The 53,539-nt window shown below is 62.9% G+C and carries 60 protein-coding genes (2 of these 60 cut by a window edge); 31 read left to right on the top strand and 29 right to left on the bottom strand.

What is annotated here, in order from left to right; all coding sequences use genetic code 11:
* Positions 1-596 carry the end of a hypothetical protein gene (locus NKJ57_RS06145; protein WP_352511293.1) on the top strand. It extends 2,791 nt beyond the left edge of the window, so 596 of the gene's 3,387 nt are visible here — the last part of the coding sequence; the start codon falls outside the window, past its left edge; its stop codon occupies positions 594-596.
* Between the two features lie 17 nt (positions 597-613).
* On the opposite strand, the gene tyrS is transcribed toward NKJ57_RS06145, so the two are convergent.
* Positions 614-1,867 (bottom strand): tyrosine--tRNA ligase, encoded by a 1,254-nt coding sequence (gene tyrS / locus NKJ57_RS06140; protein WP_023690219.1) that lies wholly within the window; start codon positions 1,865-1,867, stop codon positions 614-616.
* Positions 1,868-2,121: 254 nt separating this feature from the next.
* Between tyrS and NKJ57_RS06135 the strand changes: the two genes are divergently transcribed.
* The 4 genes from NKJ57_RS06135 (at position 2,122) to NKJ57_RS06120 (ending at position 5,810) form a co-directional block, all read left to right on the top strand.
* Entirely contained in the window at positions 2,122-2,856 is a 735-nt protein-coding gene (locus tag NKJ57_RS06135) for a glycosyltransferase family 2 protein (RefSeq protein WP_023726936.1), read from the top strand.
* Entirely contained in the window at positions 2,849-3,181 is a 333-nt protein-coding gene (locus tag NKJ57_RS06130) for a lipid-A-disaccharide synthase N-terminal domain-containing protein (RefSeq protein WP_023669132.1), read from the top strand. Before NKJ57_RS06135 ends, NKJ57_RS06130 begins: the two co-directional genes overlap by 8 nt.
* Positions 3,182-3,239: 58 nt before the next feature.
* Positions 3,240-4,883, top strand: coding sequence for an ArnT family glycosyltransferase (locus NKJ57_RS06125; protein WP_352511291.1), 1,644 nt, complete (start codon positions 3,240-3,242; stop codon positions 4,881-4,883).
* A gap of 195 nt (positions 4,884-5,078) precedes the next feature.
* On the top strand, positions 5,079-5,810 hold the full coding sequence (locus NKJ57_RS06120; protein WP_352511289.1) for a phosphatase PAP2 family protein: 732 nt from the start codon (positions 5,079-5,081) through the stop codon (positions 5,808-5,810).
* A gap of 38 nt (positions 5,811-5,848) precedes the next feature.
* Here the strand turns inward: NKJ57_RS06120 and NKJ57_RS06115 are convergent, their stop codons facing one another.
* Together NKJ57_RS06115 and NKJ57_RS06110 are read right to left on the bottom strand one after the other, a co-directional pair.
* Positions 5,849-6,496, bottom strand: a complete 648-nt coding sequence (locus NKJ57_RS06115) for an FMN-binding negative transcriptional regulator (RefSeq protein ID WP_023700865.1) — start codon at positions 6,494-6,496, stop codon at positions 5,849-5,851.
* A 212-nt stretch (positions 6,497-6,708) separates the two neighbouring features.
* Positions 6,709-7,383, bottom strand: coding sequence for an alpha/beta hydrolase (locus NKJ57_RS06110; RefSeq protein ID WP_023669128.1), 675 nt, complete (start codon positions 7,381-7,383; stop codon positions 6,709-6,711).
* A 255-nt stretch (positions 7,384-7,638) separates the two neighbouring features.
* Here NKJ57_RS06110 and NKJ57_RS06105 point away from each other — a divergent pair, with 255 nt between their 5' ends.
* The 7 genes from NKJ57_RS06105 (at position 7,639) to sufA (ending at position 14,867) form a co-directional block, all read left to right on the top strand.
* Positions 7,639-8,802, top strand: coding sequence for a cysteine desulfurase family protein (locus NKJ57_RS06105; RefSeq protein WP_027049529.1), 1,164 nt, complete (start codon positions 7,639-7,641; stop codon positions 8,800-8,802).
* A gap of 185 nt (positions 8,803-8,987) precedes the next feature.
* Positions 8,988-10,505 (top strand): Fe-S cluster assembly protein SufB, encoded by a 1,518-nt coding sequence (gene sufB, locus NKJ57_RS06100; protein WP_023706434.1) that lies wholly within the window; start codon positions 8,988-8,990, stop codon positions 10,503-10,505.
* Between the two features lie 29 nt (positions 10,506-10,534).
* Positions 10,535-11,290 (top strand): Fe-S cluster assembly ATPase SufC, encoded by a 756-nt coding sequence (gene sufC, locus NKJ57_RS06095; protein ID WP_352511288.1) that lies wholly within the window; start codon positions 10,535-10,537, stop codon positions 11,288-11,290.
* Positions 11,291-11,330: 40 nt separating this feature from the next.
* Entirely contained in the window at positions 11,331-12,599 is a 1,269-nt protein-coding gene (gene sufD / locus NKJ57_RS06090; protein ID WP_352511286.1) for a Fe-S cluster assembly protein SufD, read from the top strand.
* Between the two features lie 132 nt (positions 12,600-12,731).
* Positions 12,732-13,973, top strand: a complete 1,242-nt coding sequence (locus tag NKJ57_RS06085; RefSeq protein ID WP_023734521.1) for a cysteine desulfurase — start codon at positions 12,732-12,734, stop codon at positions 13,971-13,973.
* Between the two features lie 21 nt (positions 13,974-13,994).
* Positions 13,995-14,381, top strand: coding sequence for an SUF system Fe-S cluster assembly protein (locus NKJ57_RS06080; protein WP_023709315.1), 387 nt, complete (start codon positions 13,995-13,997; stop codon positions 14,379-14,381).
* A gap of 105 nt (positions 14,382-14,486) precedes the next feature.
* Positions 14,487-14,867, top strand: coding sequence for a Fe-S cluster assembly scaffold SufA (gene sufA / locus NKJ57_RS06075; RefSeq protein ID WP_013532156.1), 381 nt, complete (start codon positions 14,487-14,489; stop codon positions 14,865-14,867).
* 144 nt (positions 14,868-15,011) lie between these two features.
* Here the strand turns inward: sufA and NKJ57_RS06070 are convergent, their stop codons facing one another.
* Complete coding sequence (locus NKJ57_RS06070; protein WP_023706439.1) at positions 15,012-15,509, bottom strand: GFA family protein; 498 nt, start codon at positions 15,507-15,509, stop codon at positions 15,012-15,014.
* A gap of 83 nt (positions 15,510-15,592) precedes the next feature.
* Here NKJ57_RS06070 and NKJ57_RS06065 point away from each other — a divergent pair, with 83 nt between their 5' ends.
* Complete coding sequence (locus tag NKJ57_RS06065) at positions 15,593-15,916, top strand: TfoX/Sxy family protein (RefSeq protein ID WP_023750772.1); 324 nt, start codon at positions 15,593-15,595, stop codon at positions 15,914-15,916.
* 203 nt (positions 15,917-16,119) lie between these two features.
* On the opposite strand, the gene NKJ57_RS06060 is transcribed toward NKJ57_RS06065, so the two are convergent.
* Complete coding sequence (locus NKJ57_RS06060) at positions 16,120-17,037, bottom strand: pseudouridine-5'-phosphate glycosidase (RefSeq protein ID WP_031245513.1); 918 nt, start codon at positions 17,035-17,037, stop codon at positions 16,120-16,122.
* 70 nt (positions 17,038-17,107) lie between these two features.
* Complete coding sequence (locus NKJ57_RS06055) at positions 17,108-18,052, bottom strand: carbohydrate kinase family protein (protein ID WP_352511284.1); 945 nt, start codon at positions 18,050-18,052, stop codon at positions 17,108-17,110.
* Between the two features lie 282 nt (positions 18,053-18,334).
* On the opposite strand from NKJ57_RS06055, the gene recA reads away from it, so the two are divergent.
* A complete protein-coding gene (recA, locus tag NKJ57_RS06050; protein WP_023669117.1) occupies positions 18,335-19,438 on the top strand; it encodes a recombinase RecA in 1,104 nt (367 codons plus the stop codon).
* 273 nt (positions 19,439-19,711) lie between these two features.
* Entirely contained in the window at positions 19,712-22,378 is a 2,667-nt protein-coding gene (gene alaS / locus NKJ57_RS06045; RefSeq protein ID WP_352511283.1) for an alanine--tRNA ligase, read from the top strand.
* Between the two features lie 113 nt (positions 22,379-22,491).
* Here alaS and NKJ57_RS06040 read toward each other — a convergent pair whose 3' ends face one another.
* From NKJ57_RS06040 to NKJ57_RS06030, 3 genes are read right to left on the bottom strand one after another with little or no spacing between them, the layout of a single operon-like run.
* The gene (locus NKJ57_RS06040; protein ID WP_023726930.1) at positions 22,492-23,076 is read right to left on the bottom strand and encodes a demethoxyubiquinone hydroxylase family protein; all 585 of its coding nucleotides are present in this window, start codon (positions 23,074-23,076) and stop codon (positions 22,492-22,494) included.
* Positions 23,077-23,090: 14 nt separating this feature from the next.
* Positions 23,091-23,705, bottom strand: coding sequence for a glutathione S-transferase family protein (locus NKJ57_RS06035; protein WP_023726929.1), 615 nt, complete (start codon positions 23,703-23,705; stop codon positions 23,091-23,093).
* A 10-nt stretch (positions 23,706-23,715) separates the two neighbouring features.
* Positions 23,716-24,927: an NADP-dependent isocitrate dehydrogenase gene (locus NKJ57_RS06030; RefSeq protein ID WP_023669114.1), complete on the bottom strand. Its 1,212-nt coding sequence runs from the start codon at positions 24,925-24,927 to the stop codon at positions 23,716-23,718.
* A gap of 216 nt (positions 24,928-25,143) precedes the next feature.
* Here NKJ57_RS06030 and NKJ57_RS06025 point away from each other — a divergent pair, with 216 nt between their 5' ends.
* From NKJ57_RS06025 to murI, 3 genes are all read left to right on the top strand, one after another.
* Positions 25,144-25,992: an RNA methyltransferase gene (locus NKJ57_RS06025; protein WP_023743143.1), complete on the top strand. Its 849-nt coding sequence runs from the start codon at positions 25,144-25,146 to the stop codon at positions 25,990-25,992.
* An 81-nt stretch (positions 25,993-26,073) separates the two neighbouring features.
* The gene (locus NKJ57_RS06020; RefSeq protein WP_352511280.1) at positions 26,074-26,682 is read left to right on the top strand and encodes a DUF805 domain-containing protein; all 609 of its coding nucleotides are present in this window, start codon (positions 26,074-26,076) and stop codon (positions 26,680-26,682) included.
* A 146-nt stretch (positions 26,683-26,828) separates the two neighbouring features.
* Entirely contained in the window at positions 26,829-27,617 is a 789-nt protein-coding gene (murI, locus tag NKJ57_RS06015) for a glutamate racemase (protein ID WP_023697564.1), read from the top strand.
* Positions 27,618-27,700: 83 nt separating this feature from the next.
* Here the strand turns inward: murI and NKJ57_RS06010 are convergent, their stop codons facing one another.
* Positions 27,701-29,083, bottom strand: coding sequence for an RNB domain-containing ribonuclease (locus NKJ57_RS06010; RefSeq protein WP_023743141.1), 1,383 nt, complete (start codon positions 29,081-29,083; stop codon positions 27,701-27,703).
* A gap of 162 nt (positions 29,084-29,245) precedes the next feature.
* Between NKJ57_RS06010 and NKJ57_RS06005 the strand changes: the two genes are divergently transcribed.
* A complete protein-coding gene (locus NKJ57_RS06005; protein ID WP_023743140.1) occupies positions 29,246-29,434 on the top strand; it encodes a DUF3008 family protein in 189 nt (62 codons plus the stop codon).
* Between the two features lie 83 nt (positions 29,435-29,517).
* Here the strand turns inward: NKJ57_RS06005 and NKJ57_RS06000 are convergent, their stop codons facing one another.
* Positions 29,518-29,718, bottom strand: a complete 201-nt coding sequence (locus tag NKJ57_RS06000) for a hypothetical protein (RefSeq protein WP_352511277.1) — start codon at positions 29,716-29,718, stop codon at positions 29,518-29,520.
* A 386-nt stretch (positions 29,719-30,104) separates the two neighbouring features.
* On the opposite strand from NKJ57_RS06000, the gene rpsD reads away from it, so the two are divergent.
* The 4 genes from rpsD to NKJ57_RS30880 all read left to right on the top strand — a co-directional run bounded on the left by rpsD (position 30,105) and on the right by NKJ57_RS30880 (position 33,030).
* Entirely contained in the window at positions 30,105-30,722 is a 618-nt protein-coding gene (rpsD, locus tag NKJ57_RS05995) for a 30S ribosomal protein S4 (RefSeq protein ID WP_023669107.1), read from the top strand.
* 107 nt (positions 30,723-30,829) lie between these two features.
* Complete coding sequence (gene ttcA / locus NKJ57_RS05990) at positions 30,830-31,717, top strand: tRNA 2-thiocytidine(32) synthetase TtcA (RefSeq protein WP_023743139.1); 888 nt, start codon at positions 30,830-30,832, stop codon at positions 31,715-31,717.
* Positions 31,707-32,534, top strand: a complete 828-nt coding sequence (locus NKJ57_RS05985; RefSeq protein ID WP_352511276.1) for an inositol monophosphatase family protein — start codon at positions 31,707-31,709, stop codon at positions 32,532-32,534. The genes ttcA and NKJ57_RS05985 overlap by 11 nt, the downstream gene beginning before the upstream one ends.
* An 85-nt stretch (positions 32,535-32,619) precedes the next feature.
* Positions 32,620-33,030: a UCP034077 family protein gene (locus NKJ57_RS30880; protein WP_023669104.1), complete on the top strand. Its 411-nt coding sequence runs from the start codon at positions 32,620-32,622 to the stop codon at positions 33,028-33,030.
* A gap of 57 nt (positions 33,031-33,087) precedes the next feature.
* Here the strand turns inward: NKJ57_RS30880 and NKJ57_RS05975 are convergent, their stop codons facing one another.
* The gene (locus tag NKJ57_RS05975; protein WP_023743137.1) at positions 33,088-34,356 is read right to left on the bottom strand and encodes a multidrug effflux MFS transporter; all 1,269 of its coding nucleotides are present in this window, start codon (positions 34,354-34,356) and stop codon (positions 33,088-33,090) included.
* 118 nt (positions 34,357-34,474) lie between these two features.
* Positions 34,475-34,810, bottom strand: coding sequence for a Grx4 family monothiol glutaredoxin (gene grxD, locus NKJ57_RS05970; RefSeq protein WP_023669102.1), 336 nt, complete (start codon positions 34,808-34,810; stop codon positions 34,475-34,477).
* A gap of 163 nt (positions 34,811-34,973) precedes the next feature.
* Between grxD and NKJ57_RS05965 the strand changes: the two genes are divergently transcribed.
* Entirely contained in the window at positions 34,974-35,804 is an 831-nt protein-coding gene (locus NKJ57_RS05965; RefSeq protein ID WP_023751452.1) for a phosphodiester glycosidase family protein, read from the top strand.
* Between the two features lie 12 nt (positions 35,805-35,816).
* On the opposite strand, the gene NKJ57_RS05960 is transcribed toward NKJ57_RS05965, so the two are convergent.
* From NKJ57_RS05960 to purL, 3 genes are all read right to left on the bottom strand, one after another.
* Positions 35,817-36,050 (bottom strand): BolA/IbaG family iron-sulfur metabolism protein, encoded by a 234-nt coding sequence (locus NKJ57_RS05960; RefSeq protein WP_023751453.1) that lies wholly within the window; start codon positions 36,048-36,050, stop codon positions 35,817-35,819.
* Between the two features lie 99 nt (positions 36,051-36,149).
* Positions 36,150-36,674, bottom strand: coding sequence for a hypothetical protein (locus tag NKJ57_RS05955; RefSeq protein ID WP_023751454.1), 525 nt, complete (start codon positions 36,672-36,674; stop codon positions 36,150-36,152).
* Positions 36,671-38,902 carry a phosphoribosylformylglycinamidine synthase subunit PurL gene (gene purL / locus NKJ57_RS05950; protein WP_352511273.1) on the bottom strand — a complete coding sequence of 744 codons (2,232 nt, stop codon included), beginning with the start codon at positions 38,900-38,902 and terminating at the stop codon, positions 36,671-36,673. The genes NKJ57_RS05955 and purL overlap by 4 nt, the downstream gene beginning before the upstream one ends.
* A gap of 189 nt (positions 38,903-39,091) precedes the next feature.
* On the opposite strand from purL, the gene NKJ57_RS05945 reads away from it, so the two are divergent.
* Positions 39,092-39,256 carry a hypothetical protein gene (locus tag NKJ57_RS05945; protein ID WP_023669098.1) on the top strand — a complete coding sequence of 55 codons (165 nt, stop codon included), beginning with the start codon at positions 39,092-39,094 and terminating at the stop codon, positions 39,254-39,256.
* A gap of 30 nt (positions 39,257-39,286) precedes the next feature.
* On the opposite strand, the gene NKJ57_RS05940 is transcribed toward NKJ57_RS05945, so the two are convergent.
* Positions 39,287-40,696 carry an aminotransferase-like domain-containing protein gene (locus NKJ57_RS05940; RefSeq protein ID WP_023697572.1) on the bottom strand — a complete coding sequence of 470 codons (1,410 nt, stop codon included), beginning with the start codon at positions 40,694-40,696 and terminating at the stop codon, positions 39,287-39,289.
* A 93-nt stretch (positions 40,697-40,789) separates the two neighbouring features.
* Between NKJ57_RS05940 and NKJ57_RS05935 the strand changes: the two genes are divergently transcribed.
* Positions 40,790-41,035 (top strand): DUF1127 domain-containing protein, encoded by a 246-nt coding sequence (locus NKJ57_RS05935; protein WP_023743133.1) that lies wholly within the window; start codon positions 40,790-40,792, stop codon positions 41,033-41,035.
* A 15-nt stretch (positions 41,036-41,050) separates the two neighbouring features.
* Here the strand turns inward: NKJ57_RS05935 and NKJ57_RS05930 are convergent, their stop codons facing one another.
* From NKJ57_RS05930 to purC, 5 genes are all read right to left on the bottom strand, one after another.
* Complete coding sequence (locus NKJ57_RS05930; protein WP_352511271.1) at positions 41,051-41,695, bottom strand: Pr6Pr family membrane protein; 645 nt, start codon at positions 41,693-41,695, stop codon at positions 41,051-41,053.
* A 5-nt stretch (positions 41,696-41,700) separates the two neighbouring features.
* The gene (locus NKJ57_RS05925) at positions 41,701-42,111 is read right to left on the bottom strand and encodes a hypothetical protein (RefSeq protein ID WP_023825111.1); all 411 of its coding nucleotides are present in this window, start codon (positions 42,109-42,111) and stop codon (positions 41,701-41,703) included.
* 41 nt (positions 42,112-42,152) lie between these two features.
* Positions 42,153-42,821, bottom strand: a complete 669-nt coding sequence (gene purQ, locus NKJ57_RS05920) for a phosphoribosylformylglycinamidine synthase subunit PurQ (protein ID WP_352511270.1) — start codon at positions 42,819-42,821, stop codon at positions 42,153-42,155.
* A 1-nt stretch (position 42,822) separates the two neighbouring features.
* Positions 42,823-43,065 (bottom strand): phosphoribosylformylglycinamidine synthase subunit PurS, encoded by a 243-nt coding sequence (gene purS, locus NKJ57_RS05915; protein ID WP_023669092.1) that lies wholly within the window; start codon positions 43,063-43,065, stop codon positions 42,823-42,825.
* Positions 43,066-43,153: 88 nt separating this feature from the next.
* Positions 43,154-43,948 carry a phosphoribosylaminoimidazolesuccinocarboxamide synthase gene (gene purC / locus NKJ57_RS05910; protein WP_013532127.1) on the bottom strand — a complete coding sequence of 265 codons (795 nt, stop codon included), beginning with the start codon at positions 43,946-43,948 and terminating at the stop codon, positions 43,154-43,156.
* Between the two features lie 275 nt (positions 43,949-44,223).
* On the opposite strand from purC, the gene NKJ57_RS05905 reads away from it, so the two are divergent.
* On the top strand, positions 44,224-44,544 hold the full coding sequence (locus NKJ57_RS05905) for a DUF1476 domain-containing protein (protein WP_023669091.1): 321 nt from the start codon (positions 44,224-44,226) through the stop codon (positions 44,542-44,544).
* Between the two features lie 127 nt (positions 44,545-44,671).
* A complete protein-coding gene (locus NKJ57_RS05900) occupies positions 44,672-45,445 on the top strand; it encodes an HpcH/HpaI aldolase family protein (protein WP_023690189.1) in 774 nt (257 codons plus the stop codon).
* A 19-nt stretch (positions 45,446-45,464) separates the two neighbouring features.
* On the opposite strand, the gene NKJ57_RS05895 is transcribed toward NKJ57_RS05900, so the two are convergent.
* Positions 45,465-46,019: an RBBP9/YdeN family alpha/beta hydrolase gene (locus NKJ57_RS05895; protein ID WP_023754380.1), complete on the bottom strand. Its 555-nt coding sequence runs from the start codon at positions 46,017-46,019 to the stop codon at positions 45,465-45,467.
* 195 nt (positions 46,020-46,214) lie between these two features.
* Here NKJ57_RS05895 and NKJ57_RS05890 point away from each other — a divergent pair, with 195 nt between their 5' ends.
* Positions 46,215-47,030: a VOC family protein gene (locus NKJ57_RS05890; protein WP_352511269.1), complete on the top strand. Its 816-nt coding sequence runs from the start codon at positions 46,215-46,217 to the stop codon at positions 47,028-47,030.
* A 15-nt stretch (positions 47,031-47,045) separates the two neighbouring features.
* Here the strand turns inward: NKJ57_RS05890 and NKJ57_RS05885 are convergent, their stop codons facing one another.
* From NKJ57_RS05885 to NKJ57_RS05870, 4 genes are read right to left on the bottom strand one after another with little or no spacing between them, the layout of a single operon-like run.
* On the bottom strand, positions 47,046-47,774 hold the full coding sequence (locus tag NKJ57_RS05885) for a metallophosphoesterase family protein (RefSeq protein WP_352511268.1): 729 nt from the start codon (positions 47,772-47,774) through the stop codon (positions 47,046-47,048).
* An 8-nt stretch (positions 47,775-47,782) separates the two neighbouring features.
* The gene (gene purB, locus NKJ57_RS05880) at positions 47,783-49,084 is read right to left on the bottom strand and encodes an adenylosuccinate lyase (protein ID WP_352511267.1); all 1,302 of its coding nucleotides are present in this window, start codon (positions 49,082-49,084) and stop codon (positions 47,783-47,785) included.
* Positions 49,085-49,143: 59 nt separating this feature from the next.
* A complete protein-coding gene (locus tag NKJ57_RS05875) occupies positions 49,144-49,608 on the bottom strand; it encodes a hypothetical protein (protein ID WP_352511404.1) in 465 nt (154 codons plus the stop codon).
* 56 nt (positions 49,609-49,664) lie between these two features.
* Positions 49,665-50,390, bottom strand: a complete 726-nt coding sequence (locus NKJ57_RS05870) for a DUF2259 domain-containing protein (RefSeq protein ID WP_352511266.1) — start codon at positions 50,388-50,390, stop codon at positions 49,665-49,667.
* A 137-nt stretch (positions 50,391-50,527) separates the two neighbouring features.
* On the opposite strand from NKJ57_RS05870, the gene NKJ57_RS05865 reads away from it, so the two are divergent.
* Complete coding sequence (locus tag NKJ57_RS05865; protein WP_023669083.1) at positions 50,528-50,782, top strand: DUF2171 domain-containing protein; 255 nt, start codon at positions 50,528-50,530, stop codon at positions 50,780-50,782.
* Between the two features lie 7 nt (positions 50,783-50,789).
* Here NKJ57_RS05865 and NKJ57_RS05860 read toward each other — a convergent pair whose 3' ends face one another.
* Both NKJ57_RS05860 and NKJ57_RS05855 read right to left on the bottom strand, forming a co-directional pair.
* Positions 50,790-51,809, bottom strand: coding sequence for a P1 family peptidase (locus tag NKJ57_RS05860; RefSeq protein WP_352573665.1), 1,020 nt, complete (start codon positions 51,807-51,809; stop codon positions 50,790-50,792).
* On the bottom strand, positions 51,809-52,885 hold the full coding sequence (locus NKJ57_RS05855; RefSeq protein ID WP_352511264.1) for a branched-chain amino acid ABC transporter substrate-binding protein: 1,077 nt from the start codon (positions 52,883-52,885) through the stop codon (positions 51,809-51,811). The genes NKJ57_RS05860 and NKJ57_RS05855 overlap by 1 nt, the downstream gene beginning before the upstream one ends.
* A 180-nt stretch (positions 52,886-53,065) precedes the next feature.
* Between NKJ57_RS05855 and NKJ57_RS05850 the strand changes: the two genes are divergently transcribed.
* Positions 53,066-53,539, top strand: partial view of a flavin reductase gene (locus NKJ57_RS05850; protein ID WP_352511263.1) — the 5' portion only. The gene runs 54 nt beyond the window's last position; only the first 474 of its 528 coding nucleotides appear in the window; it begins with the start codon at positions 53,066-53,068; its stop codon lies off the right edge, out of view.

Here is a 53,539-nt window from a genome sequence, read left to right as displayed (position 1 = left end):
GCGCGCTCACCATGAAGTCGGCCGACGCAGGCGCCATATTGCGCTTCCTCAACATCTACGAGCATATGGAAGGCGGATCGATCACGCTGGCGCTCAGCGGCGCAGCCGACGGCCCGATGCGGGGACAGGTCGATTCGAGCAACTTCTTCATCGTCAATGAACCGAAGCTTGCGTCCATCGTATCGACTACGCCAGCCGGCGACAGCCGCAGCCTGAACGAAGCGGTCAAGGGCAAGATCGACACTTCGCGGGTAAAGTTCGAGCGCGGCTTTACCGAGATCGACAAGGGGTCGGGCTATTTGAAATTGGCGAATGGCGTGCTGCGCGGCCCGCGCATCGGCACCACCTTCCAAGGCACGCTCTACGACCAGAACAACAATATGGACATGACCGGAACCTTCATGCCGGCCTATGGCCTCAACCGCATCTTCGGCGAGTTGCCGTTGGTCGGCGTTCTGCTCGGCAACGGCCGCGACCGAGGCCTGATCGGCGTCACCTACCGGCTTAAGGGCAACGCCAACAAGCCGGTGCTGGACATCAACCCGCTATCGGTAATCGCGCCGGGCATTTTCCGGTCGATCTTCGAGTATCGCTGAGGATCCCAGAAGACGGCTCAGGCAGGCCGCACAAGCACGTGCTTTTTCTTGCCCACTGAAAGCTTTGCGACGTTTTCCGGACTCAAATCCTGAGGCGTCACCATCCGCCGGTCGTCCGCCACCGGCTGGTCGTTGAGGCGCACGGCGCCGCCCTGGATATGCCGGCGCGCCTCGCCGTTCGACCCGGCAAGGCCCGCGGTGACCAGCAGCGACAGGATGCCGATGCCAGCTTCCAGCGCTGCGCCATCCACCTCGACGCTCGGCAGGGTTTCGGCCGTCACGCCTTCCTCGAACGTCTTGCGCGCGGTTTCCTCGGCCGCGAGCGCCGCCTCGCGGCCGTGCACGATGGCCGTGGTTTCTGTGGCCAGCACCTTCTTGGCCTCGTTGATCTCCGAGCCGCCAAGGGCGGCCAACCGCGCGATCTCCGAAAGCGGCAGCCGGGTGAAGATCTTCAGGAAGCGCTCGACGTCGGCATCCTCGGTGTTGCGCCAGTATTGCCAGAAATCATAGGGCGAGAAGAGGTCGCCGTTCAGCCACACCGCGCCCTTGGCCGATTTGCCCATCTTGGCGCCCGACGATGTCGTCAGCAGCGGCGTGGTCAGCGCATAAAGCTGCGGCGTGCCCATGCGGTGGCCGAGATCGACGCCGTTGATGATGTTGCCCCACTGGTCCGAACCGCCCATCTGCAGCCGGCAGTCGTGGCGGCGGCTGAGCTCGACGAAATCATAGCCTTGCAGGATCATGTAGTTGAATTCGAGGAAGGACAGCGACTGTTCGCGCTCGAGCCGCAGCCTGACGCTGTCGAAGGTCAGCATCCGGTTGACCGAAAAGTGGCGGCCGACATCGCGCAGGAACTCGACATAGTTGAGCTTCATCAGCCAGTCGGCATTGTTGACCATGATGGCGTCGTTGCCAGTGTCGCCGAAGCGCAGGATGCGGCCAAAAATTCGCTTGATGCCCTCGATGTTGGTGGCGATCGCCTCGGGCGTCAAAAGGCTGCGCTGGTCGTCACGGAAGGACGGGTCGCCGATCATCGAGGTGCCGCCGCCCATCAGTGCGATCGGCCGGTGGCCGGTCTCCTGCATCCAGTAGAGCATGGTCGCCGATATCAGATTGCCGATGTGCAGGCTGGTCGCCGTGGCGTCGTAGCCGACATAGGCGGTCACGGTTTCCTTCGCGAAAAGTTGATCCAGCCCGGTCTCATCCGAAATCTGGTGGATGAAGCCGCGCTCGCTCATGACGCGCAGGAATTCGGACTTGAAGGCGGGCATTGTTTCTTCCTGAAAGCGCCGGGTCCGAACGGCCCGGCATGGCCTGAACGCGGGCGTTTAGCATCCAAGCGCGTCAAGCAAAAGTGGTTTCCGATTTTGCGCCGGCATGGACAGCCTATTCTGCACTGCCGCGCATGCTTGCTTCATCCTGTCGGCTGGCGTAATGAGGCGCCGCGCCAACGGGTTCGATCCGCTGGAACGGCACCGCACGGCATCCACCGAATGCCATATCTTGTGACAGAGCCCGACGCGATATGCCGGACGCATTGATATCCATCGTCATTCCCTGCCGCAACGAGGCGGCGAACCTGCCGCTGCTGATCGACGAGATCGAGGCGGCGATGACCGGGCGCGACTTCGAAATCATCGTCGTCAATGACGGTTCGACTGACGACACCGCTTCGGTGCTTGCCGCTGAAGCCGCCAAACGTCCGTTTCCGCTTCGGCAGCTTCGGCACGAAAAATCCGCCGGCCAGTCGCTTTCGGTGCGCTCGGGCGCCTGGGCGGCGCGCGGCTCGATAATCGCCACCATCGACGGCGACGGCCAGAACGACCCGCAATATATCCCCGTGCTGGTCGATGCGCTGCGCCAGGCTGGGCCTGGTTTCGGAGCCGCGCAGGGGCAGCGCTTGAAGCGCCGCGATAGCAAGATCAAGCAATTGGCATCGCGTTTCGCCAACTGGCTGCGCGGCGCGATCCTGCATGACGACACCCGCGACACCGGTTGCGGCCTGAAGGCGATCCACACCGATATCCTGCGCAAACTGCCGTTTTTCGACGGTACGCATCGTTTCGTTCCGGCGCTTGTCATCCAGGAAGGCTACCGCGTCGTCCATTGCGACGTCGTCGACCGCTCCCGCCGCCACGGCAAGTCGAATTACGGCATCTTCGATCGCGGCCTGCAGGGCGCGCTCGATCTCGCCGGCGTCTGGTGGCTTCGGCGCCGGCGCCGCAGAATGCCAAAGGTAGAGGAAATCACGCATGGCTAACGTGTTTCAGGAATTGGCGACCTGGCTGCACCAGGTTTTCGTCAAGCAGTTCGACGCCTGGGTTCTGCTCGGCTTCGTTGCCCAGTTCTTCTTCACCATGCGCTTCCTGGTGCAGTGGATCGCTTCGGAAAAGGCCAAGCGCAGCGTCGTGCCGATCGCTTTCTGGTTCTTCTCGCTGTTCGGCGGCGGGCTGCTGCTGGTCTACGCCATCCAGCGTGAGGATCCGGTGTTCATCGCCGGCCAGGCCATGGGCATGGTGATCTATGTCAGAAATTTATGGCTCATCGCCAATGAGCGCAAGGCGGCGATGACCAAGGTCGACTGAGCCACCAGTCCCGCCAAATCCAGTCTGTCCGGTGTTGACCAGTCTGTCCGGTGTCGAAATGAGCAGGAACTACATCTTTCTCTTCCTGTTCAGCCTGGTGATGACGGCGTCGGGACTGGCCTCTTTGCCGCCGCTCGACCGCGACGAGCCGCGCTTCGTCCAGGCGACCAAGCAGATGACGGAGACCGGCGACTATGTCGACATCCGCTTCCAGGACGCGTCGCGCTACCAAAAGCCGATCGGCATCTACTGGCTGCAATCGGCGGCGGTGACGCTGAGCGGCGAGGGGGCACAGGCGCCGATCTGGATTTACCGGCTGATCTCGGCGCTGGGCATCGCCATCGCCGTCGTCGCAATCGCCTGGACCGGGGCCAATCTGTTCGGCGCCAATGCCGGTCTTGCCGCCGGCCTGGTCATGGCGGCGATTTTCGCTACCGCCTTCGAAGGCCGCGACGCCAAGACCGACGCGATGCTGCTTGCCTGCTGCGTTCTGGCGCAAGGCGCGCTGGCGCAGATTTATCTGGCATCGCGCCGCAACGAGCCTGTCGCCGGCCATCTGCCGTGGATTTTCTGGGCTGCGCAGGGCGCTGCGATCCTCATCAAGGGGCCGATTACACCGCTGCTGTCGGCGCTGACGGTGCTCACGCTGGTTGCCTTCGAGCGCGATTGGTGCTGGCTGGCAAAGCTGAAAGCGGCGCGAGGGCTGGCTCTGGTTCTGCTCATCGTGCTGCCCTGGCTCGCCCTCATCACCTGGAAGAGCAACGGCGCCTTCCTGCAGCAGGCCGTCGGCAAGGATATGCTCGGCAAGGTCGCGCAAGGCGAGGAGTCGCACGGCGTTCCGCCGGGCTTCTACGTGCTGACCTATTGCCTGTTCATGTGGCCGTTCGGCCTTGTGGCGCTCGGCGCCGGACTGCAGGCGCTCAACCGATTGCGCGACGATCCGCGCCTGCGTTTCTGCCTCGCCTGGTACATTCCGTTCTGGCTCGTCTTCGAATTGATCCCGACGAAACTGCCGCATTATGTGCTGCCGGCCTATCCCGGCATGGCCCTGCTCATCGGCTGGCTTTTGACGCTGACGCCGCAAGAGGCAAATGCGCCGCTCAGGCGCTGGCAGACATGGCTGTGGTGGGCGACCGCATTCGGCACCGTTCTGGTGACAGTCGGTCTCGCCGTGCTTTGCGTCGGTGCGCCGATCTATCTCATGAAGACATTTTCATGGTGGAGCGTTCCGGCCGCCGCGGCAGCATTGGGCGCCGGCTACCTCGCTGTTTCGCGCCAGACGCTGGTGCCGCTGGTCCGCATCGGCGGGGCTGCGGTTTGCGCCGGTATAACCTACGCCCTGCTGTTCGGTGTCATCGTGCCGTCACTGAAACCGATTTGGATGAGCCGGGAAATCGAGGCTGCGGTTCGCGCCGATCGTCCCTGTGAGATGAGCGTGCTCGCCTCCGCGCAATATCACGAACCGAGCCTGGTATTTCTGGTGGGCACAAAGACGGTACTGACCGATGTCGACGGGGTTGCGCAACATCTGCTTGGCGATCCGGCCTGCGCGCTGGGCCTGGCGCCGGTCGGCGATCAAAAACGGCTGGATGACCTTCTGGCAGGGCAAGGCAAGAAGGCCAGCCGCGTCGCCGAGATCGACGGCATCAACTATTCGTCAGGTGATAAATTGTCGCTCGGCCTGTACCGTGTGGCGAACTAATAGCTCTTCGATGATCGCGCCGAGCTCCGCATGTTGATGAAGTCGCCATCGCCGGCGCGTGCCGCTATGCCTGCCATGCTCCGGCAGTCTGTCGATAATTTCCGCGATACTTTCGGGATTGTACGGCATCGCCTGGCGACGCGCCCGGCGCGCTACCCGAAAATCCTGTGGTCGGTCTGGGTGGTGGCCTGGCTTTTGCTGACGGTCGCGGTGTCGCTCCGTTTCGACCATCTTGCGGGCACCATGGCGAGGCAGTGGGCTTCAGGCTCGACCAATGTCTTTCGCATCGCCGAGTTTTTTACCTTCTTCGGCCTCGGCGGCTGGTATCTTGTCCCGTCGGTACTGGTGCTGATTGCCGCGAATCTGACGGATTGGCGCAGCCTTTCCCGGCGCGCGCGGATGACCTTCTACAACTGGACCTGCTTTGCTTTCATGGTGCTGGGTTCGATCGCACTCTCGGCCATGGTCGTCAACGTGCTGAAATATGGCGTGGGCAGAGCCAGGCCAATGAATTTCGACAAGCTCGGCGATCTGTCGCTGCATCCTTTTTCCATGGAGGCGCGCTTTGCCAGCTTCCCATCCGGCCATGCCACGACCATGGGTGTCATTTTCGGCATTGCGCTGCTGTTGTTGCCCCAGCGCAGATGGGTGCTGCTGGCTGCAACCTTGTCGGTCGCATCGACCCGAATCTTTATCGGCGCGCACTATCCGAGCGACACTGTCGCCGGATTCGGCCTTGGCTGTGCTGTTGCCATCGTCTGCGCGATGGTGCTTGGCCGGCTGGGATGTATCTTCCGCTACACGGCGTCGGGGTTGCCGGTGGCAAAAACTACGTTCCGCCTATTCCGTCGGGCTCGCAAACCAAACCAAAACGATGCGCCGAGACAGACGAATTTCCGCATTGGAGCAGCGCCGGCAGGCAACTGAATTGCTGACGCCTTTGGAACCATCTAAGACCACCCCAGCTAGCTGTCGATGCCACCCCAGCTCCGCACCAGCCGAGCCATGTCGGGCGCGCCGGCGGCGTCCTTCTCCAGCCCTTCGGCGACACCGACGCGGTCGGCGACAGGCCGGTTCTGGCTGACTTTCCACTTGCCGCTGATTTCGGCGATCTCGATCTCAAGCCCGACAATGCCCTTGATTTGCGACTGGATGAAGGTCGGCGGCGCATCGGTCACCGCCCAGGGTGCCTCGCGGGCGCCTTCCTGCGACAGCGTCAGCTCGGTGATCTGCTGCGCGATCCAGGCGGAATCCTCGATCACTCTGACGGTTCCTCGCACCTGGACAATGGCGTAGTTCCAGGTCGGCACGACCTTGCCGGTCTCGCGCTTGGTCTCGTACCAGGACGGCGTCACATAGGCGTCGGCGCCCTGGAAGACGACCAGCACCGGCGATGTCGGATTGTCGGCCAGCTGACGCCATTGCGGGTTGGCCCTGGCCAGATGGGCGCGCAGCCGGCCATTCGGCCCAACCTCTGCATCAAGCAGGAAAGGAATGGCATTGGCGACCGGGCCATCGGTGCCGTTGGAGATCAGCAACCCCAGCGGATGCGTCCGGATCAGCCCGTGCAGGACGTCCGGCCGCGTTTCCTGGAAATGGGGAGGCTGGTACATGATCGGTCATGCCTTCTTGCGCTGGCTGAACCGGCATTGTGCACCGTTCAGCCGAGCCGCGCCACATGTCAGGCTGGCTTCACCGTTTGGATCAGCCGAAATGGCATTGTCGCGCCCATGATGGGCACGACTGTGACGGCATCGGACCGGGAGTTTTTGTTTTGACGCAATTCCGGACGGAAAACCCGTTTGCACTTTTCCTGGAATTGCTCTTAGCGCAGCCGCTTCGGCCGCGGATCGGACAATTCGCCGGCCAGCCGTCGGTCGAGATAGTCGGCGCATTCCTCGAGCAGCAGATCGGCGTCGTTGGCGAAGAAGTGGTTGGCGCCGGGCAAGGTCTTCTGCGTGATGGTGATGCCCTTTTGCGTGTGCAGCTTGTCGACCAGGCCCTGCACATCCTTGGGCGGCGCCACCTTGTCGGCATCGCCATGGATGATCAGACCCGATGACGGGCAGGGCGCCAGGAACGAGAAATCATAGGTGTTGGGCTGCGGCGCGATCGAGATGAAGCCCTCGATCTCGGGCCGGCGCATCAGAAGCTGCATGCCGATCCAGGAGCCGAAGGAATAACCGGCCACCCAGCAGCTCTTGGAATCCGGATGCAGCGACTGCACCCAGTCGAGCGCTGCGGCGGCATCCGACAATTCGCCGGTGCCGTGGTCGAATTCGCCCTGGCTGCGGCCGATGCCGCGGAAGTTGAAGCGAAGCGTGGTGAAATCGCGCTTCTGGAACATGTAGAAGAGGTCATAGACGATCTTGTTGTTCATCGTGCCGCCGAATTGCGGATGCGGATGCAACACGATGGCAATCGGCGCGCTCTTCTCCTTGGAAGGCTGGTAGCGGCCCTCCAGGCGGCCGGCCGGACCGGTGAAAATGACCTCAGGCATGAAATACTCCAAATGGCATACGAATGCGCGGCGCCCGGAACAATTCTTACTCCAGCCCCAGCCCTTCCGGGCCTTGACGCAGGGCAAGCGTCTTCTTAGAAGCTAGTTTAGAATTGTTCAAAACTGGATAGCCAGCCGTGACGGCCCGGCCATCCTCGCCGCAAGCCGCGTAAATAGGACGTCTTGCCTTGCAATTTCAAGGAAATAACGCGCTATCCTTGCGGAAAGGGTCTTGACGGGATCGATTGGGTGAAAATGGCCGCAGCACGCGCCTATCTCGACTACAATGCCAGCGCGCCGCTCATTGCCGAGGCGCGCGAGGCGATGATTGCCGCGCTCGATCTCGTCGCCAATCCGTCGTCGGTGCATGCCGAGGGGCGCGCGGCGCGGCGCTTGATCGACACTGCCCGGCGCGATGTGGCAGCGCTTGTCGGCGCCAAGGCCGAGCATGTCGTCTTCACCTCCGGCGCGACGGAAGCCGCATCGACGCTGCTGACACCGGATTGGCGGATGGGCCGTGGCACGGCGCGCATGAGCCGGCTCTATGTCTGCGAGGCCGACCACCCTTGCCTGTTGAACGGCGGCCGCTTCCCGGCAACACAGGTTTCGCAGATCGGCGTCGACGCCGATGGCATCGCTGACCTCGCTCAGCTGACAGCCGCTCTGGCCGCGCATGACAAGGCCGAAGGCCTGCCGTTGGTCGCGATCCATGCGGCCAACAACGAGACCGGCGTCATCCAGCCGATCGAGGCAATCGCTGCAATCGTCAAGGCGGCGGGCGGCATTCTGGTGGTCGACGCGGTGCAGGCTGCGGGCCGCGTTCCCATCGATATGTCAGCGGCTTACGCCGACTATTTGATTCTGTCTTCGCACAAGATCGGCGGCCCCAAGGGTGTCGGCGCCGTCGTTGCGGCAGCCGATCTGATGATGCCGAAGCCGCTGATCAATGGCGGCGGCCAGGAAAAGGGCCATCGCGGCGGCACCGAAAACCTGGCGGCCATCGCCGGCTTTGGCGCCGCGGCGCGGCAGGCTTTGGCTGGACTGAAAGACGTCGAAGCGATCGCGCAACGCCGCGGCGAGGTCGAGAAAACACTCAAAACGCTGGTGCCGGACGCAGAAATCTTCGGAACCGGCGCGCCAAGGCTTGCCAATACGACATTCTTCGCTATTCCCGGCATCAAGGCCGAGACGGCGCAGATCGCTTTCGATCTGGCTGGCGTTGCGCTGTCGGCGGGATCGGCCTGTTCGTCGGGCAAGGTCGGGCCGAGCCATGTGCTGATGGCCATGGGTCATGGTGACAGCCTCGGGGCTTTGCGCGTGTCCATCGGTCGCGCAACGAGCGCCGGGGACATCGAACTGTTTCGTACGGCGCTGGCCGAAATCGCCCAGCGCCGGGCGGGCAGGGAACAAGCCGCCTGAAGGCTACAAAGAATTCAGGCCTCGCGGCCTGGTAGAGCCGTGCGTTTGCAACTGGCCGGGTGAATTCCCGGCCGAGACGCACTATATGAAACTTACGCCGCCTTCGGCGCCTCATGGGCAGCCCTCGGCGATGCCATAGTTTGAAAACTGTCGGGCCTTGACCCCGGCGTGGATGGAGAACGCTTATGCCTGCTGTGCAGGACACGATCGATCGGGTCCGAAAGATCGACGTCGACCAGTACAAATACGGATTCCAGACAGAGATCGCGATGGACAAGGCCCCCAAGGGCCTGAGCGAAGACATTATTCGCTTTATCTCGGCCAAGAAGGATGAACCGTCCTGGATGCTGGAATGGCGTCTGGAAGCCTATCGGCGCTGGCTGACGCTGGAAGAGCCGACCTGGGCGCGCGTCCATTATCCGAAGATCGACTTTCAGGACCTCTATTACTACGCGGCGCCCAAGAGCACGCCCGGCCCGACCTCGCTGAGCGACGTCGATCCCGAGTTGTTGAAGGTCTACGAGAAGCTCGGCATTCCGCTGCGGGAACAAGAAATCCTCGCTGGCGTGCAGAAGACCGACGTCTCCGATCTCGAGGAGCCCAGCGACAATGTCTACAAATCGGGCCGTGTCGCCGTCGACGCGGTGTTTGATTCCGTTTCCGTCGTCACCACGTTCAAGAAGGAACTGGCGCAGGCCGGCGTCATCTTCTGCTCGATCTCGGAAGCCATCCGCGAGCATCCGGAGCTGGTGCAGAAATATCTCGGCTCGGTCGTGCCGACATCCGACAATTTCTACGCCACGCTGAATTCGGCTGTCTTCACCGACGGCTCGTTCGTCTTCGTGCCCAAGGGCGTGCGCTGCCCGATGGAGCTGTCGACCTATTTCCGCATGAACGAGAAGAACACCGGCCAGTTCGAGCGCACGCTAATCATCGCCGAGGAGGGGGCTTACGTCTCCTATCTCGAAGGCTGCACGGCGCCGCAGCGCGACGAGAACCAGCTGCATGCCGCCGTCGTCGAACTGGTGGCGCTCGACGATGCCGAGATCAAATATTCGACGGTGCAGAACTGGTACCCCGGCGATGCCGAGGGCAAGGGCGGCATCTACAATTTCGTCACCAAGCGCGGCGACTGCCGCGGCCACCGTTCGAAGATCTCGTGGACGCAGGTCGAGACCGGTTCGGCGATCACCTGGAAATATCCGAGCTGCATCCTGCGCGGCGACGATTCCTCCGGCGAGTTCTATTCGATCGCTGTGTCGAACGGCTACCAGCAGGTCGATAGCGGCACCAAGATGATCCATCTCGGCAAGAACACGTCGAGCCGCATCATCTCCAAGGGCATCGCCGCCGGCTTCTCGCAGAACACCTATCGCGGCCAGGTCTCGGCGCACCGCAAGGCGACCAACGCCCGCAATTTCACCAATTGCGATAGTCTCCTGATCGGCGACCAGTGCGGCGCGCACACCGTGCCCTACATGGAAGCCAAGAATTCGACGGCGCAGTTCGAGCATGAGGCGACGACGTCGAAGATTTCGGAGGACCAGAAATTCTACGTCATGCAGCGCGGCATCCCCGAGGAAGAGGCGATCGCGCTGATCGTCAACGGCTTCGTCAAGGATGTCATCCAGCAGCTGCCGATGGAGTTCGCGGTCGAAGCGCAGAAGCTTATCGGCATCAGCCTCGAGGGCTCGGTCGGCTGACCGGACAATATATATCCAGGAAAGAAAAAATGCTTGAGATCAAGAATCTGCATGCCCGCATCGTCGATGACGGCACCGAGATCATCCGCGGCCTGAACCTGACGGTGAAAAACGGCGAGGTCGCCGCCATCATGGGCCCGAACGGCTCGGGCAAATCGACGCTGTCCTACATCCTCGCCGGCCGCGAGGACTATGAGGTCACCGAAGGCGACATCCTCTATAACGGCCAGTCGATCCTCGAAATGGATCCGGCCGAGCGCGCCACCGCGGGCATCTTCCTCGCCTTCCAGTATCCGATGGAGATACCTGGCGTCGCGACCATGGAATTCCTGAAGGTGGCGATGAACGAGCAGCGCAAGGCGCGCGGCGAGGAGCCGCTAAAAATTCCGGAATTTTTGAAGCGGGTGAAAGAGGCGGCAGCCTCGCTCAACATGGACATGGCGATGCTGAAGCGGCCGCTCAATGTCGGCTTTTCCGGCGGCGAGAAGAAGCGGGCCGAGATCCTGCAGATGAAGCTGCTGGAGCCAAAGCTCTGCGTGCTCGACGAGACCGATTCAGGCCTAGACATCGATGCGCTGAAGATCGTCTCGGACGGCGTCAACGCGCTGCGTTCGCCCGACCGTGCCATCATCGTCATCACCCACTACCAGCGCCTGCTCGAGCACCTCGTGCCGGATAGCGTGCATGTGCTTTACAAGGGCCAGGTGATCAAGTCCGGCGACAAGTCGCTGGCGCTCGATCTCGAAGCCAATGGCTATGCCGGCGTGATCGGCGAAGCCGCGTGAGATGCCAGGTCATTTTGTACCAAAAGACAGGGCCAAGCTTATGAACATGCATTCGACACCCCAGCGCACCCAGGCCGAAACGGCGCTGATCGACGCTTTCGGCGAGCGGCTGTCGCTGCTGCCGGGCGACGGTGCGGTGATGCTGAAGCGCGACGACGCCATCGAGGCGATCAAGCACGGCCTGCCGACGCGGCGCATCGAATCCTGGCATTACACTGACCTGCGCCGGCTGTTGACCGCGGTGCCGGCGTTCGATCCGACGGCCGCCGCCAAGGGGCTGGCTCCCATCGTCGAAGGTTCCGCCGTGCTGGCAGTTCTGAACGGCGTCTCGAGTGCGAAATTCCCTGCCATCGAAGGCGTGACCGTCCAGCGCCTGTCGGAAAAGCTGACCGATGGCTCGATTGCGCCCGGCCTCGACCCCTATGGCAGCGATGACGCCATCGGCGCGCTGAACACTGCTTTCGTCGCCGACGGCTATTTCGTCGACATCGCCGATGGCGCAGCACTGGAAAAGCCGGTCGAATTGCAGAACGTGCAAGCCGGCGGACAGACCCATGTGCGCTTTCCCGTGCGTGTCGGCGCCGGCGCCAAGGCTGCGATCGTCGAGCGTCAGGCGGGCGAGGGCGCGGCTCTGGCCAGCTCCGTCAGCCAGCTGGTGCTCGACGAAGGCGCCGAGGTGACCTGGCTGATCATCCAGGAACAGCCGGAGACGGCCACCCATCTGGCGCAGTTCAAGGCGCATCTCGGCAAGAATTCGAAACTGACACTGTTTTTCATGAATGCCGGCGGCAAGCTTGTGCGCCAGGAGATCGTGGTGAAGACCACGGGCGAAGGCGCCGACTTCAAATTGCGCGGCATCAACCTGCTCGCCGGCGACACCCATACCGACGTGACCATGGTGCTCGACCATGCCGTGCCGCATACGACGTCGACGGAAGTGATCCGCAATGTCGTGACCGGCAAGGCGCGCGGCGTCTTCCAGGGCCGCATCAACGTCCACCAATACGCGCAGAAGACCAACGCCAAGATGGCCTGCAACACGCTGCTTCTGTCGGATGATGGCGAGTTCTCGACCAAGCCGGAGCTCGAAATCTTCGCCGATGACGTCATCTGTGGCCATGGCGCGACCGTCACCGAGATCGACCACAACCATCTGTTCTATCTGATGGCGCGCGGCATCGACGAGAAGAGCGCCCGCGGCCTGCTGGTCAAGGCGTTCGTCGCCGAAGTGATCGAGGAACTGGACGACGAAACCATCGTCGAGGCCCTGGAAACAAGGCTCGACGACTGGTTCGTGGCGCATGGGTAGCGCCTCCCCTTCTCCCCTTGTGGGTCCGAAGGACGGGCGAGGCAAGTGACACGCCCCGGGCGGTGGCCGAGCGAAGCTCGGTCGGGTGAGGGGTGCGTGACGAAGTGAGGCGGTGCCTCAAGAGAGCTTGTAATGGACCAGAAGATCGAAACAACCCCATACGACGTCGAGGCGATCCGCCGCGACTTCCCGATCCTGTCGCGCGAAGTCTACGGCAAACCGCTGGTCTATCTCGACAATGGCGCCTCGGCGCAGAAGCCGCAGGTGGTGCTGGATACGATCCAGCACGCCTATTCCCAGGAATACGCCAACGTGCATCGCGGCCTGCATTTCCTGTCGAATGCCGCAACCGACGCTTATGAGAAGGCACGCGAGACGGTGCGCCGTTTCCTCAATGCGCCAAGCACCGACAACATCGTCTTCACCTCGAACACGACCGCGGCGATCAACACCGTGGCTTACGGCTATGGCATGCCCAATATCGGCGCGGGCGACGAGATCGTGCTGTCGATCATGGAGCACCACTCCAACATCGTGCCGTGGCATTTCATCCGGGAGCGGCAGGGCGCCAAGCTGGTCTGGGTGCCGGTCGACGATCTCGGCATCTTCCACATCGAGGAATTCGAAAAGCGGCTGACCGACAAGACCAAGCTCGTCGCCATCACGCATATGTCGAACGCGCTGGGCACGGTAACCCCGATCAAGGAGATCGTGCGCATCGCGCATTCGCGTGGAATTCCCGTACTTGTCGACGGCAGCCAGAGCGCCGTGCACATGCCGATCGACGTGCAGGATCTGGATTGCGACTTCTTCGTCTTCACCGGCCACAAGGTTTACGGGCCGTCCGGCATCGGCGTGCTTTACGGCAAGAAGGATATTCTCTCGGCCATGCGCCCCTTCATGGGCGGAGGCGAGATGATCGAGGAAGTGACGGAAGACGTCGTCTCCTACAACGAGCCGCCGCACCGCTTCGAGGCCGGCACGCCGCCGATCGTGCAGGCGATCGGGCTGGGTGCAGCATTGGAATACATGGAAAAGATCGGCCGCGAGCGCATCGCCGCGCACGAGGCCGACCTCAAGACCTACGCACACGAGCGGCTGCGCGCCATCAACTCGCTGCGCATCTTCGGCGACGCGCCGGACAAGGGCGCCATCATTTCCTTTGAGTTGCAGGGCATTCATGCCCATGACGTGTCGATGGTGATAGACAGGCAAGGTGTTGCCGTCCGCGCGGGCACCCATTGCGCCCAGCCGCTGTTGAAACGCTTTGGCGTAACCTCCACATGCAGGGCATCGTTCGGCATGTATAATACCAGGGCCGAAGTCGACGCTTTGGCCGATGCGCTGGAAAAAGCGCGCAAGTTCTTCGGGTGACAGGTTCTTTGGATGACGACCATGGATGATGCGAGCCACACCACCGCGCCGGAAGCAGCCATCAATCCGCTGGTTTCCGCCTCGGCCATTCCCGCCGACGAACTGGCGCGGCTGACCGACGACATCGTCTCGGCGCTGAAGACGGTCTATGACCCGGAAATACCGGCCGACATCTATGAGCTCGGCCTCATCTACAAGATCGACATCGAGGACAACCGCGCGGTCAAGATCGACATGACGCTGACCGCGCCCGGCTGTCCGGTGGCCGGCGAAATGCCCGGCTGGGTGGAAAACGCCGTCGGCGCCGTCGAAGGCGTCTCCGGCGTCGAGGTCAACATGACCTTCGACCCGCCCTGGTCGCCCGACCGCATGTCGGAAGAGGCGCAGGTGGCGGTGGGCTGGTACTAGGTTGACTGAGGTTGGTGCACTTGCACCAGTGGTAAAACTTCACCATTTTAGGTGAGGAATCATTCGGCAGGCCTTGAACCTGCATGGAATGGAAGAGGAAAAAGAATGGGACGCTTCGCCGTCATCACGATGACCGAAAAGGCCGCCGACCGGGTGCGCGAGATCGTCGCCACGCGCGACAATGCGCATGGCATTCGCCTCGGCATCAAGAAGGGCGGCTGCGCCGGCATGGAATACACGGTCGACCTGGTGACCGAGCCCAATACCAAGGACGACCATATCGAACGCGACGGCGCGCATGTCTATGTCGCGCCCGAGGCTGCCCTTTTCCTGTTCGGCACCGAGATGGATTTCGAGCAGACCACGCTGCGCACCGGCTTCACCTTCCACAACCCGAACCAGAGTTCGGCCTGCGGCTGCGGCGAATCCGTCGAACTGAAGCCCGCCGACCTGAAGGCGCTGGCTGAAGCGCGCGCTTCCGCCTGATCTTTCCTTCGCCCCGTTCACGGGGAGGTGAGGAATGGTCCGCGCAGCGGGCGAAAAGCCAATTGCTTGGCTTTTCGAATGACGAACGGCCCGAAGGGCCGGGTGAGGGGCAGCGCTAACCATCGGAAGTCGCGCTCCGAGCCCTCACTTCACCCACATCTTCGTCCGCTTGTGCCAGTCGGCGATCGATTCCTCGGGATAGACGTCGAACGCCTTGTCCTTTTTGCCGATCACCGGCTCGACCCAACTCGCCTTGTATTTCAACATCAGATGCACCTTCTCCGGCGGCTTCGGCAGCTCGCTGTCGATTGCCGAGGCGAAGGGGTGGACCAGGTCCGGCCATGTCGGATCGTAGAGCCAGAGCGCCGAACCGCACTTCTTGCAGAAATTGCGCTCGCCCGTCGAAATCTCGCACTTTGGATGCTCGTCGTCCGCGATCTCGGCCTGGTAGACGCCGAGATTGCGCTTGCCCTTGATTTTCAGCGTCTTGTAATCGGCGCCGAGATTGATGGCGAAGCCGCCGCCGCCCTGCTGCTTGCGGCAGATCGAGCAGTAGCACAGCATGAACGGCACCGGCGTGTTGCTCTCCACCTCGAAATGGACGGCATCGCAGCGGCAGGATCCCTTGAGCAGCAGCGGCATGACAGAACTCCGACGGATGGCTCTCAACTTGCCAGCATGGTTTTTGGTTGCAGCCATGGCAAGCCCGGTGACATGATTGCGGCATGGACAATGAACGCATCGAAGAACTGTTCGAAGGCCTCGGCCCGGTCAGTATCCGAAAACTGTTCGGCGGCAAGGGTATCTATTTCGACGGCGTCATCGTCGCTATCGTGCTGCGCGGCGAATTGCTGCTCAAAGCTGACGAGCAAAGCGCGTCCGACTTCGAAGCCGCCGGCTGCAAGCAATGGACCTATACCGGCACCCGCCACGGCAAGCTGGTCGCGATGCCATACTGGAGCATTCCCGACAGCGCGTTTGATGATCCTGACGAGATGAGGGTGTGGGCGCGCCGGGCTTATGAGGCGGGACGAAGGGCGGGGAAGTGAACCGGGACCGCCGCGTTTCTTCCCACCCCCCTCTGTCCTGCCGGACATCTCCCCCGCAAGGGGGGAGATCAGTTGTCACATTGGCCTTCGCCAATCACCAACGTTGAAAATGGGAGCCTGCGGCTAAGCTGTTAATCTCCCTCCTTGCGGGGGAGATGGCCGGCAGGCCAGAGGGGGGTGCTGTCCCGCCGACGTAGGCGATCCTACAGCGCCGTCGCAATCCTCGCCGCCAGCCGCGCATTGTTCTCGACCAGCGCGATGTTGGTCTTCAAGCTCCGGCCGCCGGTCAGTTCGAGGATTTTGCCCAACAGGAACGGCGTCACCGCCTTACCGGTCACATTCTGCGCCTCGGCCGCCTTCTGCGCGGCCTCGATGTAGCCGGCCATCTCGTCGGCCGGGATTTCATCGTCCTGCGGCACCGGGTTGGCGATCAGCATGCCGCCGACCAGGCCAAGTGCCGCCCTGGTCTTGTAGAAATGCGCGATCTCTTCCGGTCTGTGCAGGGTCAGCGGCGCGCGGAACGGCGAATGCCGCGACCAGAAGGCCGGCATCGTCTCGCAGCCATGGCCAATCACCGGCACGCCGCGCGTCTCCAGCACTTCAAGCGTCTTTTCGATGTCGAGGATCGCCTTGGCGCCGGCCGAGACGACGATGACCGGCGTGCGCGCCAACTCGTCGAGATCGGCCGAGATGTCGAAGCTTTTTTCCGCGCCCTTGTGGACGCCGCCAATGCCGCCGGTGGCGAACACCTTTATCCCGACCATGTCGGCCGCGATCATGGTGGCGGCGACCGTGGTGCCGCCGGTGCGGCCTTGCGCGACTGCAAAGCCGAGATCGGCGCGCGACAGCTTCATGGCATCGCCGGTCATGGCCAGCGACTCGCGCTCGCCGTCGGACAGTCCGATCTTGATTCGGCCGGCGACCACGGCGATCGTCGCCGGCACCGCGCCATTGTCCAGGATGATCTTTTCGACATTGGCGGCCATGGCGCCATTGTCGGGGTAAGGCATGCCATGGGTGATGATGGTGCTCTCCAGCGCCACGACCGGGCGGCCAGCGGCGAGCGCCTCGGCCACGGGCGCGTGGAGGTCGATCAAGGGGCGGGCGCTTTGCGGTGTCATGATGGTCTCCGATCCGGAGATCCGCGCGTCCGCTTGGACGTCGCGCTCCGGCAATGGCAATTGGCCGCCCTCATGCCATTTCCTGCGCGTCGGGCACAAGAGCCAGTGCCTCGGTGAAGGTCGCGGCGGTGAAGGCCGGCACGGCATCCGAACTTTCGATGGCGAGCGTCGCCGCGGCAACGCCTTCGCGGAGGGCCTGGCGCAATGCCAGGCCGCGCAGCAGGGCAGCGATGGTGGCGCCGGCCAGCGCGTCGCCGGCGCCGGTGACGTCGGCGACTTTTCTCGGCGCCGGCGGCAGGATAGAGAAGGCGCCGGCTTCGTCGAATCCCAGCACCGGGCCGTCGCCCGCCGTCACCACGCCACTGGTGAGGCCGCTGCAGCGCAGTCCGTCGACGGTCTCGCGCTCGGTGGCATTGGCATCGACGCCGGCCAGCACCATGGCCTCGCGCCGGTTCATGAAGACCTGCGCGAGCTCCTTCAGCACCGGTATCATCCGCACCACCTTGGCCGGCGAAATGGCAATGGCGAACACCGGCTTGCCGGCGGCGAGCCCCACCAGCCGCTCCAGCGCCGTTGATGACAGATTGGCGTCGCAGAGCACCGCATCGGCCTCGGCGACCACCTCGCGCACCTTGGAGCGGCGGATCTGCTTGGGGAACGCCAAATCGTAGAGCGCCATATCGGCAAAGCCGGTGATCAGCTCACCGTCGCGATCGATCAGCGCCGTGTAGCTCGGCGTCGTGCGGTCGAGGAAAACCGCCGACAGGTCGGCAATGCCGGAGTCGGCGATGGCGCGCGCAACCGTCTCGGCCGAGGCATCGCCGCCGCGCACCGACAAAAGCGAGGCCGAGACGCCGCGCCGCACCAGGCTGCGCAGCGCGTTGAATACGCCGCCGCCGACATCCTCGCGCATCGTGCCGGGGTTGGACGCCGCGGGCACGTACGTGCCCGACACCTGGCCGCGGCGATCGATATGGGCGCCGCCCACCGCCAGTATCTTTGCTGATTTCACCATGCCGGCGATATGACCTTTGTTATTCGAGCCGCACAAGCGCTACGCTGTGCGGCGGAGCTTCGCAGGCAAGCCGGCGATTCGGCCGATCGAAACAGCCGGAGCGTCTGGCCCAATGGTGGATACATCCGGAAACGAAGGCGTGAGACAAAAAAAGAACAAATCCGGATAAAGATTGCTTTTCAGATATTTGACCCCTCTTGCCAAACGAGAACAAAAGTAGTACAAAATGGGCAGGGATTACGGATTGTCCGGCCTTCATTGACGACCAAGGGGTGATGTATCATGGCTCAGAATTCTTTGCGGCTTGTAGAGGACAAAGCGGTGGACAAATCAAAGGCTCTGGACGCGGCGCTGTCGCAAATCGAGCGCGCCTTCGGCAAGGGCTCGATCATGCGGCTTGGCGCCAACGAGCAGGTCGTCGAGATCGAAACCGTGCCGACCGGATCGCTGGGCCTCGACATCGCGCTTGGCGTCGGCGGCCTGCCGCGCGGCCGCATCGTCGAGATCTACGGGCCGGAAAGCTCGGGCAAGACGACACTGGCGCTGCACACAGTTGCCGAAGCCCAGAAGAAAGGCGGTATCTGCGCCTTCGTCGATGCCGAGCACGCACTCGATCCGGTCTATGCCCGCAAGCTCGGCGTCGATCTGGAAAACCTCTTGATCTCGCAGCCGGACACCGGCGAGCAGGCGCTAGAAATATGCGACACGCTGGTGCGTTCAGGCGCCATCGACGTGCTGGTCGTCGATTCGGTGGCGGCGCTGACGCCGCGCGCCGAAATCGAAGGCGAGATGGGCGATTCTCTGCCCGGTCTTCAGGCGCGTCTGATGAGCCAGGCGCTGCGCAAGCTGACCGCCTCGATCTCGCGCTCCAACACCATGGTCATCTTCATCAACCAGATCCGCATGAAGATCGGCGTCATGTTCGGTTCGCCCGAAACCACGACCGGCGGCAACGCGCTGAAATTCTACGCTTCGGTGCGCCTCGACATCCGCCGCATCGGCTCGGTCAAGGACCGCGACGAGGTCGTCGGCAACCAGACCCGCGTCAAGGTCGTCAAGAACAAGCTGGCGCCGCCCTTCAAGGTGGTCGAGTTCGACATCATGTATGGCGAGGGCGTCTCCAAGACCGGCGAACTGGTCGATCTCGGCGTCAAGGCCGGCGTGGTCGAGAAGTCCGGCGCCTGGTTCTCCTACAATTCGCAGCGTCTCGGCCAAGGTCGCGAAAACGCCAAACTGTTCCTGCGCGACAATCCCGACACGGCGCGTGAGATCGAACTTGCGCTGCGGCAGAATGCCGGGCTGATCGCCGAGAAATTTCTTGAAAATGGCGGCCCCGAGCGCGGCGAAAGCGACGACGGCTTCGAGGAAGAATCCGGCGCCATGTAGGGCACGGCCAGAGTTCGGCCATAAAAATCCAGTCTATTATCCGATGATTAAGTAACCGAGTTCTTTAGTATTGCGTTTCAAACCGCCGGCCTTCGCGCCGGCGGTTTTCGTTTTTGGGCAGCGTGAAGCCGGCTTGGCAGTTGCCGGGATGGCCCAATTCCGTGTTTCTGGACAGGGTGGGGCGTGCCCGCTAAAAGGCCAAGTCAATCTTCTAAAAAGCAGAGACCAGTGTCCGCCGGCCGTGCCGGCGGTTTTCGCGAAAAGGCAGCAGTCATGAGTGGCGTGAACGAGATCCGGTCGACATTCCTCGACTATTTCCGCAAGGAGGGCCACGAGGTCGTGGCCTCGAGCCCGCTGGTGCCGCGCAACGACCCGACGCTGATGTTCACCAATGCCGGCATGGTGCAGTTCAAGAACGTCTTTACCGGCCTGGAGAAGCGGTCCTATTCGCGCGCCACCACCGCGCAGAAAAGCGTCCGCGCCGGCGGCAAGCACAACGACCTCGACAATGTCGGCTACACCGCGCGCCACCTGACTTTTTTCGAAATGCTCGGCAATTTCTCCTTCGGCGACTATTTCAAGGAGCGCGCCATCGAACTGGCCTGGAACCTGATTACCAAGGAGTTCGGCCTGAACAAGGACAAGCTGCTGGTCACCGTCTATCACACCGATGACGAGGCGGCCGGCTTCTGGAAGAAGATCGCCGGTTTCTCCGACGACCGCATCATCCGCATCCCGACCTCCGACAATTTCTGGGCTATGGGCGACACCGGACCGTGCGGGCCGTGCTCGGAAATCTTCATCGACCGTGGCGAGCACATCTGGGGCGGCCCTCCCGGCAGCCCGGAGGAGGATGGCGACCGCTTCCTTGAATTCTGGAACCTGGTGTTCATGCAATATGAGCAGGTCACCAAGGATGAGCGCATCGACCTGCCGCGGCCGTCGATCGACACCGGCATGGGCCTGGAGCGCATGGCGTCCATCCTGCAAGGGGTGGAGAGCGTCTTCGAGACCGACCTGTTCCGCCACCTGATCGATGCGGCGTCATCGGCGCTCGGGCAGGGCCCGGACAAGGAGACGGTCGCCTCCTTCCGCGTCATTGCCGACCATCTGCGCTCGTCCTCCTTCCTGGTTGCCGACGGCGTGCTGCCGTCGAACGAAGGCCGCGGCTATGTGCTGCGCCGCATCATGCGCCGCGCCATGCGCCATGCGCAGTTGCTCGGCGCCAAGGAGCCGTTGATGTGGAAACTGGTGCCGGCGCTGGTGCGCGAGATGGGCCAGGCCTATCCCGAACTGCTGCGCGGCGAACAGCTGATCACCGAGACGCTGAAGCTCGAGGAGACCAGGTTCCGCAAGACGCTGGTGCGCGGCCTCGGCCTGCTCTCGGAGGCGACGGATACGCTGCACGCCGGCGATATGCTGGATGGCGAGACGGCGTTCAAGCTCTATGACACGTACGGCTTCCCGCTCGATCTGACGCAGGACGCACTGCGCCAGCGCAACATCTCGGTCGACCTTGCCGGCTTCACCCATGCGATGGAGCAGCAGAAGGCCGAAGCGCGCAAGCATTGGGCTGGCTCCGGCGACGCGGCCACCGAGACCATCTGGTTTTCTGTACGCGAGAAGGCCGGCGCCACCGAATTCCTCGGCTACGAGACCGAACAGGCGGAAGGCCTCATCCAGGCCCTGGTCAAGGACGGCAAGACAGTCGATAGCGCCGGCAAGGGCGACGTGGTGGCGGTGGTCGTCAACCAGACGCCGTTCTATGGCGAGTCGGGCGGCCAGATGGGCGACACCGGCATCATCTCCGGCGAAGGTTTCTCGATCGAGGTTTCCGACACGCAGAAAAAGGCCGACGGCCTGTTCGTGCATCTGGGCAAGGTGACGAACGGCACGGTCAAGCCAGGTGCAGCCGTCGAGCTGAAGGTTGACCATGCGCGCCGCACCCGGCTGCGTGCCAACCATTCGGCAACGCATCTGATCCATGAGGCGCTGCGCGAGGTGCTGGGCACCCATGTCGCGCAGAAAGGATCGCTGGTCGCGCCCGAGCGCCTGCGCTTCGACATCTCGCACAACAAGCCGATCTCGGCCGAAGATCTCGAAGAGGTCGAGCGCATGGCCAACGAAATCGTCGTCCAGAACAGCCCGGTGACGACGCGGCTGATGTCGGTCGACGACGCCATCGCCGAAGGCGCCATGGCGCTGTTCGGCGAAAAATACGGCGACGAGGTGCGTGTCGTCTCGATGGGCACCGGCGTGCATGGCGCCAAGGCCAATAGACCCTATTCCGTCGAACTTTGTGGCGGCACCCATGTCCGGGCGACCGGCGATATCGGCCTGGTCCGTGTCGTCTCCGACAGCGCAGTCGCCGCCGGCGTGCGCCGCATCGAGGCGCTGACCGGCGAAGCCGCACGAAAATATCTCGACGAGCAGGACAGGCGCCTGAAGGCGACGGCGGCTGTGCTGAAGATCTCGCCGGCCGACGTGCCGGCGCGTGTCGAGACGCTGCTCGAGGAGCGCAAGAAGCTCGAGAAGGAGCTGAGCGAAGCGCGCAAGAAACTCGCGCTGGGCGGTGGTGCCGCGGCCGATGCTCCGGCCACCACCGAAACCGTCGCCGGTATCGGCTTCCTCGGCAAAGCGGTTTCCGGCGTGTCGCCGAAGGATTTGAAGCCGCTGGCCGATGCCGGCAAGACTTCGCTCGGCTCAGGCGTCGTCGTCTTCGTCGGTGCGGGCGAAGACAACAAGGCAAGCGTCGTGGTCGCCGTGACGGACGATCTCGTCGGCCGCTTCAGCGCTGTCGATCTTGTGCGCGTTGCCTCGGCCGCATTGGGCGGGCAGGGCGGTGGCGGACGGCCCGACATGGCGCAAGCCGGCGGCCCGGACGCCTCGAAGGCCAATGATGCGATCGCCGCGGTGAGGGCGGCGCTGGAGGCGGCCTGAAAGCCACCCTATGCCTGATCTGGTTTTGTGTGCGGCTTTCCGGCCTTCGCCGCCGTGCTTGCCATTCTGTGGCTGATAGTGGCAAGCCGGCAATCAGCTCTTAGACGGTCCGTCTAGCTAGTTCTTTTCGCCGCCTTCAGGGCGCGCGTCATTCTGCTGGAATCGCCCCAGGTGGACAGCCAGATCAGCACGTCCGCGGCCATCGAAATCAGCGACCGTAAAAAGTTCAGCGCCGGGCCGGGCGATTTCAGCTGCTCTTCGGCGTGATGAAGATGGGCGAGCTCTTCCTCGCGGATCGCCAGGATGATGCCGTGCAAGTCGTGGTCGCGGTTGGCGAGAAAAAACAGCTGATCATCCAGATGGCGGTGCACCGCCGCTTCAACAGCCGCCGTGCAGGCCCAGATGCCTTGCGGACCAATCAGGGCGGTCACAAAACCCAGCAGCCAGCCACCCCAGCTCCAGAATTGCATCACCCGGCACGGTCGCGCCTTCCGCGCCGGCATGGCGGCACGGAAGGCGGCGCAATGCGTGCGCTCGTGCCCGAGCATCTCCGACAAGGATGGCACGCAATCCGGCCAGAAGCGCCTGGCGACAAGAATCTGCGCCGAATAGATCCTGATCGCACCGAACTCACCGGCGTGGTTGACCCTGACAATTCTGGCGATGGTGAGCGCGTCCTGGCGAGATGGGTCAGCCATGGCCCGAACCCATATCAGCCCGCCGCCAGGCTCGGACGTTTTGCGATGCCGTCCCACCAGGCCTGGATGTCGGCGAACGCCGCAAGCAGCTTTTGCCCGTCGGCGACCTTGACGAAATAGGCGATGATGGATGCCGCATGCAGGTCGACCAGCGTCAGCTGGTCGCCGAGCAGCCACGGCCCGGGAGGCTTGAGTGCGGTGAGCACCCGCAGCACCGTTTCCGCCTGGCGCAGCCCGTTGGCGACCAGTGCCTCGTCTGGCGCTTCCTTCTCAAGCCGCTCGACGGCGACGTCCCAGACCATCGATCTGTAGGCATAGGCGTCGAGCATGCCGATGATCTGGTTCATCGTTGCGCGGGTGCGGGCGTCTTTTGGCTGCAGTGCCGGGCCGTCGAACGCCTCGTCGACATAGCGGGCGATTGCGCTGGTTTCGAACAGGCGAAACCCGCCGTGCTCGAAGGCCGGAATGCGGCCGAAAGGGTGATGCTCGAAGTACCAGGCGGGAGTGCCCTCGGCGGCAAAGACATCGACCGGCACAAGGTCGTAGTCGATGCCTTTTTCCGCCAGCACGAGGCGGACGATGCGCACATAGACGCTGTAGTCCGCCCCGTAGACGACCGGCTTGGCCATGGCTGCCGGCTTACGCCATCGCCTTCTGCAAATTCTCGTCGATCTTGTCGAGGAAGCCGGTGGTCGACAGCCATGGTTGGTCGGGACCGATCAAGAGCGACAGGTCCTTGGTCATGAAGCCGCTCTCAACCGTCTGGATGCAGACCTTCTCCAGCGTGTCGGCAAATCGCTTCAACTCGGCATTATCGTCGAGCTTGGCGCGGTGGGCGAGGCCGCGCGTCCAGGCGAAGATCGAGGCGATCGAATTGGTCGAGGTTTCCTCGCCCTTCTGGTGCTGGCGATAGTGGCGCGTCACGGTGCCGTGCGCGGCCTCCGCTTCCACCGTCTTGCCGTCCGGCGTCATCAGCACGGAGGTCATCAGGCCGAGCGAGCCAAAACCTTGCGCCACCGTGTCGGACTGGACGTCGCCGTCATAATTCTTGCAGGCCCAGACATAGCCGCCAGACCATTTCAGGGCGGAGGCCACCATGTCGTCGATCAGCCGGTGCTCGTACCACAGCTTCTTCGCCTTGAACTCGGCCTCGAATTCAGCCTCGTAGACCTCCTGGAAAATGTCCTTGAAGCGGCCGTCATAGGCTTTGAGGATGGTGTTCTTGGTCGAGAGATAAACCGGATAATTGCGCAGCAGGCCGTAATTCAGCGAGGCGCGGGCGAATTCGCGGATGGAGTCGTCGAGATTGTACATCGCCATGGCAACACCGGCGCCGGGTGCGTCGTATACGTCGTGCTCGATCACCTTGCCGTCCTCGCCGACGAACTTGATGGTCAGCTTGCCCTTGCCGGGGAAGCGGAAGTCGGTGGCGCGATACTGGTCGCCGAAAGCATGACGGCCGACGATGATCGGCTTGGTCCATCCCGGCACCAGACGCGGCACGTTCTTCATGATGATCGGTTCGCGGAAAATGGTGCCGCCGAGAATGTTACGGATGGTGCCGTTCGGCGACTTCCACATCTTCTTCAGCTTGAATTCCTCGACGCGCTGCTCGTCGGGCGTGATCGTCGCGCATTTCACGCCGACGCCCCATTTCTTGATGGCATTGGCCGAATCGATGGTCACCTGGTCGTTGGTGGCGTCGCGGTGCTCGACGCCGAGGTCGTAATATTCGAGCTTCAGGTCGAGATAAGGGTGGATCAGCTTGTCCTTGATGAACTGCCAGATGATGCGGGTCATCTCGTCGCCGTCGAGCTCGACGACCGGGTTCGCCACCTTGATCTTCGCCATGAAAAGAATGCCTCGCTTTTGGGGAACAAAACGGCCTCGCCCGCATGGCTTCGGCCGGGTATGCGGAGCGTATATCAAAGCCTATTTGGCCGCGCAAACGACCATCCGTGCAGAATGGGTCGTCTGTGCCGCGACCGGTGTTTGCAAAAGCTTCATTTTGCCGAGCGGATGTGGCAGGGAACGCTGAAATGCCGCAAACAGCAGTTCATTGAGATCATGTCCGCCGTCGATCATCCTGAAAACGCATCCGCCGCCGGGCCGGCGATCATCCTGGTCGAGCCGCAGCTCGGCGAGAATATCGGCATGGTCGCGCGCGCCATGGCCAATTTCGGCCTTGCCGAACTGAGACTGGTCAACCCGCGTGACGGCTGGCCGAGCGAGAAGGCGCGCGCCGCCGCCAGCCGCGCCGACCATGTCATCGATGCCGTAACAGTGTTCGGCGACCTGGCGTCCGCCGTCGCCGACCTCAACTTCGTCTTCGCCACCACCGCGCGCGAGCGCGACGGCTTCAAACCCGTGCGTGGTCCGGTCGAGGCGGGCAGGGCGCTCAGGGCGCGTCAGATAGCCGGCCTGCGCACCGGCATCTTGTTCGGCCGCGAGCGTTTTGGGCTCTACAATGACGAGGTCGGGCTGGCCGACGAGATCGTCACCTTCCCGGTCGATCCCGGCTTTTCGTCGCTCAACATCGCCCAGGCCGTGCTGTTGATGTCCTATGAATGGATGAAATCCGGCCTGAAGGACGAGACGGCGACCAATTTCTCCAGCCCTGAAATGAAGCCGGCAAGCAAGGAAGAGTTGCACGGGCTGTTTGCCTATCTCGAAGGCGCGCTCGAAGCGCGCGGTTATTTCCGCCCGGCGCCCAAGAAACCCAAGATGGTCGACAATCTGCGCGCCGTCTTGACGCGCGCCGGTTTCGCCGAGCCGGAACTGAAAGTGCTGCGTGGCATCATCTCGTCGCTCGACCGGTTTTCGCCGGCCATGCCGCGCGGTGACGGCTCGCCGGGAGACGATCCAAGGCGTTTGCCGGCCGCTGCGCGAAAACCCCAGGCAGACAAAGAAGATTAGAAATCGCTAAGCTTCGAACGGCTGAAGTAACCGAATTTTATTTGCCTCTCGTCCATTGTTGTCAAAACGGTGGGGTGGCAAATGTTCACGTCCAAAATCGGCCGTATGCGCTTCTTCTTCTATTCGCTCGGCGTAGCCCTGCTCGAGGCCGTTCTTGCCGTGCTGTGCATCGTTGGCACGATCGGCTTTGAGGGGCTGGTCAACTCGGCGCCCGGTCCATCGCGGCAAGGCATGGCAGGCGCGGTTCTGGTCGTTTCCCTCCTGGCTGTGGTCATGCGTGCCAACATCGCCTGGCGACGCAGCCGCGACGCCAACGGCAAAGCCTGGATCCTGTGGTCCTACATCGTGTTCTGCGCCATCTACGCCTTTCTGCAGGCAGGCACGCTGCTGGTCATCGATTTCAACAATCCGGAAAGCACGTCCAGCGGTTTGAACCTGCTTGCGCTGTCGATCTTTGGCCTTTGGTGCACGATTCTGGTGGCTAAGCCGGTGGCGGGCATCAATATCGACGAACTGACATCGGTTTTCGATTTCGATGGCGATACGCCCATGCCTGCGGGATCCGGCCGGATGGCCAGCAGCACGGCACAGTCTTCTATGCGCAACGCCACACCGGCCACGCGCTCGGTGCCGTCCGCCCAGCCTCTGGGCCGTCCGCGGCCCGCCGGCTTCGGCAAGCGCGGGCTCTAGAGCAACCGAGGCAAGGTCGTCTTCGCCGGCTTTGCATGGAAGTTGCTAACATTCGCCACTTCAAGGCCATGATGGTTGCAGATAGAACGGCATTGGCCAATGACCGCCAAGCCTTCTGATCCAGCCTCTTTCATGGTCCGTTATCAATGAGCCACCGTCCGATCCTGATGTTCGATTCCGGCGTTGGAGGATTGACCGTGCTGCGCGAAGCGCGCGTGCTGATGCCTGACCGGCGCTTCGTCTACGTCGCCGATGACAAGGCCTTTCCCTACGGCGCCTGGGAAGAGCCGGCGCTGCAGGCCCATATAGTCGAGCTCTTCGCCAAGCTGCTCGACCGTTTTGATCCGGAAATTTCGGTCGTCGCCTGCAATACCGCTTCGACGCTGGTGATCGATGCGTTGCGGGAAAAATTCCCTGGCCATCCCTTTGTCGGCACCGTGCCGGCAATCAAGCCGGCGGCCGAGCGCACCCGGTCCGGGCTGGTCTCGGTGCTGGCGACGCCGGGCACGGTGAAGCGCCAGTACACGCGCGACCTGATCGGCAAATGGGCGCAGAAATGCCATGTGCGGCTGGTCGGCAGCAACAATCTCGCCGGACTGGCCGAGGCCTACATGCGCGAGGGCTTTGTCGACGAGGAGGCCGTGCGTGCCGAGATCGCACCGTGTTTCGTCCAGCATGACGATTTGCGCACGGACATCGTCGTGCTCGCCTGCACGCACTATCCGTTCCTGGCCAATCGCATGCGCAAGACCGCGCCCTGGCCGGTCGACTGGATCGACCCGGCCGAGGCGATTGCGCGGCGCGCTCTGTCGCTGCTTCCGGCTGTCGACGGGCCATTGCCGCAAAGCGAGCCCGACATCGCCGTCTTTACCTCGGGAAAGGCGGACTTCGCCATCGGCCGGCTGATGCAGGGTTTTGGATTGAGCGCGCGCTAATGCATGTCGCCCAAAAGTGCGCAGCGGTTTTGGGACAACGACATGCATAAAACGAAAAAACTAAAGCGCGTCGCCGACGCGCTTTAGGCAGGCTCGAAGACAATGACGCGCCGATCCGGATCGGCCGAAACAAGCCTTAGCGTCAGGCCATCGCCCTGCCTGAACCCTGAGGCCTTCACATTCGCAACGACAGGCATGTCCGAGAGCTGAACGCGCACACGCTGATCACCGACGTCGGTGACGACGGCCTTGAATGTTTCACCCATGCGCCCCCTCAGCATCACCGCCTCGGCAAGGTCGATGGCCGCGTGGTTGATCTGCGAGGCGCGGGCGCCTGCGCGGCCCATCACCTTCGGCAGTCTGGAAAACGCCTCGGTAACGGCTTGCGGCACCGGCTGGCCGTTGGCGATGGCTAGCACGCAGCGCACGACGTAGCGATCGGCCAGCCGCCTCAGGGGCGCGGTGGCGTGGGCATAGGTCGCGGCCATCGCCTCGTGCCAGGGGACAACGCCTTCTTCATAGGGTTGGTAGGACGCACCGGAGCCGGCGCGGCGGATTTCCAGCATCAGCGCTGCCTGTTGCATGTTGGTCGGATCGAGGGTTCGCTGATAGTCGGACAGGCTGGTCGAAGGAGGCCAGGACAGGCCTAAGGCCCGTGCCGCGCTGCGCAGTCTTTGTACTTTGGAAGCATCGGGCGGCGCCATCACCCGGAACAAGCCGGTCCGGTGTGCCAGCATGGCGTCGGCAATCGCCATGTTGGCGGCCAGCGAAAGTGCTGCGTTGTCTTGCTCGGATTGCAGCAGCGGTCTGAACGCAAGCTGGAACGTGCCATCGGCAAGCTGTTCCACCTCCTGCTCGGGCGGGTCGACGCGCGAAGCGCCGCGACGGTCTTCGGCCGCCGCCATGCGCCGCGCGATTTCGGCGAAGCCGACTGGGACGTCGGCGGCCTGCACGCTGTCATAGGCGAGCTTGGCGCGGCTTTGAATGATTGCCCGCTCCGCGCCATCCAGCCTTACCGCTCCGTCGTCGGCGATCCGGACCGTGAAGATGACAGCCGGACGCGGACCGCCGGGCAGCAAGCTCGCGGCGCCCTCGGCAATGACCCGGGGATAGAGCCCGGCCTTGCCGTCCGGCAAATACAGGGTTTCGCCCCGCGCCCAGGCTTCGCGATCCACCGCGTCGCCGTCCGCGACGAACCAGGCTACGTCGGCAATCGCATAGTGCAACAGAAGGTCGCTACCGCTCGCTTCGATCGAAAACGCTTGGTCAAGATCGGTGGAAGTCGCGGGATCGAGCGTCACGAAGGGCATCGCCGTGCGGTCGGCATGCTGGTCGGGCACGCGCCTGGCCGCCGTCTGTGCCATGGCCATTACATCAGGGGGAAATCCCTCCGGCACATGGAACTCGGTGCGGATTTTCGCGAGGCCGGTGGCGAGTGCCTGCGAGGGATCGTTCAACGATTTCATGGCGCCGTCCTACACCGGCGTTGCGGGCACGGGAAGGTGGTTTTGCCGGCAGTGCCGGCCGACCATGGGCAGGCATGAGCGCGGAACGGAAGTTGACCGCCAGCGCTGGAACCGTCGCCGGAGCGCAACGTTTCTTCCCCTGGCAGCAAAGGAGGAGCCGATATGCCTGCAACCTCAAAAGCACAGCAAAAGGCCGCTGGCGCAGCCCTGTCGGCCAAGCGCGGCGAGACCAGGAAGAGCGAACTTCAAGGCGCGTCGAAGTCGATGTACAATTCGATGAGCGGAAAACAGCTCGAGGAATTCGCAGAGACCAAGCGCAAAGGCCTGCCGGAGAAGAAATCGGCAGACTGAAACCTTGAACCGAGTCGATAAACAAAGCCCGTGGCCGAAACCACGGGCTTCTTCGGTTCAGGCCAAGCCCGAAACCCCTGACGTCACCAGCAGCGCATCACCTTGTAGCGGATGACCTTCTTGTGGCCATGCCGCCAGATGACCTTCTTCTTCACCACGACATGGCAGGTCTGACGATGCTTGTGGCCCTGCCAATGCTTGGCCATCGCTGGCTCGGGCACGGCGATCGACATCGTCCCGGCCAGGACGGCTGCACCGACCAACGAGAGGAAAAACTTCTTCATGCGACTTCGGGCTCCTTTGGCTCCAGTCCCTTCCTAAATGCCGTCGGCGCAACAACCTCCCGCCGCATCCGGCACGGCACTCAACGCCAAAGACGTGATATGGTTGCCGGGCCCAGCGCCAGCGACGCGCTTGACTCTGCTCAAATCTCCGTTTAACGAGCGCACCAACACCGGGCCGCAATGCCCGGTTGTTTCTTTTGCATGGCAAGCCCGGGAAAGCAGGTTTATCGTTTCCTGGGTTTTGTCTAGACTGACGTGTCCCGTGGGTTTTCCGCCGCGTTGCGTGGGAAAACCCTGTCAGGCCTCGAAAACGGAGGCCAGAGGAGGGCGCGTTTCCTTCACCCGGACCATGAGGCTCCGGGTGGTTTGTTTTGAAAGGGAATGCGATGAGCAAGCGCGAATCCGCGAAGTACAAGATCGACCGCCGTCTCGGCGAAAACATCTGGGGCCGCCCGAAGTCCCCGGTCAACAAGCGTGAATACGGCCCCGGCCAGCACGGCCAGCGCCGCAAGGGCAAGCTTTCCGATTTCGGCCTGCAGCTGCGCGCCAAGCAGAAGCTGAAGGGTCACTATGGTGATGTCTCCGAAAAGCAGTTCCGCAAGGTCTATGAAGAGGCTGATCGCCGCAAGGGCGACACCTCCGAGAACCTGATCGGCCTGCTCGAGTCGCGTCTCGACGCGGTCGTCTACCGCTCCAAGTTCGTGCCGACCATTTTCGCGGCTCGCCAGTTCGTCAACCACGGCCACGTCAACGTCAACGGCAAGCGCGTCAACATCGGCTCGTACCGTTGCAAGCCGGGCGACGTCGTCGAAGTGCGCGAAAAGTCGAAGCAGCTGGTCATCGTGCTGGAAGCGGTCGGCCTCGCCGAGCGCGACGTGCCGGACTATATCGAAGTCGATCACAACAAGATGGTCGCGACCTTCTCGCGCATCCCCGGCCTGGCCGACGTTCCGTTCGCCGTGCAGATGGAGCCGAACTTGGTCGTCGAATTCTATTCGCGCTGATCGATCGCTTTTCTGCGATACCGGAAAGGGCCGCCCGTCGAGGCGGCCTTTTCTTTGTCGGCCATGTCCGCTAATCCGGCACTCTCGGCTATGGAAAGCGACAAGCCATGAACATGCTGGCAGACATCGAAACAGTTGAACCGATTGCTGAAGGCGGCTTCCATCCGCTGTTTGCCGACGTGCCGTCTTCCGTCGAGTTCAACAAACTGCGCAAGCGGCTGTTGCGGTTGACCCGTCAGGCGGTCGATGATTTCGCCATGGCGAGGCCCGGCGACCGCTGGCTGGTGGCCTTGTCCGGCGGCAAGGATTCCTACGGGCTGCTGGCCGTGCTGCTCGATCTCAAATGGCGCGGGCTGCTGCCGGTCGAGCTGCTGGCCTGCAATCTCGACCAGGGCCAGCCGAATTTCCCGAAGCACATTTTGCCCGATTACCTCGATGCGCATGGCATTGCCCATCGCATCGAGTATCAGGACACCTATTCGGTGGTCACCGACAAGCTGCCTCAGGGCAGCACCTATTGTTCGCTGTGCTCGCGGCTGCGGCGCGGCCATCTCTATCGCATCGCGCGCGAGGAGGGCTGTTCGGCGCTGGTGCTCGGCCACCACCGCGAGGACATTCTCGAAACCTTCTTCATGAATCTGTTCCATGGCGGCCGCCTTGCCGCCATGCCGCCAAAGCTGCTCAACGACGACGGCGACGTCATGGTGCTGCGGCCGCTGAGCTACTGCGCCGAGGTCGATCTGGAGAAATTCGCCGCCGCGATGAAATTCCCGATCATTCCCTGCGATCTCTGCGGCAGCCAGGAAGGCCTGCAGCGCAACGCCACGAAGGCGATGCTGGACGATATGGAAAAGCGCATGCCGGGCCGCAAGGACACGATGCTGCGCGCGCTGTCCAACACCAGGCCCTCGCATCTGCTCGACAGAAAGCTGTTCGATTTTGCCGCCCTCAATGGCAGCCTCAGCACAGGACAAGACATTTCCGATGATATTTGACGACCAAGCGATCGACTGGCTGGCGGAGCTTCTCGCCGATGCAGCCAAGGCCGAAATCATGCCACGCTTTCGCCGGCTGGGCGAGGGCGACATCAGACAGAAGACCTCGGCTGCCGACCTGGTGACCGAGGCCGACATCAACGCCGAGCGGCTGATCACGGCCAGGCTGCGCGAGCGCTATCCCACGGCGATGATCGTCGGCGAGGAAGCCTGTTCCGACAATCCGGCGCTGCTTCAGGGGCTCGGCGATGCCGACCTCGCCTTCGTCGTCGACCCGGTCGACGGCACCTTCAACTTCGCCTCCGGCGTGCCGCTGTTCGGCGTCATGCTGAGCGTCGTCGTCAAGGGCGAAACCGTCGCCGGTATCATCCATGACCCCGTAGGCCGGGACTGGCTGATCGGCGCCAAGGGCGCCGGCAGCCATATCCGCCATGCGCATGGCGCGCTGGAGACGGTGCATGTCGCCGATGCCGTGCCGATCTCGCAGATGACCGGCTCCGTCTCCTGGCAATATCTGGCGGAACCGCAACGCTCGCTCCTGGCGCGCAACCAGACCAAGACCCTGTCGCAGTTCGGCTATCGCTGCGCGGCACATGAATACCGTCTTCTGGCCAGCGGCCATGCCCATTTCGTCGTCTACAACAAACTGATGCCGTGGGACCATCTGGTCGGTGTGCTGATCCACGCCGAGGCCGGCGGCTACACCGCGCGGATCGACGGCAGCGCCTATCTGCCCTCGCATGTCGACGGCGGCATTCTTGTCGCCCCGGACAAGGAAAGCTGGCAGGAGTTGCGCAGGGAACTCTGGGCGCAATAATCGGTCCAACTGCTGGTAGAGGCTTTCGTCAAGTATATTGGCTCTGTTATAGTGTCCAATCTCTCGCGAAGTCGGAAGCTGCGAAATGAAACATCGGTCCGCAATTGTTGCAACAGCGCTTGCACTTGCCTTGGCCGCCGCTGGCGCCACTGAGGCAAGATCGCAGGAACGGGCGTGCGGCAGTCGCGATCCCGTCGATACCATAGACGAGATGTTTTCCGCGATCTTTGCCTGTTGGCAGCCGCCGCCTGGAAGTGCTGGCATGACCCTGACGCTGAGTTTCTCAATTCGCAAAAACGGCACGCTGATGGGCAAACCGCGCGCCACTTTCTCCCATATGGGAGATGATGCCTCGCTCAACCGGGTCTTTGTGTCATCCGTGCTCGAAGCTCTCGACAAGGCTCTGCCGATGCCTCTTTCGGACAGCATGGGTGGCGCCATCGCAGGGCGCCCGCTGTTCCCTCGTTTCACGGCAGTGATTGGCGGCGCATCCTGAAACGCGTCGCATAAAGGTGGATGCGGTTTTGAGACCAACAATCTCAAGGCGCGTCGCTCAATGCAGGTCGGTGACGTGCCCTGAAATGGGTGGGTTGTGCGGCTGGAACATCTTGCCGCGCTCGGCGATCAGGATCATCAGCAGGGCCGCAACCGAGACGCTGCAGAACCCTGCGGCCAGCGGTGTCACCGTGCCATTGAAGGCCTGGCCGATCTGCGCGCCGATGATGGCGCCGAGAAAGGTCTGCATGAAGCCCAGAATGGATGCGGCGGTGCCGGCGAGCTCGCCGAGCGGCTCCATCGCGAGCGCGTTGAAATTCGCGCCGAGCCCGCCGAAAGGCAGCATCGCAGAGGCAAAGAAGGTGATGAACAGCCAGAGCGGCATGTTCATTTCGAGCGAGACGACCAGCCAGGCAAGGCTGATGCACAGGAACAGAAGCAGCGCGCCTTGCGACAGCCGGCGCATGCCGACCCGTCCGACCAGCCGCGAGTTGAGGTAGTTCGAGAAGGCCAGCACGCCCGCAACGCCGGCGAAGATGACCGGGAATAGCTCGCCGACGTGGAAGATGTCGATATAGATCTGCTGCGCGGAGATGATGAAGCCGAACATGGCGGCGAAGATGAAGGTGCTGGCGAAAGCATAGCAGAGCGTGAGGCGGTTTGTGAGCACGATGCGGAAGCCGTCGATCACCGAAGAGACAGTCAACGGCCGGCGATGTTCGGGATGAAGAGTCTCCGGCAGGCGCAGCAGCGACCACGCCGACACGATCAGCGCCCCGACCGCCATGGTGACGAAGATCCAGTGCCAGGTTGCGAACAGCATGATGACCTGGCCGATCCCGGGCGCGATCACCGGGATGGCCATGAACACCATGAAGATCAGCGACATCACCTCGGCCATGCGCCTGCCGTCGAACGTATCGCGCACGATCGAGACGGCGATGACGCGTGTGGCGGCAGCACCGATACCTTGCACAAGCCGGCACAGCAACAGGATGGCGAAGGACGGGGCGATGGCCGCGGCCGCAGCCGCCACGACATAGATCGCCAGCCCGGCGACCAATGGCGCGCGGCGCCCGAACCGGTCCGAAATCGGCCCGAAGAAAAGCTGTCCGCCGCCGAAGCCGAGCATATAGGCGGTGATCACATATTGGCGGTGGTTTTCATTTTCGACGCCGAGCGTGGCGCCGATTTGCTGCAGTGCCGGCAGCATGATGTCGATGGCCAGCGAGTTCAACGCCATCAGTGCCGCGCACAGCGCGATGAATTCCCAGCGCGGAATAGGCAATTTGCGTGCCTGTTGCGGCGCTTTTGCTGGCTGGTCCACGGCGGGTCCGATCTTCAAAACGAATATGCGCCGGCATGCCGGCGCATAAGTTCGTCCTCACTCCGATAGGGGGAGGTAACATTTTGCCGGGGCGGGGCTGCCCCGTCTCAACTCAGAATCAGGCTGTCGCTTTGACGCTGACGCCCTTGTCGACGAGCAACGTCTGCAACTCGCCCGCCTGGAACATTTCGCGGATGATGTCGCAGCCGCCAACGAATTCGCCCTTGACGTAGAGCTGGGGGATCGTCGGCCAGTTCGAATATTCCTTGATGCCCTGGCGCAGTTCGGCCGAGGTCAGCACGTCGACGCCCTTATAGTCGGCGCCGATGTAATCGAGGATCTGGACGACCTGGCCGGAAAAGCCGCACTGCGGAAAACCGGGCGTGCCCTTCATGAAAAGGACGACGTCGTTGCCCTTCACTTCGCTGTCGATGTAGTCGTTGATGCCGCTCATGAGATATCCTTTCACGCCTGTGGGAGTCAGGCTCGAAGCATAGCCATCAAATAAACCCATAGATGGGCCGAAACAAGATGTTTGCGCCGCCGTCGCGGAAATGGCGCAAAGGATCGCCTGTCTTGGGCCAAGCATCCGAGCCGATTGCAACCTTCGGAACATGATGAAAAGACGATATGGTGCCGCCCTTCCGATCGCCATCCTGCTGGCGGCGATTGCCGTTGTCTGGTGGCCGAGACGCCCGGAGCCGCCGCCGCTGGTCATTGGCGGTGACCTGCCCGCGCCTTGCCGGAATGTCGCCTTCGAGGCGGTGACCTATGTCGTCTGCGAGACCGATCTTCGCGCCGACAGCATCGGTGTTTTCCACGCCGGCGCCGATGGCAAGCCTTTTGGTTCGCTCGAAGCCTTCGACAAGGCGGTTGCGGGCGAGGGGAGGCCGGTGCAGCTCGCCATGAATGGCGGCATGTATCACGAGGATTTGTCGCCGGTCGGCCTGCTGGTCGAGAACGGCAGCGAAAAGTCACGGCTCAATCTTGCCGACGGCGAAGGCAATTTCTTCCTGAAACCGAACGGCGTCTTTCTGGTGGGCAATGACGGCAAGGCGGCTGTCATGGAAAGCAACGCCTATGCCGTCGCCAAACCCGATGTCGCCTTCGCCACGCAGTCGGGCCCGATGCTGGTGATCGACGGCCAGATTCATCCACGCTTCGAGCGGAACGGAACCTCGCGCTACATCCGCAACGGTGTCGGCGTGCGCGATGAAAACACCGTTGTGCTGGCGATCTCGCGGTCTGAGGTCAGTTTCGGCAGCTTTGCGCGGCTGTTTCGCGACGCGCTACAATGCCGCAACGCGCTGTTCCTCGACGGCGCGGTCTCCGCGCTGTCGGATGGGAAAAGAATGATCGTCGGCGGAAAATACCCGGCGGGCCCGATCATCTCAGTGTCGGCGAAGCCGATCACGTCAGTGTCGGCGAAGCAGCCGCAGAAACAGTAGGCCAGTCTGGCTTCACTCCGGCACGCTGGTCTGCAGGGCCAGCGCGTGCAGCACGCCGCCCATATTGCCCTTCAGCGCATCATAGACCATTTGGTGCTGCTGGACGCGGCTCTTTCCGCGGAAGCTTTCGGCCACCACTTCGGCTGCATAGTGATCGCCGTCACCGGCGAGGTCGCGGATCGTCACCTTGGCGTCCGGAATCCCGTCCTTGATCAGTTTTTCGATGTCGTGGGCATCCATTGCCATGGCAAAATCCTGTTCTGGGCGGCTAGGCACGAGTGACTCGCACGGCAGCCTAAAGCCTTTCTGGTTCGGGTTGAAGCCGTTCTGTCGGCGACGCAGTGTCTAAGGGCCATCCTGCCGCGGGTGAACCACACCATCTTCGGTAATGTCGTCGCGGGTCGAGAACCCCCGGCCAAGGCTGAACACCAGGACATAGAGCGGGATGTTGAGCGCCAGGTTGATAATCGGGAGATAGCTGGTCATCTGCCACAAGGGCGAAAAGAATGGTTGGCCATAGCCGTCGCAGATCAGCGATGACCCGTATTCCCACAGCGCGCCGGTAATGACCGCAATCGCAAAGAGCTTGATGCAGGTGGCGACATGCCTTGCGCGCGCCGGGTTCGGCAAAAGGCGGCTCCACAGCACCAGGCAGACGATGGGGATCGCATAGATCAGACTTTGCAAGGCCAGCATCTGCAGTGTGCCATTGGCCGCCTCAAGGAACTGGTCACGCCTTTCCAGCAGCGGACAGACCTCGCTCGAGGTCGTCGACAGCAGGAAAAAGACGAACGGCCCAAGGAACCAGAAGAAGAACAGCGACGGCCAGAAGACGACTGCGATCAGCGTCCGGGCTGCCAGGCTGGTCAACTGGACTTGTCCATGAAGTTCGGGAACCAGCCTTCGTGGGTGGCGGTCAATTCGCTGACCGGGATCGCCCTGGCATCGCCGAGCTTCAGTTCGTTTCCACCGGTCGAGCCGATCCATGGCGCAAAGATGCCGAGCTTGCTCTGTTCCTCGCGGATGGCGTCCCATTCCTTGCTCTGCGGATCGACGGACAGCGTCAGGAGGTAGCGGCCCTGGTCTTCGCCGAACCAGACCGGGATCGGGTCGGTGCCGGCGAGCCCCGGAATGGTGGCGCCGATGCCGGACGCGATCGCCATTTCGGCCAGGGCCACCGCAAGGCCGCCATCGGAAAGGTCATGCGCCGCGGTGACGACGCCCGACGCGATCAGCGCGCGCACGTGGTCGCCGACGCGCTTTTCATGGGCGAGGTCGACGGATGGCGGCGGCCCGTCGGTACGGCCATGGATGTCCCTGAAATAGGCGGACTGGCCGAGATGGCTGCCCCAGCTTGCGGGTGCGCCGACCAGCAGGATCATCTGGCCCTCGGCGGCAAAGCCGATACGGGTCATCTTCGACCAGTCGGCAATCAGCCCGACGCCGCCGATGGTCGGCGTCGGCAGGATGCCCTGGCCGTTGGTTTCATTGTAGAGCGAGACATTGCCCGACACGATCGGGAAGCCGAGCGCGCGGCAGGCATCGCCAATGCCTTTCACCGCGCCGACCAGTTGGCCCATGATCTCGGGCCGTTCCGGATTGCCGAAATTGAGGTTGTCCGTCGCCGCCAGCGGCAGCGCGCCGGTGGCGGTAAGGTTGCGCCAGCATTCGGCCACCGCCTGCTTGCCGCCTTCATACGGGTCGGCCTCGCAATAGCGCGGCGTCACGTCGGAGGAGAAGGCGAGCGCCTTGGTCGGATGGCCTTCGACGCGCACCACGCCGGCGTCGCCGCCCGGAAGCTGCAGCGAATTGCCCTGGATCAGCGTGTCGTATTGCTCCCACACCCATCGCCGCGACGACAGGTCCGGCCCGCCGAGCAGTTTCAGCAGCGCGTCGGCGACATCGGCCTTCGGCGCATCGCCGGCGGCAAGCGCCGCAGGTTTCTTCGGCTCGACCCAGGGGCGGTCATATTCCGGCGCCTTGTCGCCAAGGTCCTTGATCGGCAGGTTGGCGACCTCGTCGCCCTGGTGAATGACGCGGAAGCGCAGATCGTCGGTGGTCTTGCCGACAATGGCGAAGTCGAGGCCCCATTTGTGGAAGATCGCCTCGGCTTCCTTTTCCTTCTCGGGGCGCAGCACCATCAGCATGCGCTCCTGGCTCTCCGACAGCATCATCTCATAGGCGCTCATGCGCTCTTCGCGCACCGGCACCTGGTCGAGGTGAAGCTCGATGCCGAGGTCGCCCTTGGCGCCCATCTCGACCGCCGAACAGGTGAGGCCGGCCGCACCCATGTCCTGGATGGCGATGACGGCGCCGGACGCCATCAGCTCAAGGCAGGCTTCGAGCAGGCATTTTTCCGTGAAGGGATCGCCGACCTGCACGGTCGGGCGCTTCTCGTCGATCTTGTCGTCGAACTCGGCCGAGGCCATCGTGGCGCCGCCGACGCCGTCGCGGCCGGTCTTGGCGCCGAGATAGACGACCGGCAGGCCGACGCCCTTGGCTTCCGACAGGAAGATCGCATCTGTCTTGGCGAGGCCGGCGGCAAAGGCGTTGACCAGGATGTTGCCGTTGTAGCGGGCGTCGAAATTGACCTCGCCGCCGACGGTCGGCACGCCAAAGGCGTTGCCGTATCCTCCGACGCCGGAAACCACGCCGCTGACCAGGTGCCTGGTCTTGGGATGGTCCGGTGCGCCGAAGCGCAAAGCGTTCATCGCCGCAATCGGCCGCGCGCCCATGGTGAAGACATCGCGCAATATGCCGCCGACGCCGGTCGCCGCACCCTGGTAGGGCTCGATGTAGGAGGGATGGTTGTGGCTCTCCATCTTGAAGACGACGCAGTCGCCGTCGCCGATATCGACCACGCCGGCGTTCTCACCCGGACCCTGGATGACCTGCGGCCCGGTGGTCGGCAGCGTGCGCAGCCATTTCTTCGAGGATTTGTAGGAGCAGTGCTCATTCCACATCGCCGAGAAGATGCCGAGTTCGGTAAAGCTCGGTTCGCGCCCGACCAGGTCGAGGATGCGCTGGTATTCGTCGGGCTTCAGCCCATGCGCGGCGATGAGTTCCGGGGTGATCGGCACGGAATTGGAAATGGTCATGGGCGGCGATTGATGTCCATGGGAGAGGGGAATTTGAGTCCCCCTCATATCGCAAGCTTTGGCGTGATACACCCCATTGGATGACGAAAAACGCCGGAAAACCACAGGGCGACGATGGTAGCGGGGAGCCGCTGGGGAACGCTATGGCATCCCGGCCGTTAGGCCTCAAACCAATCAGGAGATTTCGACATGGCCACCAAGCAAGGCAAGAAAGACAATCGCCTCTCCGACAAGGAGGCCATGCATATTGCCGAGACCACCGACGTTTCGCCCAAGCAGGCCAAGGACCTGGCCGAGAAGCACGGCAAGGACAAGGGCGCGAAGGAAGCCAAAAACTTCAAGGCAGAGGGCTGAACCTGAAGATCGGGATACAGGAGGACCGAGTCAGGACGAACTGTCGTAGCCGGCGCGGCCTTCCTCCAGCAGCCGCCGGATCACCGCGACGCCGCCGGTGATGTCCTCGCGCCGCCTTGGCTGCGAGACGCCGAAACGCACGCCGTGAAAAACCTGCTCGGAACGCCCCGCCTTGAACTCGTCCTCGTCGTCGAGGAGCACGCCATTTTCGAGGCATGCGCTCCTGAACGTGCCGGACAGCCAGGGATCGGGCAGCGTCAGCCAGACGAAGGGCACGCTGCCGTGTGACTTGAAGGCGAAACCCGCCAGTGTCTCGCGCACGATGGCGATGCGGGCGGCAATTTCGGCAATGCTGCGTTTGCGGATATCGCCAGCCTGCCCAGACAGCACCAGCCGCGCATTCACCTCCGCCAGCAGGAACGGCATCCCGCCGGTCATCATCTTGTGGGCGACGCGGATGCGATGGCGATAGGCGGGCGGGCAGGAGAGCCAGCCGCCGCGAACACCTGCCGCGACCGATTTCGACAGACCGCCGGCGACAATGGTGCGCTCGGGCGCATATTCGGCAATGAGCGGCGTCGGATCTTCGGTCAGGCCGCCATAGAGATCGTCCTCGATGACGATGACATTGTACGCGCGCGCGACGCGGGCGATCGCCTCGCGGCGCGAAACCGACAGGATCGCCAGCGTCGGGTTCTGCACCGTCGGCATCAGGAAGATCATCTTCGGGTGCTTTTGCGCGCAGACGCGTTCGAAATCCTCGGGATCGAGGCCTTCTTCGTCCGATGCCACCAGTGCTATGCGCCGCCCTATCAGCCCGGCGCTGCGGGCGATCTGCGAATAGGTGAGGTGCTCGAAGACGACATAGTCGCCCGGCGTGGTCAGCGCCGCGATCGCCGCCATCACCGCGGCATGGGTGCCCAGCGTGGGAACGATGGTTTCAGCAGCCGGACGGAACGAATCGCGCGACAGCCAGCGGGCGCCGGCCTCGAACCAGCGCTCCGGAAAATCCCTGGTGTAGCTCGAAATCTCGTGCGGGTGATCCTGCACCGTGCGCGAGAGCATGTCGGCGACAATGGCGCCCTGGCCGATGTCGGGCGCGGCAGTGCTGTCGAAACGCAGCTTGCCGGGCGGCGCATCGACATAGCGCGTGCCTTGCACGGCAGGCTCGGCGAATTCGGGTGACGCTTCCGATTGCTGCGCCAGCACATAGGTCCCGCGACCGACTTCGCCGCTCACCAGGCCGCGCTCGCGCAGCAGCTGATAGGCTCGGCCGATCGTGCCGACCGTCGTGCCGATATCATAGGCGAGATCGCGCTGCGGCGGCAATTTTGCCCCGGCATCGATGACGCCCTTGTCGATGTCCGACTCGATGCTGTCGGCAAGGCGCTGGTAAAGCGGGCCGGAACCGATGGTGAGGTCAGGGAGCCAATTTGTCATGGTGACAATTCCGTATATTGCACCAGATCGGGTGTCAATGCATATCAGAACCGTACCAAGATGGGTACAATTTGCAAGGTTGGCAGAAAGACAATGGATACAATCGAGACAATCCGCTGCGCGGGCATTGAATTGGTCGGGCCGCGCCCGTCCAGCCGGCGAGGCTTTGTCGGCCGGATCGTGCATGTGGTCAGATCGCTGGCGCGATGGATCGACGTGCTGATCGAGCGCCGTCGCGGCCGCCTGGCTTTGCTCGAAATGACCGACGAGCAACTCAGGGATATCGGTGTTTCGCGTGGCGACGCCTACCGTGAAGGGATCCGACGGCTCTGGGACTGACCCGGAGCCGGTTCGTCAACGACGGGTGCGCGGAGCCCTGAGGCGTGAGACGCCCTTGTCGGCAAGCACGGCGAGGATGCAAAGCACCAGGAAAACCCCGGTGACGGCCAGCGCCGCAAGCGCGACGCTGGCCACGCCGTTCTTGGCGGCGTCGAGGAACGGATAGGGCACTTCGCCTGCGATCGGCGCGCGCGCCAACGCGTAGGCGAGATAGGCGATCGGATAGGCCATCCACCAGGAAATGTCGCTCCACCGTGTCCTGCCGTCGGCGCCAGCCACCAGCCACCACAGCACGAACAGCACCGGCGTCACGTAATGGAGCAGCACGTCGCAGAGCAGAAACAGCCCTTGCGGCTGCCAGAGCTGCGCCAGAACCGTGGCATAGACGATGAAGACCAGGGCGATTGACACCGCCACGCCCGCCCGCATCCGCGGCCCGGCAAAGGCCGGCAGCCAGGCGTAGCCCGAAGGCGACAGCAGCGAGACATGGACCAGCACTGCACCGATGTTGGTCAGGATGGTGAAGAAGCTGAACAGAAAGACGATGGAGCCGAGAAAACTGCGGCCGGCTTCCATCGATGTCGGGATGGTGATGCACGCTTGCAGGACAAGCCCGGCCAGACCGATGATCAATCCCGCAATCTGCAGGAAGCGGCCCACTGGCGTCAGGCGGCCGCGTTACACGACGGATTGCCCGTTTGCCAGCGTGCAACGTCGGATCCGATGCGCGCGCCGAGCGGATCGTCCATCAGCGGACCGAACACGTCGACGCGGCTGGAATTGCCTTGCGCCTGGACGACCAGCAGCGGCTTGCCGCCATAATGCTTGGCCGGCACCAGCAGGAAGCGGGGCGTGCCGCTGAACGAATTCAGCTCATTGGCCATCTGATAGGATTTGAAGGCGGGATCCTTGCTGGCGATCCAGCATTTGTGGGCCGATATCGCTACCTGTTCCATGGCCAGCAGCGAAGCGCTCTTGCCCGTGGGGACCGGCGCGCTCTTCGGGCTGGACTGGCAGGACGCCAACGCCAAGCCGGCAGCAGCCAGGGGACCTAGGCGAACAATCATCAGTCTCATGGTCAACCGCCCCCGCGTTTTGAAAGGAATTCGAAGAGATATCAGGCGGCGATGCCGAGCGCGCCTTCGAACAGGGCGCGGCCGTCGCTTCCGCCATGCGCGGCCTCGATCAGGTTTTCGGGATGCGGCATCAGGCCGAGCACATTGCCCTTCTCGCTGACGATACCGGCAATGTCGTTCATCGAGCCATTGGGATTGCTGCCCTCGGCATAGCGAAACACCACCTGTCCTTCGCCTTCGAGACAGGCAAGCGTGTCGGCGTCGGCGAAATAATTGCCGTCGTGATGCGCCACCGGCGTGCGGATGATCTGACCCGGCTGGTAGCGGCGGGTGAACATGGTGTTGGCGTTGGCGATTTCGAGCTTCACCTCCCGGCAGACGAATTTCAGCGAGGCATTGCGCATCAGCGCGCCGGGCAAAAGGCCAGCCTCGACCAGGATCTGGAAGCCGTTGCAGACGCCGATGACCATGACGCCCTTGGCCGCCTTTTCCGCCACCGCCCGCATGACCGGCATGCGCGCGGCAATGGCGCCGCAACGCAGATAGTCGCCGAACGAGAAGCCGCCGGGAATGGCGATCAGGTCGACATCGGGGATTTCGGTGTCGGTCTGCCAGACGGTCGCCGGCGCCTGCCCGGAGATCTTGGTCAGCGCCGCAATCATGTCGCGGTCGCGGTTGAGGCCGGGGAGAAGAACGACAGCTGATTTCATATCAAGCGATCTCCACCGCGTAATTCTCGATCACCGTATTCGCCAGCAGCTTGTCGCACATGGCTTTCAGATCGGCTTCAGCCTTGGCCTTGTCGGTCTCCGAGAGCTCGAGGTCGAAGACCTTGCCCTGCCGCACCTGGCCGACGCCGCCGAACCCCAGTCCGGACAGAGCGTGCTCTATGGCTTTTCCCTGCGGGTCGAGCACGCCGTTCTTGAGGGTGACGGTGATGCGGGCCTTGATCATGCTGGACAGGTTCCTGTTCGAAGACTTAGCAATTCCAGGAAAAGTCTGAAGCGGTTTTTCGTCCGGAATTGCGTCAAGAAATGAAGACTTAGTGCGGCTTGCCTTTGAGGCCATCGGTCGAGGCGACGAGCACCGGGCCGGTCGGGCGCGGCGGCTCGTTCTCGTTCATGATGCCAAGGCGGCGGGCAACTTCCTGATAGGCTTCGACGAGGCCGCCCATATCGCGGCGGAAACGGTCCTTGTCGAGCTTGTCCTGCGTTGCCACGTCCCACAGCCGGCACGAATCCGGCGAGATCTCGTCGGCAACGACGATGCGCATCATGTCGCCCTCGAACAGGCGGCCGCATTCGATCTTGAAATCCACGAGCTGGATGCCGACACCCATGAACAGGCCGGAGAGGAAGTCGTTGACGCGGATGGCCAGCGCCATGACGTCGTCGATCTCCTGCGGGCTTGCCCAGCCGAAAGCGGTGATGTGCTCTTCCGACACCATCGGATCGTCGAGCGCATCGGCCTTATAATAGAATTCGATGATCGAGCGCGGCAGAACGGTGCCTTCCTCGATGCCGAGGCGCTTGGAAAGCGAGCCGGCGGCGACATTGCGCACCACCACTTCGAGCGGAATGATCTCGACTTCCTTGATCAACTGCTCGCGCATGTTGAGCCGGCGGATGAAGTGGGTCGGAATGCCCATGCGGTTCAGATGGTTGAAGATGTACTCGGAAATGCGGTTGTTGAGCACACCCTTGCCGTCGATGACCTCATGTTTCTTCTTGTTGAATGCGGTCGCATCATCCTTGAAGAACTGGATAAGTGTGCCCGGTTCCGGTCCCTCATAGAGGATCTTGGCCTTGCCTTCATAAATGCGGCGGCGATTTTTCATCTGATTTTTCTCTGGATTTGCGGGCAGGCGGCAAGCGACCAGTTCCTGTCCGTCTGCCTAAATTGGTGCGGCGACGGGTGGGGTTCAATGCCGGGTCTATCCCAATCACAGCGTTTGCTCAATCGGCAAATCCTTTCCATCGACCGCTTTCAGGAATGAAATGCCGCAGCGCAGCAAGCGATGTAGCATATTGACCGGCCCGCGCCCTTTTGGTTTGTGCTGCGGCAGCACACATATCCATCACCAACGCGAATCGATTTCATCGGAGGGAAGCCATGAGCAGCATGAAAGACCGCGAAGAGGGTTTTGAGCGCAAATTCGCCTTCGACGAAGAACTTCGCTTCAAGGCTTCGGCACGCCGCAACAAGGCGCTTGGCCTGTGGGCAGCCGAAAAGCTGGGCAAGTCCGGCACTGACGCCGACGCCTATGCCAAGGAAGTTGTGGTTTCCGACATCGAGGAAGCTGGCGATCACGACGTATTCCGCAAGATCCGCAAGGATTTCGACGCCGCCGGCGTCGACCAGTCGGATCACCAGATCCGCCGCACCATGGACGAACTGATGGCGCAGGCGATCGAGCAGATCAAGAACACCTAGAGCGAGTAGCGCTGGACCAATCGACCGCCCGGTCCAGCCGGGCGGTTTTTCTTTGCCTTTTCAGCCTTTTCCGGCTGAAACTGTGCGTAGGCCTGTTACAAGGCTCTACCCAACGAGGAAAGCACCCATGTCCCTGAAGTCACGCCTGGCGGCGGATGAAACGCTGTTCACCGCCTGGTCCGGCGTTCCGGACGCTTTGACGGTCGAAATCATCGCCAAGCAGGGTTTTGACGCCGTCACCCTCGATATGCAGCATGGCGGACACCACGAAGACTCGGTCTTGCGCGGCCTGGTGCCGGTGCTGGCCGCCAACAAGCCGGCGCTGGTGCGCATTCCGGTCGGCCGCTTCGACATGGCCAGCCGCGCCCTCGATTTCGGTGCCGAGGCGGTGATTGCACCGATGGTGAATTCGGTGGCCGATGCAAAACTCTTTGCCGCGGCGATGAAATATCCGCCGATGGGCGAGCGCTCCTGGGGCCCGACCTATGCTTTTCCGCGCCATGGCAAAGGCGACCACGCCGAATGGCTGCGCGACACCAATCAACGCACCATGGCCTTTGCCATGGTCGAAACGCGCGCCGCACTCGATGCGTTGGACGGCATCCTCGACACGCCGGGCATTGACGGCATCTTCCTCGGCCCATCGGATTTCTCCATCGCCTGGTCGAATGGCGCCACCGTCAATTCGACGCTGGAAAGCATGATGGAAACCGTCACCTCCATCGCCGAGCGGACGCGCAAGGCGGGCAAGCATGCGGCAATCTACGTCGTTGAGCCGGCGATTGCCGGCCGCGTCGTGGCGATGGGCTACCGGCTGCTGGCGATGGGCTCGGACCATGCGCTGATTTCGCTCGGCGCAAAGACACTCATCAAAAGCATGAACGATTCGATCAAGGGCTGAGGTGTGGTGCCTTGCCCGGTCAGGCCTTGAGGTCGGTCAGGAACTTGGCGAAGGTCATCGACCCTTCCGGCCACGGGCCGAAGCCGGCCTCCTCATTGAGGTGACCGGTTTCGCCGGCATCGATGAACAGCGAACCCCAGGCAGCGGCAATGTCCTCGGCAACCTCGAAGGCGCAGAACGGATCGTTGCGGCTGGCGATGACGATGGACGGGAAGGGCAGCGGTTCGCGCGCATAGGGACCAAAGGTCATCAGGTGACGCGGCCTTATCTCCGGGTTGGCGACGTCGGGCGGCGCGACAAAAAACGCGCCGGCGACCGGCTTCCTGAACTGCGGAATGGCCTGCACCGCGGCCGCCACACCGAGGGAATGGGCAACGATCACCACCGGCCGCTCGGCCTCGTTGACAGCGTTCGCCACGCTCGTCGTCCAGTCCTCGCGCACCGGCTTCGACCACTCCGCCTGCTCGACCCGGCGCGCCGTCGACAGTTTCGATTGCCAGCGTGTCTGCCAGTGTTCGGGGCCGGAATTGGTGTAGCCCGGCACGATCAGAATATCTGCGTCTTTGACTTTCATGGCGCTGAGATAGCGAGCGGCCGTGTCTCGTGCAACCCGCGCTGACGTATGCGGTGCATCACGATTGTGAACAACCTGTTCGATTCTTTCCATCTTGTGTGAACGATCGGGATCGACGATTTGAAGCGGGAAGAGATGGACAACAGAATAGGCTGGTGGCGCGCCCTAGGGATAACGCGCTGAACGGAGAGTTTTATGAGCGAACTGCCTTTTGCCGCGACGACCGCCGTCAGCGTGTCACGCGTGGGCCTGAAGGCGCGCGACGCCGAAGGACTTGCCGATTACTACCGGGCTGTTGTCGGCCTGCAGGAATTGAGCCGCGCCGATGGCGCCATCACGCTGGGCGCTGCCGAGCGCCCGCTGCTGGTGATCGAGCCTGACGCAGCGGCCAAGCCCGACGATCCGCGCAGCGCCGGCCTTTTCCACACCGCTTTCCTTCTGCCCAGCCGCGCCGATCTCGGCCGTTGGATAAACCATGCCGCCGCCAACAAGATCCGCATCGAGGGCGCCTCCGACCATCTGGTCAGCGAGGCTCTCTACCTGACCGACCCCGAAGGCAACGGCATTGAAATCTATAGGGACCGTCTGCCGCAGGAGTGGAAGTGGAACGGCGACAAGATCGCCATGGGGACCGAGCGGCTGAATCTGGCCGCCGTGGTTGGCAGCGTGCCGGCCGGTGACGCCGGCTGGCAGGGCGCGCCGCAAAACAGCATTATCGGCCATGTCCATCTGCGCGTCGGCCGGCCGGAAGATGCCGAGGCCTGGTGGCACGACGAATTTGGCTTCGACACGGTCGCTAAGTATGGAGGGCAGGCGGTGTTCCTGTCGTCGGGAGGCTACCACCATCATATCGGTGGCAATTCGTGGCACAGCGCCGGCGCCGGGCGCCGCGATCCGTCCCGCTCAGGGCTGGCCTGGGTCGAGATGCGCTCGGACAAGACAACCGCTGACATCACACGGGAAGATCCGTGGGGCACGGTGATCCGCACCGTGCCAGGCGCCCCAGGCTGAGCGTCTGCTCGGTTCTTACAAGGAATTGGCGGCGTAGCCCGTCAGCAGCCCATGCGCCCAGCTGTCGAATCCGGTCGCCGTGGCGCGGCCGGATGCTTCGGTCCAGTCATAGCTGACCGTATGATGGCTAAACGACCATTGTCTGTCCTTGCGCGTGGCAAGGGCATAGCGGGCATCCGGACTGCCGGTCACAGTCAAACCTGGGAATGCCTGGACGCCGACACTGCCGGGATTGAGGATTGTCCGGTTGTCCGACAAGCGCACAGCGCGCGGCGTATGTGTATGGCCGCACAAGGTCAGCCCGGCGCCGGCGCTGCCCAGCTTGTGCCTGATCTGCTTTTCATTGGACGGGTGGAAGTGGCTGCCTCCATCTTCCTCGAGCAGGAACACGTTGTCGTCACTCGGGCTGCCATGGCAAAGCAGGATGTCCTGGGCAGGCGACAGGGTGACCGGCAATGCCGAGAGCCAGGTCAATGATGCCTGGGACAGGCATTGGTGGGTGAAAGCATCGACGTCTTCCAACCCGGAAGCAGGCGGCTCGACCAGCACACGGTCGTGATTGCCGCGCACGGTCGGCCAATTCTGTGCAATTAGATATTGCGCAGTTTCTTCCGGCCATAGCGGCCCGGAAAGACAATCGCCCAGATTGACGATTATGTCGGGAGAAGCGTCTTTGATCTGCGCATGAACCGCCTCAAGCGCGCGCAGATTCCCATGGATGTCGGAAAGGACAGCCAGCCGCATGGAAGATCCTATCCGAAAACCCGCTTGAAGATCGTGTCGACATGCTTGGTGTGATAGCCCAGGTCGAATTTCTCGCGGATCTCGGCTTCGGGTAGCGCTGCGATGACTTCCTTGTCCGCCAACAATTCCTCAAGGAAATCAGCGCCATGTTCCCATACCTTCATGGCGTTGCGCTGCACCAGGCGGTAGGCGTCCTCGCGGCTGACGCCGGCTTGCGTCAGCGCCAAAAGCACGCGCTGCGAATGCACAAGGCCACGGAACTTGTTCATGTTCTTCAGCATGTTGTCGGGATAGACCAGCAATTTGTCGATGACGCCGGTCAACCGCGACAGCGCGAAATCGAGTGTTATCGTGGCGTCCGGGCCGATCATGCGCTCGACCGAGGAATGCGAAATGTCGCGCTCGTGCCAGAGCGCCACATTCTCCATCGCCGGCAGCGCCATGGAGCGCACCATGCGGGCAAGGCCGGTGAGGTTTTCGGTCAGCACCGGGTTGCGCTTGTGCGGCATTGCCGACGAGCCCTTCTGGCCCGGCGAAAAATACTCTTCCGCTTCCAGCACCTCGGTGCGCTGCAGATGGCGGATCTCGGTCGCCAGCCGCTCGACCGACGAGGCGATGACGCCGAGCGTGGCGAAGAACATGGCATGGCGGTCGCGAGGGATGACCTGCGTCGACACCGGCTCCGGCTTGAGCCCAAGCTTTTTCGCCACATGTTCTTCGACATAGGGATCGATGTTGGCGAAGGTGCCGATCGCGCCCGATATGGCGCAGGTGGCAATATCCTCTCGCGCGTGCACCAGCCGCTCGCGGCAGCGTGAGAACTCGGCATAGGCCTGCGCCAGCTTGACGCCGAAAGTGGTCGGCTCGGCATGAATGCCGTGGCTGCGGCCGATGGTGACGGTGTCCTTGTGCTCGAAGGCCCGGCGCTTCAGCGCGGCGAGCAGGCCGTCGAGGTCGGCCAGCAAAATATCGCTGGCGCGGCTGAGCTGCACCGCAAGGCAGGTGTCCAGAACATCCGATGAGGTCATGCCCTGGTGGATGAAACGCGCATCCGGCCCGACGAATTCGGCGAGATGGGTGAGGAAAGCGATGACGTCGTGCTTGGTGACCGCCTCGATCTCGTCGATCTTGCCGACGTCGAATTGGGCGGCGCCGCCCTTTTCCCAGATGGTCTTGGCGGCTTCCCTGGGGATGACGCCGAGCTCAGCCAGCGCATCGCAGGCATGGGCCTCGATTTCGAACCAGATGCGGAAGCGGGTTTCCGGCGACCAGATGGCGACCATTTCCGGCCGGGAATAGCGAGGGATCATCCGTCAGTCCTGATATGTCGGTGGTTAAGTGCGCCTCCTATCAGAGGCGGACCGAATGCTCAACGCTGCTGGCGTGCAAACCACAGGCTGGCGGCGGCAAGCGCGATGAATCCGAGCGGAAAATAGAGCCTGATACCCAGCACCACGAACTGGTAGAGCGCCGTCAGCGAGGTGAAGACCAGTTCGAACGCCCACCGGGCGGTGAAGGCCTCCGCGTGCCATTCGGCATAGTAGGAGCGGTATTGCAGCGCAAACAACCCGCCGGTGAAGGCGAGCGTCGTGGCAAGCAGGCAGACGAAGGCGGCGGCGAACGCCACCTCCCAATGCCGGTCGAGCGAGACAAGCCGCGCCGCGAACAACCCGACGGGAAAGGCCAATGCCGCGCCGGTCGCAAACAGCAGGACGACGAAGCGGATCTTTTCCGGGGTCTCCCAATTGTCGAGCCAAAGACCGGTCAGCGCGCTGGCGCCCATGGCCATCGCCCACAGCAAGGCGCCGACAAGCGCCGCGCCCGTCGATGGTATGGCGCGGCTGACGCGATTTCCGGCGCGCTTGCGCCAACTGGATTGATCGAGCGATGTCACAGGCGTCCGGTCACGGCGATCCAGCGAAAATCCGGTCCTTCGAAGCCGTATTGGCGCACTGCGATCAGCACCGCATAGGCGCTGATGCTGTCCATCGAGAACGTCTGCACCGCGCCGATCCTGTAGCCGTTCGGGCAGCCACGGCTTTTCGGGATCGATTTATCCTCATGCAGCAGATGGGTCTGGCCGCCATCCCTGGCCTCGATCCGCAGCAGGCGAAAACCGTTGACCTCGCCCTGGCTCTGGCAGCTTTCGGTGTCATTCATGCCGATCTCGTCCAGCCGGAATTCCAGCGGCGGGTCGACCGGCGAAAAGATCGGCCGTGGGTTCACCACCATGCGGAACGGGTCGGCCGACAATTCGGTCACCGGGTTGAAGCCGGCGGTGATGCCGCGGTTTGCGGTGAGTTCGGCCTGCACAACGACGGCTTCGCCCTTCTGCCTGGCTTGCTGACGGGCCGTCTCGAGCGAGGCGGTCTCATCCTCCAGCCGGACCCGGATTGGCGTGCCCTTCAGGAACGTGTCGTCGGCGGTGTTGATGTAGTAGCGATTAGCATAGGGAAAGCTCGAACCGTCTGCCACACCATATTCCTCGAAGGCGAAGACGCTGCCATCCTTGCTGAAGCCGAGGATTTCAAGCTCGGCGACATCGCCCGCTCGGGCGGCCATGGCGGATGCCAGATGGACCAGCAGGCAAACGCCAATCAGGACGAGATTTCGCATCGGGGTTCCGCTCCGCCTGCCGTGGTTCGATCGTTCCCTATCACGAGACGGTCAAAACATCGTGCTATTCAAAAGGCGATGCATCCAATTTCGCCTCTGTTTGTTATCGTCGATCGTTTTCAAAAGGAGAACACCCCATGACTGAGGCCAGCAAGATTCGCGAGCATATGGAAGTGGTCGGCGCCGACGGCGTTCACATCGGCACCGTCGACAGGGTCGATGGCGAGCGGATCAAGTTGACCAAGGCCGACAGCGGCGAGGGCGCCCATCAGGGGCATCACCACTACATTCCCTTGAGCCTGCTTGCCGAGGTCGAGGGCCAGAAAGTGTGGCTGTCGGCGAATTCGGATGTCGCGGTCAGCTTCGAGGAAGAGGAGTCCGACCCGACCTGACTGAAAGTCAGCGCGACGACCACACCGGAAACAGATCGCCTTCGGCCGGCGTCGCGGCATGGATGCCGCGGCTGATTGCGCGCGCCATGGTGGCGCCGGCGGCGGCAAAGAAATCGACGGCATCGTCGGCGCTGAGTTCTATGCCGCTCTTGCCCGTCGCCAGCGCGAACACCAGATCGCCGTCAGCCGGCGTGTGCACGGGCCAGATGGCGCGCACGAAGCCGTCATGCGCTGAAATGGCCAGCCGCTTGGCTGCCGCCTTGGTCAGCACGGCGTCGGTGGCGATGACGGCGATGGTGGTGTTGCCACCGGCCTCGGCTTGTCCACCGATACGCTTGTCGCGGTATTTCAACAGGATCCGCCTGGCGTCGTCCGGCATCGGCGAGGGATAGCCAAGCCCGCCGAACTCATCCCCGATCTCGAATGGCGCCGCCCAGAAATAGCGGGTCCGCGCGATCGTTACCGAGCCGGTCGGGTTGGCGGCGGCGAGCGCGCCGATGGTGACGCCCCTGTCGAGCACAGTCGAGGCAGAGCCAAGGCCGCCCTTCAGCCCGGAACTCAGCGCCCCGGTGCCGGCGCCGATTGTGCCGAGCGGAAAGTCGACTGTTGCCGCCTGGGCGGCTTCGTAGCCGAGGTCGCGGTAGGGAGGATAACGGCCCCAATCCTTGTCGCCGCCATTGCGCAGGTCGAACAGGATCGCCGCCGGCACGATCGGCACGCGAAAGCCGCCAACATCGACGCCAATGCCTTTTTCGCGCAGCGCTGCCTGAACGCCGGAGGCGGCGTCGAGGCCGAAGGCCGAGCCGCCCGACAGCACGACGGCATGAACCGCCTCGATGGAATTGTGCGGTTCGAGCAGGTCGGTCTCGCGCGTACCCGGCGCGCCGCCGAGGATCTGCACGCCACCGACCGCCGGTTCGTCGCACAATACGGTGGTGACGCCCGATTTCAGCTTGGCGTCCGACGCGTTGCCGACGCGCAGGCCGGCGACATCGGTGATCAGATTGCCCGGCCCGGTGCGAAACATCAATTCGTCTCCGCCGGCACGAAACGCGTCCCGTCGAAGCGGAAGGCGCGATAGAGGTTTTGGCTCAGATCGCCTTTGTCGTCGAACCGCAGCGGGCCGATCGCGGTGGTGAAATCATGCCCGGTTAGCGCGTCGGCCAGCCCCTTGCCCGAGGTCTCGGGCGCGGCCGAGGCCGAGGCCGCCTTGGCAATCTCCACCGCCGCATAGGCCGGCAAGGCATAGCCATCCGGCGCGATGTTTTTGGCCGTAAACGCCGCCAGCACCTTGGGATCGGCGACATCGGCCCATTCCGGCGGCGCGATCATCAGCGTGCCGACGGCGTAAGGCACATCGCCGGGTGGCGTGCGCAAATTCTCGCCGCCGGCAAAGACGATGCCGGCCTCGAGCTGGCCGGCGTCGCGGCCCATAATGGCGATGTCGTCGCCGTCGCCACCGGCAAAGACATGCGTAGCGCCCGCCTTCTTCAGCCGGCCGATCAGCCCGATCTGGTTGTCGAGCTGGGGCCGGAAGGTGTCTGTGAAGACCGGCTTCAGCGCCGCCTGTTCGGCCGCTGCGCGCAGCGTCTCGGCGATTTCGCGGCCATAGATGGTGCCGTCATCGACGATGGCGAACAATTCGCTCTGCCACAGCCGGGTCAGGATGGCGGCCACCGCATTGCGCTCGTCATCGCCGCGCGGGCCCAGCCGGTAGACCGGCCAGCCGGTTTTGGCGCGGCGGTCGGTCAGGCTTTCGGTGCGCACGCCAACGGTGATGACCGGTATGTTGGCGTCCTTCAGGATCGGCAGCGCCGCCTGGATCGCCTCGGTGCAGAGGAAGCCGAGGACGATATCGACCTTCGCAGCGGCGAATTCCCTGGCGGCGGCAGCCCCGCCATCGGCGGTGCAGGCATCGTCGACCGTCCTGATCTCGGCGCCGTCGGCTTCTGCTGCCAGGGCAGCACCCGCCTCGATCTGCTTGCCAAGTATCGCCGACGGACCGGACAGGGGTGCGGCGACGCCGACAAGCAAAGTCTGCGCGCCGGCGCTTGCCGGCAGCAGCCAGAGCAGTGCCGCTATTACAGCTGTTAGGGGTCGCATTCTGACGACGAATTCCTCCGTGCCGGTCGCATGCTTCCAGCGTCTCTTCCGCCAAGACCTAAAGGCTGCCCGCCCCAGGCGCAACACGGGAATTTGCGGATTGGCGTCAACCACTTCGCTTGTGGCCTATTGTGTGCCGCCATATATAACCCTTGGGTTCCCGCTTATGGAAAATCATCGGTGTTGAAGTTGAACGACATAGGGCCTCAGGCCTATCGCGACGCGATGGCGCATTTTGCCGGCCACGTCCATGTGGTGACCACCGACGGGCCCGCCGGCAAACGCGGCACGACGGTGATTGCCGCCTGTTCGGTGTCGGATACGCCGCCGACGGTTCTCGTCTGTCTCAACCGCGAGAATGCCAAGAACGAGCTGTTCGTGCAAAACGGCCGGTTTGCGCTGAACACGCTGGCTTCGCACCAGCAGCCGCTATCGGTGGCGTTTTCAGGCCTGACCGGGCTGTCGGCCGATGCGCGTTTCGCGCTTGGCGAGTGGGACGTCATATCGACGGGCGCGCCTACCCTGAAGGGCGCTCTTGCGGTTTTCGACTGCGAATTGATGGACACCAAGGATCTCGCCACCCATCGTGTGCTTTTTGGCAAGGTGACAGGCCTGCGCATGGGCGATAATTTGCGGCCGCTGATCTACCACGCC

This window comes from Mesorhizobium sp. M0077 (assembly GCF_040322955.1).
Classification (GTDB): domain Bacteria; phylum Pseudomonadota; class Alphaproteobacteria; order Rhizobiales; family Rhizobiaceae; genus Mesorhizobium.
This window is presented reverse-complemented; position numbering and strand designations above follow the sequence as displayed.

Excerpts from the sequence above, each read along its gene's own strand:
- tyrS (WP_023690219.1), bottom strand. The coding sequence starts at position 1,867 with ATGCCCGCCTTCAAGTCCGAATTCCTGCGCGTCATGAGCGAGCGCGGC.
- NKJ57_RS06135 (WP_023726936.1), top strand. The coding sequence starts at position 2,122 with ATGCCGGACGCATTGATATCCATCGTCATTCCCTGCCGCAACGAGGCG.
- NKJ57_RS06130 (WP_023669132.1), top strand. The coding sequence starts at position 2,849 with ATGGCTAACGTGTTTCAGGAATTGGCGACCTGGCTGCACCAGGTTTTC.
- NKJ57_RS06125 (WP_352511291.1), top strand. The coding sequence starts at position 3,240 with ATGAGCAGGAACTACATCTTTCTCTTCCTGTTCAGCCTGGTGATGACG.
- NKJ57_RS06115 (WP_023700865.1), bottom strand. The coding sequence starts at position 6,496 with ATGTACCAGCCTCCCCATTTCCAGGAAACGCGGCCGGACGTCCTGCAC.
- NKJ57_RS06110 (WP_023669128.1), bottom strand. The coding sequence starts at position 7,383 with ATGCCTGAGGTCATTTTCACCGGTCCGGCCGGCCGCCTGGAGGGCCGC.
- NKJ57_RS06105 (WP_027049529.1), top strand. The coding sequence starts at position 7,639 with ATGGCCGCAGCACGCGCCTATCTCGACTACAATGCCAGCGCGCCGCTC.
- sufB (WP_023706434.1), top strand. The coding sequence starts at position 8,988 with ATGCCTGCTGTGCAGGACACGATCGATCGGGTCCGAAAGATCGACGTC.
- sufC (WP_352511288.1), top strand. The coding sequence starts at position 10,535 with ATGCTTGAGATCAAGAATCTGCATGCCCGCATCGTCGATGACGGCACC.
- sufD (WP_352511286.1), top strand. The coding sequence starts at position 11,331 with ATGAACATGCATTCGACACCCCAGCGCACCCAGGCCGAAACGGCGCTG.
- NKJ57_RS06085 (WP_023734521.1), top strand. The coding sequence starts at position 12,732 with ATGGACCAGAAGATCGAAACAACCCCATACGACGTCGAGGCGATCCGC.
- NKJ57_RS06080 (WP_023709315.1), top strand. The coding sequence starts at position 13,995 with ATGGATGATGCGAGCCACACCACCGCGCCGGAAGCAGCCATCAATCCG.
- sufA (WP_013532156.1), top strand. The coding sequence starts at position 14,487 with ATGGGACGCTTCGCCGTCATCACGATGACCGAAAAGGCCGCCGACCGG.
- NKJ57_RS06070 (WP_023706439.1), bottom strand. The coding sequence starts at position 15,509 with ATGCCGCTGCTGCTCAAGGGATCCTGCCGCTGCGATGCCGTCCATTTC.
- NKJ57_RS06065 (WP_023750772.1), top strand. The coding sequence starts at position 15,593 with ATGGACAATGAACGCATCGAAGAACTGTTCGAAGGCCTCGGCCCGGTC.
- NKJ57_RS06060 (WP_031245513.1), bottom strand. The coding sequence starts at position 17,037 with ATGACACCGCAAAGCGCCCGCCCCTTGATCGACCTCCACGCGCCCGTG.
- NKJ57_RS06055 (WP_352511284.1), bottom strand. The coding sequence starts at position 18,052 with ATGGTGAAATCAGCAAAGATACTGGCGGTGGGCGGCGCCCATATCGAT.
- recA (WP_023669117.1), top strand. The coding sequence starts at position 18,335 with ATGGCTCAGAATTCTTTGCGGCTTGTAGAGGACAAAGCGGTGGACAAA.
- alaS (WP_352511283.1), top strand. The coding sequence starts at position 19,712 with ATGAGTGGCGTGAACGAGATCCGGTCGACATTCCTCGACTATTTCCGC.
- NKJ57_RS06040 (WP_023726930.1), bottom strand. The coding sequence starts at position 23,076 with ATGGCTGACCCATCTCGCCAGGACGCGCTCACCATCGCCAGAATTGTC.
- NKJ57_RS06035 (WP_023726929.1), bottom strand. The coding sequence starts at position 23,705 with ATGGCCAAGCCGGTCGTCTACGGGGCGGACTACAGCGTCTATGTGCGC.
- NKJ57_RS06030 (WP_023669114.1), bottom strand. The coding sequence starts at position 24,927 with ATGGCGAAGATCAAGGTGGCGAACCCGGTCGTCGAGCTCGACGGCGAC.
- NKJ57_RS06025 (WP_023743143.1), top strand. The coding sequence starts at position 25,144 with ATGTCCGCCGTCGATCATCCTGAAAACGCATCCGCCGCCGGGCCGGCG.
- NKJ57_RS06020 (WP_352511280.1), top strand. The coding sequence starts at position 26,074 with ATGTTCACGTCCAAAATCGGCCGTATGCGCTTCTTCTTCTATTCGCTC.
- murI (WP_023697564.1), top strand. The coding sequence starts at position 26,829 with ATGAGCCACCGTCCGATCCTGATGTTCGATTCCGGCGTTGGAGGATTG.
- NKJ57_RS06010 (WP_023743141.1), bottom strand. The coding sequence starts at position 29,083 with ATGAAATCGTTGAACGATCCCTCGCAGGCACTCGCCACCGGCCTCGCG.
- NKJ57_RS06005 (WP_023743140.1), top strand. The coding sequence starts at position 29,246 with ATGCCTGCAACCTCAAAAGCACAGCAAAAGGCCGCTGGCGCAGCCCTG.
- NKJ57_RS06000 (WP_352511277.1), bottom strand. The coding sequence starts at position 29,718 with ATGAAGAAGTTTTTCCTCTCGTTGGTCGGTGCAGCCGTCCTGGCCGGG.
- rpsD (WP_023669107.1), top strand. The coding sequence starts at position 30,105 with ATGAGCAAGCGCGAATCCGCGAAGTACAAGATCGACCGCCGTCTCGGC.
- ttcA (WP_023743139.1), top strand. The coding sequence starts at position 30,830 with ATGAACATGCTGGCAGACATCGAAACAGTTGAACCGATTGCTGAAGGC.
- NKJ57_RS05985 (WP_352511276.1), top strand. The coding sequence starts at position 31,707 with ATGATATTTGACGACCAAGCGATCGACTGGCTGGCGGAGCTTCTCGCC.
- NKJ57_RS30880 (WP_023669104.1), top strand. The coding sequence starts at position 32,620 with ATGAAACATCGGTCCGCAATTGTTGCAACAGCGCTTGCACTTGCCTTG.
- grxD (WP_023669102.1), bottom strand. The coding sequence starts at position 34,810 with ATGAGCGGCATCAACGACTACATCGACAGCGAAGTGAAGGGCAACGAC.
- NKJ57_RS05965 (WP_023751452.1), top strand. The coding sequence starts at position 34,974 with ATGAAAAGACGATATGGTGCCGCCCTTCCGATCGCCATCCTGCTGGCG.
- NKJ57_RS05960 (WP_023751453.1), bottom strand. The coding sequence starts at position 36,050 with ATGGCAATGGATGCCCACGACATCGAAAAACTGATCAAGGACGGGATT.
- purL (WP_352511273.1), bottom strand. The coding sequence starts at position 38,902 with ATGACCATTTCCAATTCCGTGCCGATCACCCCGGAACTCATCGCCGCG.
- NKJ57_RS05945 (WP_023669098.1), top strand. The coding sequence starts at position 39,092 with ATGGCCACCAAGCAAGGCAAGAAAGACAATCGCCTCTCCGACAAGGAG.
- NKJ57_RS05940 (WP_023697572.1), bottom strand. The coding sequence starts at position 40,696 with ATGACAAATTGGCTCCCTGACCTCACCATCGGTTCCGGCCCGCTTTAC.
- NKJ57_RS05935 (WP_023743133.1), top strand. The coding sequence starts at position 40,790 with ATGGATACAATCGAGACAATCCGCTGCGCGGGCATTGAATTGGTCGGG.
- NKJ57_RS05925 (WP_023825111.1), bottom strand. The coding sequence starts at position 42,111 with ATGAGACTGATGATTGTTCGCCTAGGTCCCCTGGCTGCTGCCGGCTTG.
- purQ (WP_352511270.1), bottom strand. The coding sequence starts at position 42,821 with ATGAAATCAGCTGTCGTTCTTCTCCCCGGCCTCAACCGCGACCGCGAC.
- purS (WP_023669092.1), bottom strand. The coding sequence starts at position 43,065 with ATGATCAAGGCCCGCATCACCGTCACCCTCAAGAACGGCGTGCTCGAC.
- purC (WP_013532127.1), bottom strand. The coding sequence starts at position 43,948 with ATGAAAAATCGCCGCCGCATTTATGAAGGCAAGGCCAAGATCCTCTAT.
- NKJ57_RS05905 (WP_023669091.1), top strand. The coding sequence starts at position 44,224 with ATGAGCAGCATGAAAGACCGCGAAGAGGGTTTTGAGCGCAAATTCGCC.
- NKJ57_RS05900 (WP_023690189.1), top strand. The coding sequence starts at position 44,672 with ATGTCCCTGAAGTCACGCCTGGCGGCGGATGAAACGCTGTTCACCGCC.
- NKJ57_RS05895 (WP_023754380.1), bottom strand. The coding sequence starts at position 46,019 with ATGAAAGTCAAAGACGCAGATATTCTGATCGTGCCGGGCTACACCAAT.
- NKJ57_RS05890 (WP_352511269.1), top strand. The coding sequence starts at position 46,215 with ATGAGCGAACTGCCTTTTGCCGCGACGACCGCCGTCAGCGTGTCACGC.
- NKJ57_RS05885 (WP_352511268.1), bottom strand. The coding sequence starts at position 47,774 with ATGCGGCTGGCTGTCCTTTCCGACATCCATGGGAATCTGCGCGCGCTT.
- purB (WP_352511267.1), bottom strand. The coding sequence starts at position 49,084 with ATGATCCCTCGCTATTCCCGGCCGGAAATGGTCGCCATCTGGTCGCCG.
- NKJ57_RS05870 (WP_352511266.1), bottom strand. The coding sequence starts at position 50,390 with ATGCGAAATCTCGTCCTGATTGGCGTTTGCCTGCTGGTCCATCTGGCA.
- NKJ57_RS05865 (WP_023669083.1), top strand. The coding sequence starts at position 50,528 with ATGACTGAGGCCAGCAAGATTCGCGAGCATATGGAAGTGGTCGGCGCC.
- NKJ57_RS05860 (WP_352573665.1), bottom strand. The coding sequence starts at position 51,809 with ATGTTTCGCACCGGGCCGGGCAATCTGATCACCGATGTCGCCGGCCTG.
- NKJ57_RS05855 (WP_352511264.1), bottom strand. The coding sequence starts at position 52,885 with ATGCGACCCCTAACAGCTGTAATAGCGGCACTGCTCTGGCTGCTGCCG.